Origin of the sequence: Actinomadura sp. WAC 06369, from assembly GCF_003947565.1 — a bacterium.
Taxonomy (GTDB): Bacteria; Actinomycetota; Actinomycetes; order Streptosporangiales; family Streptosporangiaceae; genus Spirillospora; species Spirillospora rifamycini.
On sequence record NZ_QHJN01000057.1, the window covers coordinates 1 to 43,074 of the forward strand.

Here is a 43,074-nt window from a genome sequence, read left to right on the forward strand (position 1 = left end):
GCCGTCGGTCTCGAAGAGGGACGCGTAGGCGGGGTCGGCGGCCATCGCGGCGAGGTCGGTGACGACGGGCGCGCGCGGGGCGCCGTCCACCGGGGTGTGGACGGCGGTGCGGAGCAGGCGGGCGGCGGGACGCGGTCGTCGCCGAGCTGGCGGTGGCGGCGATCGGGGCGGTCGCGCTGGCGATCCCGCACACCCGGGGGCCGCGCGACGTCGCCCGGCTGCTGGAGCTGTCGCGGGCCGCCGCGCTCGTCACCGTGCCCGGGATGATCGACGCGGTGGACGTCCCGGCCCGCACCCGGGTGTGGACGCCGCACCGCCGGATCGACGGGTCCGGCGCCGGGGCGCGGTCGCTGGACGACGCGGGCGCCGCGGAGGTCCGGTCCTGGCGGCCCGCCCGGCCGGACGCCGAGGCCCCGGCGCGGCTGCTCGTGTCGTCGGGGTCGGAGTCGGCGCCGAAGATGGTCGCGTACTCGCACAACGCGATGGCGGGCGGGCGCGGCAACTACGTGGCGGCGCTCGGCGGCGGCGCGCCGATGCGGGCGCTGCTGCTGGTGTCGCTGGCGTCCGCGTACGGGTCGCTCGGGACGTCGGTGGTCCTCGCGCGGCTCGGCGGCACGCTCGTCCTGCTGCCCCGGTTCGACGCGGCGGCGGCGCTGCGCGCCGTCGAGCTGCACCGGCCGACGCACCTGTTCGGCGTCCCGACGATGCTGTGGCGGATGACCGAGGCGGAGGCCGCCGCGGACGTGTCGTCGCTGCGCGCCGTCGTGTCCAGCGCGGGCCCGGTGCACGGGCACGTGGTGGAGGCGTGCACGCGCCGGTTCGGGATCGCGCCCGTGAACATCTACGGGTCGAGCGACGGCGTCAACTGCCACACCGGGCGCGTGCCGGGCGGGTGGCGGCCGGGGCTCGCGGGGGTGCCCGACCCGGACGTCGCGGAGATCAGCGTCCGCGACCCGCGGGGGCGGCCGCTGCCGCCGGGGGAGGCGGGCGAGATCTGGGCGCTCGGCCCGATGACGCCGCTCTGCTACGTCGCGGCGCCCGAGCTGGACGCGCGGCACCGCGCCCCCGGCGGGTGGGTGCGCAGCGGCGACCTCGGCCGCCTCGACCCGGACGGGACGCTCTGGGTGCTCGACCGGCTGAAACGCGTCGTCATCCGCGGCGGCGTCGGCCTGTCCCCGGCGGAGGTGGAGCGGGAGCTGTCCTCCCACCCGGGCGTCGCGGACGTGCACTGCGTGCCGGTCCGGGACCGCGACCTCGGCGAGCGGATGTGCGCGTGCGTCGCGCCGCCGCGCGGGGCGCCGCCGCCGACGCCCGCCGCGATGCTCGACCACCTGCGGGAGCGCGGCCTCGACAAGCGGCGGCTCCCGGAGCGCTTCCTGGTGCTGGACGAGCTGCCGCTCGGGCCGACGGGCAAGGTGTGCGCCGCGACGCTCGCGCGGCTCGCCGCCGAGTCCGCCGTGCCCGCCGACGCCGGGAGCGGCCGGTGACCGCGGTCGTCGGCGCCCGCGAGCGGCACCGCCTGCTGGGCGAGGCGTACGACCCGATGACCGTGGAGAACCTCGCCCGGACGGGGGTGGGGCCCGGCTGGCGGTGCCTGGAGGTCGGCGCGGGCGACGGGGGCGTCGCGGCGTGGCTGGAGCGGCGGGTCGCGCCGGGCGGGCGCGTGACCGCCACCGACGTGCGTCCCGATCCGCAGGCCGCGGGCCCGCGGGTGACGCGGCACGACATCGTCCGGGACCCGCTGCCGGACGGCGGGTACGACCTCGTGCACGCGCGGCTGGTGCTGCGGCTGCTGCCGGAGCGCGACGCCGTGCTCGGCCGGCTGCTCCGCGCGCTCAAGCCGGGCGGCGTCCTGCAGCTCGACGAGTTCGACGCGTCGGCCGCGCCCGCGCTGGACGTGCCGAGCGCGGCGGCGCGGGAGCTGTACGACACGTTCACCGCGGCGAAGAACCGGCTGATGGCGCGCGCCGGGGTCGATGTCGCGTGGGGGCGGCGCGCGGTGCGCGCGCTGGTCGCGGCGGGGTTCACCGAGGTCGCGGCCCGGTCGCGGGTGGAGGTGTGGGACGCGGGGGCGCCGGGCCTGCGGCTCCTCGCGCACCACGCGCGGCACCTGGAGGACGAGTTCGTCCGGGAGGGGATGACGCCGGGGCAGCTCGACGGGGTGCGGGAGCTGCTGGCCCACCCGGGTTTCCGCGCCTGCTCCTACACCATGTACTCCGTCCAGGGCCGGCGCCCACGGGAGGTTCGATGACGTCGCAAGCGAAGGACGCGCGCGCGAAGGGCGGGCGGTTCGACGTCCGCGCCGCCGCGCCGGAGGCGCACGCCGCGATGGCCGCCTTCGACACCGCCGCGGGTGCCGGGCTCGACCCGGCGCTCGCCGAACTCGTCCGCGTCCGCGCGTCCCGGCTGAACGGCTGCGCGATGTGCCTGGCGATGCACACCGACGCCGCGCGCCGGTTCGGGGAGGACGAGCGCCGCCTGCGGGCGCTCGCGTCGTGGCGGGACAGTCCGCTGTTCGACCGCGCCGAGCGGGCGGCGCTCGCGCTGACGGACGCGATGACGGCGGTCGGCGACGGGGTCCCGGGCGGGGTGGTGGACGCCGCCCGCGGCCACTTCGGCGACGCCGGGCTGGCGCACCTGATGTGGACGATCGCCGCGATCAACGCGTGGAACCGGGTCGGCGTCGCGGCGGCGTCGGCGGCCCGCGAAGAAAGGTGATCATGGCACCATTGCGGTCATGAGCGACCGAACCTCCCGGAAAGCCGTCGCGGTCGCGGTGACCTGGCTGCTCCTCGGCATCGCGGGAGTGCTCGGCGCCGTTGCGACGGTGCTGGTCGCGGTGCCGGGGCGGCTCGCCGACCAGGCCGCGTTCGACGCCGCGCGGGACTGCCCGGCGGCGCCGCGCGAACCCGCCGACTGCCTGTGGAAGCAGGAGTTCGTGATCTCCGACATCCACCTGTACTCGGGCCGGGGCAGCGAGATCACGGCGACGCTCACCGACCGCGCGGGCGACGTGTGGCCGACCGAGTACAGGACGAACGAGCCCCTCCTGGACGACCTGGACGACGGCGACACGGTCGTGGGCACGATCTGGCTCGGCGAGGTCGTGCGGATCGCCGCGCCGGGGGGCACCCAGAAGACGATGGCGGACCCCGGGGGATTCGCGGAGAGCGCCGTGGGAACCGCGCTCGTCGCCGGCCCCACCGGCCTGCTGCTGATCGTCGCGAGCGGGTGGCGGCTGAAGCACCGCACCCGGGAGTCGGCGCCGCGGGGGCTGACGGGCCTCCTGTGGTTCACCGGCGGGCAGGCGGCGGGCTCGCTCGCCCTCGGGCTGCTGGTGATCGTTCAGGGCTGGTCCATCTGGCTCATCCCCGGGCTGTGGCCGGTGATGGCCGCGCCGCTCGCGGGGCTCACGGCCCTGGCCGTCCGGAAGGCGGACGACCTGTCGGCGGCCCTCGGCGGCACCGGCTCCGCCCCCGCGCCCTAAATGCGTGGAGAACGCGGGGAGCGGCCGGGAGAGTGGGGGCGTGGCTTACGGGGACACCGGACGGACGGGCGCGGTGCGCGCTCCGGAGATCGACCTGCTCGACCGGCGCGCCCTGGAGCGGTGGGCGCCCGCCGACCCGCGGGTCGTGGACGAGGCGCGGCGGCTGAAGGAGCGCGCGCTGCTCGACCTCGGGATGACGCACAGCGCGGTCGCGTCCTGGCTGTACAGCAAGTGCCACCACCAGATCCCGACGACGGCGGTCGGCACGGCGGCCGTGGTGGCGGCGGGCGACGGGTCGTGCCTGCTGCTCTACAACCCGGACTTCTTCCTCGGCATCGGCATCGAGGGCGTCCGGTTCGTCCTGTTCCATGAGGCCCGGCACGTCGTCCAGCGGCACCTGTTCGCCGACCCCGACCTGCGGGCCGACCCGGTGTTCACGCTCGCCTGCGAGGTCACCGTGAACCACGTGGCGCTGGCCAGGCTCGGCGGCGGGCTGCCCGAACTGGACGGCCGCCCGGTCGGGGTCTCGCCCCGGGACGTGTACGGGGCGTACGTCCGGGACCTCGGCGCGCAGGGGCTCCGGCCGCGGCGCTACGAGGAGTGGATCGACACCGACATGAGCGTCTACCGGGAGCTGCGGCGGATGCGGAACCCGCCCGGCGTCGAGCACGCCGTCTGCGTCCACGTGCTCCTCGACGTGCTCGACCAGGAGACCGTCGACCGGATCGGCGCGGACGTCCTGCGCAGCGTCCTCGTCGCGGCCCGGCGCGGCGACCGCGCCGCCCGCGGCGAGCTGCTCGACCTGCTGCGCCGCACCGAGGGCGGCGGGGAGCGCGCCGACCGGATCTGGGGCGACCTCGGCGCGCACGCGCTGCGCGGGCGGACGTCGGCGACGCGGCGGGTCGACTGGTGGCAGCGCTGGCTCGTGGACGTGCTCGGCTCGCGGCTCGCCGAGGGCGAGCGGCTCGTCTACCCGAAGAAGCGCGGCGCGCTGCTGGCGGCCCTCGGGCACGAGCCGATGCTCGCGCGGCGCGGGCAGCGGCGGCTGAAGACGCTCGTCATCGCGCTCGACACGTCCGGGTCGATGCCGGACGGCGTGGTCGAGTGGCTGGCCGCGCTCGTCGGCCGCATCGACGGGGTGGAGGCCGACTGGGTCGCGTTCGACGCGACGGTGAAGCCGTTCGTGCCGGGCGAACCGCTGCGCGGCGGCGGCGGGACGAGCTTCAGGGCCGTCCAGGCGTACGCGGAGAGCCGGGACGACCCGGTGGACGCCGTCGTCGTCGTCACCGACGGGCACGCCGAGCGCATCGCCCCCGCGGAACCCGGCAAGTGGATCTGGCTGATCACGCCCGGCGGCGACGAATGGCCCGAGCACCGGGACCCGCCGATGGCCTGCCACCGGGTGGAACCCGTCTGATCACGATGGATCCCGAAATTGGCTACGGTGACGCCCTATGAGCCCGCACGGTAAGACGACGCGCGCCCGCGACATCGCGCGCTGCACCGCCGGCCTGCTGCGGTTCGCGACCCCCGGCGAGACGGACGCGCTGCTCGGCCACCTGCCGGACGGCCGCGTCGCGCACGCCGTGCGGAGCCACGGGACGCCGAACCGCGTCGTCATCGAGGCGCTGCTGCGGCGCGGCCGCCCCGGCGACCTCGACGCGCTCGTCACGCACGCCCTCACGGTCGGCGACCCGCCGTCGCTGCTCGGCCGGCTCCTCGACCTCGACAGCCCCGAGGTCAACGAGGCGTTCGTCGGTGCCGACGCCGCGCTCACCCGCCTGCCGCGCAACCTGCGCCGCCAGCTCGCGCACCAGACGTCCCGCCGCGACGGGACCACGCCGCGCCCGCTGCCCGACCGCCTGCGCGAGGCGCTGCCGTCCGCGAAGGCCCCGGAGAGCTTCGACCACGCGCTGCTCTACGCGGCCGACCCCGAGCAGGCCGGGGCCGCGCTCCGCTTCCTCGGCGCGGGCGCCGACCCGCACGGCGCCGTCCAGGCGTGCCGCACCCTGCTGGACGCCCGCCGCCACCACGAGATCCGCGACCTCGTCGACCGGGACCGGCTGCCCGCCTACCGCTGGGGGCCGGACGGCACCGAGCCGAGCGTCCTCGCGTACGCGCGGGCCGCGCTGCGCGGCGAGGAGGGCGAGCGGGCGCTGCGCGAGCTGTCCGGACGGGTGCGCGGCGCCGAGTTCCTGCGGACGATCGCCGAGATCTCCGACGCGCACGCGTGCGGGCCCGGCCGGGGGAGCCGCCCGGTGTTCCGCACCGTCGTGGACCGCCGCCACCCCGGCATCCCCCGCGTGGGCTGGGCCGACGTCCTCGCGGACGAGCCGCGCCGCCGGGCCGCCGACGGGCCGTTCCCGCTCCGCGCGGCCCGCTTCATGGCGAAGCGCACCGACCTGCCCCTCGACCTCGCGCGGCTGCTCGCCGCCGACCATCCGGCCCTGGCCGTCTTCCTCGCCGACCCGGCGCCGGAGGTGCTCGCCGACCTCTGCGGGCGCGGGCCCGTCCCGGGCGCGGACGTGGTCCTCAAGGTCGTCGGGAACGGCCTGGCGGCCGGCACGTTCACGCCCGAGTTCGTCGTCGAGACCGTCCCGGAGGACACGCTGCGGGTCGTGGCGGAGTCGCTGTGGCTGCCCGCGACGCGGGGCACCGCCCGGATCCGTGCGCTCCTCGGCCTCGCCGGGGACGTCCGGCTCGCCCCGGCGTTCACCGACGAGACCGGGCACGGCCGCACCCGCCGCCTCCGCCGCCCCGGCCTGGCGCCGCACTGGGACGCCGCGCTGATCTACGGTTCGGACGCCGCGCGGCTGTTCGAGCGGCCCGGCGGCACGACCGCCGACGAGGTGCTGGCCGCCGCGCCCGCCGACGCGGTCCTCGCGCCCGGCACCGGCGCCGCCCCCGACCCGCGCGTCCTGCGCCGCCTCGCCGAGCACGTGGACCGGCACCTCGGCGGCCGTCCCGAAGCCTGGCTCGTCGCGCTCCGGCTGCTGGAGGACGGCTTCGTCGGCACCCTCCCCGAACTGCTGGAGACCGCCGGGGCCGTCACCAGCTGACGACCCGGTAGTCCTTCAGCAGGACCCCGTGCGGCGGGTCCCCGCCGCGCTCGCCCCGCACGATCGGGTCGTACACGCGGGCCGCCGCGTCCACGACGTCCAGCGGCGGGCGGAACCCGGCGGCGGCCCGCCGCGCCCGGTCCGGCTCCGGCTGCTGGTCGGTGAACCAGCCCGGGTCGACGCTCGTCACGTACACGCCGCGCTCCGCCAGCTCCGGCGCCGCCGTCAGCGTCAGCATGTTCAGCGCGGCCTTCGCCATGTTCGTGTGCGGATGCTCCGACCCCTTGTAGTACCGGCCGAACCGCCCCTCCGCCGCCGACACGTTCACCACGTACCGCCGCGGGTGCGGGGACGCCTCCAGCAGCGGGCGCAGCCGCCCGAGCAGCACGAACGGCGCGGTCGCGTTGATGAGCTGCACCTCGATCAGCTCCACCGGGTCGACCTCGTGCACCAGCCGCGTCCACGAGTTGACCGGCGACGGGTCGGGCAGCAGCCCCGCGACGTCCACGGTGCCCGACGCGGTCGCCACCGGCGGCCCGCCCGGCCCCGGCGGGAGCGCCGCCCGCCCCTCGACCGCCAGCAGCTCCGCGTACGCCTCCGGCGGGTGCCGCAGCGTCTGCGCCGCCAGGTTCACCAGGACGTCCAGCGGTTCGCCCGCCGCGACCCGCTCGTCGCACCAGCGGACGAGCGCCGGGACGTCCCGCAGGTCCATCCCGGTGACGGTGAGCCGGTCCCACCACGCGTCCCGGTCGGGCACGGCCGCGAACCGCCGCCGGGCGTCCACCGGGAACCGGGTGAGGGCCGTCACCGCCGCGCCGTCCCGCAGCAGCTTCAGCACCAGCTCGAACCCGGCCTTCACCCGCCCGCCGGTGACGATCGCGCGCCGCCCGGTCAGGTCGGCGCGCGCGTCGCGGCGCGCCCGGTGCTCGGCCGCGCACGGCGGGCACAGGCGGTGGTAGAAGCCGTCCAGGTCGCGGAAGTGCGCCCGGCAGACGTAGCAGACCTGCAACCCGCCCAACCGGGCCGGGCTCGCGCCCGGGTGCCGCGCCGCCGGTGCGGCGTCCGGTTCGCTGCCCGGTTCGCTGTCCGGTCCGGCGGGCGCCGGGAGCGCCGCCCCGCCCGGCGCCGCGACGGGGGCGCCCTCGACGCGGCCCGCGGCGCCGGTCGCCGTTCCGGCGAGGATCTCGGCGTCCGCCTCCGCGCGGCGCCGCCGCCGCGCCGCCCGCTCCCGTCCCCGCGTCCGCCGGACGAACGCGGACACCGCCGCCCGCACCCGTTCGAGGTCGGGGTCGCCGTCGGGCGCGTCCGCCAGTTCGGCGAGGACGCGCAGGCACGTCGCCACCTCGTCGTCGCGCATGCACGCCATTAAATCGGGTGATCCCGGGCGTCGCGGACCGCTTCACTGGTCGCATGAGCATGCCGGACGGGCCGCGGCTGGCCCACTTCATCGACACGATGATCGACCTGGGCATCACCGGGCAGGTCTTCGGCGAGCACGGGATCGGGAAGACCTCCACGTTCTTCCACCACGTCCGCACCCTCGACGGCGTCCGGCTCGTCTACGTGCCCGCGGCGAACCTCACCCCCGACGACCTGCTCGTCAACGCGCCCGTCCGGCGGCCCGGCGACGGGGAGCTGGTGCTGCGGCAGCTCATCATGCGGCAGCTCAAGCCCGGCAAGCCGTTCGTGCTGCTCATCGACGACTCGCTGCAGGCGGGCGCCACCATCCAGTCGCAGCTCATGCAGATCGCCTGCACCTGGACGCTCGGCGAGCACGACCTCCGCGCGCTCGGCTGCATCGGCGTGTTCCTCACCGACAACGAGTCCCTCGACGAGACCGCCGCGCGCCGCACCGACCTCGCCGTCCTCGACCGGATGGCGACGCTGCGCGTCACCGCCGCCGACACCGCGTGGCGCCCCGCGCTGTCCCGCAAATTCCGCGGCGTCGACCTGACCGGCGTGTTCCGCGTGTGGGCGTCGCTGCCGCCCGCGCTGCGGCGCCTGCTGTCCCCGCGCACCCTGGAGCACGTCATCGACTGCGGCCTCGCCGGGTTCCCCCTCGCGTGGGGGCTGCCGCTGGTGGACGGGCGCCGCCTCGCCCTCGCGGAGCCCGGGGCCGACGGGCGCCCCGGCCCGGACCAGGCCCCGGACGTCCTCGACCGCGTCGCCGCCGAGCTGCGCCGGGCGGGCGCGGACGCCCCGAACCCCGCGCACGTCCCGGACGCCGTCCGCCGCGCGGTCCGCGCGGCCCTCGACCGCCGCTGGGCCGTGCTCGTCCAGGGCCCGCCCGGCTGCGGCAAGACGGAGGTGGTCAAGGAGGTCGTGCGGGAGGAGCTCGGCACCGACCCGCTGTACTTCTCGCTGCCCGTCACCAACGTCGAGGACCTGTGCGCGCCCGTCCCCACCCTCGACGGCACCCTCGACAACCTCCTGGCCGCGCCGTTCGTCGGCGACGGCGACAAGGCGATCGTGTGGGACGAGTACAACCGCCCGAAGGACAAGGCCGCGTTCGCGCGCCTCATGGAGATCACCCAGGAGTGGTCCCTGGCCGGGCGCCGTATCGAGGGGCTCCGCGCGCAGATCGCCCTGCAGAACCCGCCGTACCACCTGGGGCGGAAGCTGCTCGTGGCCCGCAACACCATCGCGCAGGCGTCCCGCTTCACCGCGTCGCTGGAGATCGACCCCGAGGACATCCCCGCCAACGAGTGGCTGATCTCCCGGTACGGGCCGACCGCCGAGACCGTCCTGGAGTGGTGGAAGAACGACATCGACGACGAGGGCCGGCAGTGGATGACCAAGCGGACCCTTGAGCGGCTCATCCGGCTGCACGGCCGCGGGCTGCCGCTCGACGTCGCGAAGATCTACCTCGGTGACGGCGACTACGCGCCCGTGCCGCTCACCGACCTGGAGGCCCGGCTGTCGCGCCGTCCGGTCACCGGCCTGCGCGAGCTGTCCGCCGACCTCGACGCCTGGACCGGGCGGCTCCGCGACGCGCCGCCCGAGGGCTCGGACGCGACGGACACCGTCCACCGCGTCCTCGCGAACGCGGAGCTGTCGCAGCTGGAGGCGCACGCGGAAGCCGTCGCGGCGCTCGCGCCGCTGCTCCCGCCGAAGCTCAAGGCCACCTACCTGATCGGCGCCGACCCCGCCCGGCAGCGGTTCTGGACGTCGGTGTTCGTCAGCGGACGAGGCTGAGCGCGCCGGGCGCCACGCCGACCTCGACGCGCGACCCCCACGACAGTGTCAGCCGGTCGGCCTCCATCCCGTCGCCGAACACGACCAGCCCGTCCGTCTCGGACACCAGCTCCAGGGTCTCGGCCGCCGCCAGCCGCCCCTCCGTGCGGGACGTGCCGGTGGCGGGCGACGGCCACGCCTCCCGGACGAACCAGGCGAGGCCGGGCTCGGCCGGTTCGGGCAGCCGCAGGCCGCTGCCGCGCTCCAGCCACACCGACCGGCACCAGCCGGTCGCGCCGGTGCCGGTCGCGACCAGGACGCCCGAGGACGACTGGCGCTCGGCGTCCCCGCCGCAGGAGAGCCGGTAGCGGGCGGACTGGTGGCCGGGGTGCCCGACGAACACCTCGTTCAGCGCGGTCAGCCCGGTCCCGTCGTCGGTGACCGCCCGCACCATCGCGCGCCGCTCGGTGGCGGCGCGTCCGGCGGCGACGGTCCGCAGCAGGTCGGCGCACGCGTCGACGGGGTGGGGGACGAGCACGCCGGGGTTGCGCCCGGGATCGGGGTCGAGGCCGACGACGGGCTGCCCGTCCAGGTATTTGGCGGTGTTGGCGACCAGTCCGTCCGGCCCGACGACGACCACGATGTCGTCGGGCGCGAACAGGAAGCGGTCCAGGTCGGCGCGCTCCACGAGGCCGCGCCGCCACGCCACCGGGATCGCCGCCGCGACCCGCGCCAGCGCGTCCGCGGTCGCGGCGTGCGCGGCGTCCACCGGGGCGATGTCGCGGCCGCGGGACCGCAGGAAGAACTCCGCCTGCCCGCGGCTGCCGTGCCGGGCGAGCAGCTCCTCGTACTCGGTGCGGCGGTGCACGACGACCGCGCGCGGCGCGAGCGTCACGCCCGCCCCCGCGGCGCCGCCTGCCCGGTCCGCGCGCGCGGGGCGGGCGGGGCGTCGTCCCGCGGCGGCGCCAGCCGGGCCAGCGCGCCGGTCAGCAGGTCGGGGGTGAGGTTGAGCTGCCCGATCTCCGGCAGCCGCTGGGCGAGCGTGTCCGCCGCCAGCGCCAGCAGGATCGCCGGGTCCATGTCGCGGTAGACGGCCAGGTGCGCGGCGTTCGCCTCCGCCTCGGCGGCGCCCAGCTCCCGCCGGTTCTCCGCCTGCGTCGCGGCGGCCAGCTTCTCCCGCTCCGCCGCGGCCTGCGCCGCGACCCACGCCGCCGCCGCGTCCTCCTCGGCGCGCCGCCGCGCGTTCTGCCCGCGCCGCGCGACGAGCCGCTCCTCCCGCTGCGCCAGCTCGATCTGGTTCTGCATCTCGTTCTCGGCGATGGCCCGCTCCCGCTCGACCGCGAGGGCGCGCCGCTCGTACGTCGCCCGGTCGGCCTCCTGCTGCACCTCCTCGCGCGCGGGCGTCTGCAGCGCCCGCTCCACGTCCGCCTCCGGGCGGACGGCGACGACCCGGACGCCGACGATCGTGATGCCGGTGTCGGCGAGCCGCGCGTCCCCGGCCAGCCCCGCCGACACCGCGTCCCGGAGGGCGACCGGACCCGCGGTGATCGCGTCCCGCAGCGCCATCCCGGCGGCGAGCGTCAGCGCGTGCTGCTGGGCGCTCTCGGTGAGCATCGTGGCGACCTGGTCGAGCGGCGCCGACCGCCACGCGCCGGTCTCCGGGCTGATGGCGAAGTCGAGCCGCCGCGCCGCCAGCTCCGGCTGCTCGATCCGGTACGTGACCGTCGCCTGGACGCTGACGTCCTGGTAGTCGGCGGTGCGGGCGTGGAAGAGCAGCGGGAGCTCCCGGTCGTCCACCGGCACCTCGCTGATCACCGCCGACAGCGGGCGGAACCAGAACGACACCCCCACGCCCTCGTGCACCGGCTTCCCGCGCCGCAGGTGCCGGACGTACGTGGTGGGCGCGCCCCTCAGGTGCCGCAGCAGCGGCCTGCGCTGAACGTCCGCCATGATGCCTCCCGTTTTGTCGTCATCAGGACGGTAAGGGGGGAGATAGTTATTCTCAAGCTGATAACAACATCCGTCAGTGTGATGTGCATCACCTCCCCTCCCCGGCTGTCGGTGGCGGATGCTCGACTTCTCCGCATGGACCATGAGCAGCTGGCCGAAACCGTCCTCCGCGCCAAGCACGCGACGGCCCTCGACCTGAGGTGCCCCGTGCCCGGCCACCCGGACGGGCACGAGTGCTTCCCCGTCCCCGGTGACGTGGACGGCCTGGTGAAGGAGCTCACCCGCAAGTGCGCGGGCCCCTACACCGCGGTCCACGGGCTGCCGCCGCTGTCCTTCGACGGCGGCCACGACTGGACGCACGCCTGGCTCTGGGCCTCGCGGGCGGTGGCGGTCGGGCGCGACCCGGACGGCCGTCCCGCCGTCGCCGTGGTGGAGCGGTCCCTCACCCGACCGGACGACCTGCCCGCCGACATGCCCTGGCTCGACCGGCTGATCGCGATCACCGACGGCGCTCCGGCGCCGGTGCCCCCGCCCGACTGGGCGTCCGTCGAGAAGCGGCTGGGCACGCCCCTGCCCGGCGACTACAAGCGGCTCGTCGAGACGTTCGGCTGCGACGGCCTCTTCGACGAGTTCTTCCACGTCTTCGACACGGAGGAACTGATCTCGTACTGGGAGTACTTCGCCGGCGACGACCCCGCGTCCGGCGGCCTTCCGGGCTGGCCCCTGCCCGGCGGGCTGATCCCCTGGTCGAGCAACGAGCATCACGAGACGTTCTGGTGGATCGCCGAAGGCCCCGACCCCGACCGCTGGCCCGTCTACGCCGTGACCGAACTCGACGAGGGCACCCGGTTCGACTGCACGGCCACCGAGTTCCTGTTCCGCCAGATGACCGATCCCGACTTCCCTTTCCACTCGCCGGCCGACCACATCACCGGCCACTGGTTCAGCGCGTTCGTCCGCTCCGATTCCTGACGGACGCGCCCGAACCGGACGGCCGTCCGGAGCGTCTCCTCCCGTGGAAGATCAACACGAGAGGTGTCGCAGTGCTGCCGCTTCACGACGACGACCCGCCCGCCGTGGGCCCGTACGCGCCGGTCGCGCTCCTCGGCCACGGCCGGCGGGGACCCACCTACCTCGGCCGGGCGCCCGGCGGGCGCCCGGTGGCGGTGACGCTGGTCCGTCCCGGGCTCGCCGCCGAGGAGGGGTTCCGCCGCCGGTTCGCCGCCGAGGTCGCGGCGGCCCGCCGGGTCGGCGGCGCCCGCAACGCGCGGGTCGCGGACGCCGACCCGCACGCCGACCGGCCCTGGCTCGCCGCCGAGTACGTCCCCGGCCCCTCGCTGGCGGAGACCGTCGCCGAGCGCGGTCCGCTCCCGGCCCGCACGGTCCGGACGCTCGGGGCGGGGCTCGCCGAGGGCCTCGCCGCCCTGCACGCCTGCGGGCTGGTGCGCCGCGACCTGCACTCCGGCGACGTGATCCTCACCGCGGACGGCCCGCGCATCGTCGGCTTCGGCACCGTCCGGACAGCGGAGGACGACCCGGGCACCGAGGACGGGGAGGCCGCCCGGTCGGCGCTGTACCTGACGCCCGAGCAGATCCGCGGCGACTGGGAGGTCCGGGACGCCACCGACGTGTACGCCCTCGGCAGGGTGCTGGTGTTCGCCGCCACCGGCGCCGTGCCCTTCGACGGGCAGTCGATGGAGACGATCCTGCGCGGGCTCCTCCACGAGGCACCCGACCTGACCGGCGTGCCCGCCGACCTGCGCGACGTGGTCGCCGCGCGGACCTCTTCGGCCGTCGGCGCCGCGGCGGTCCTGGCGGCCGGCGCCGCGGTCGGCGCCGCCCTGCTCCGGGCGCGGGCCCGGCGTCCGGCGCCCGCGTGACCTGCGTCGTCCGGAGCGAACCGGGGCGATCTGGAGCAAATCATCGGCTCGGCGCACATCCCCTGACCGCCCGGCCATTTTCGAACGGACACGCCGGGTCCGGCGAATCACGGTTAGGTGCGATTTCGTACTAGCTTGTGGGATGAGGGTGGCTGGTGAGGGGACGTAAAAGTGCGGGAGCAGAGGGCTGCGGGCGGATTTGACCCGAATGTGCCGAACATTGCGCGGATGTACGACTACTACCTGGGTGGCAAGGACCATTACACCGCCGACCGGCTCCGCGCCGAGGAAGCGATCGCGGCCGATCCCACGCTCCCCGTCCTGATCAGGGAGAACCGCGCTTTCCTCGGACGCGCGGTCCGCCACCTCGCCGAGCAGGGCGTCGACCAGTTCCTCGACATCGGCACCGGCCTGCCCACGCAGCAGAACGTCCACCAGATCGCCCAGTCGGTGAACCCCGACGCCCGGACCGTCTACGTCGACTACGACGACCAGGTCGTCGCGCACGGCCGCGCGCTGCTCGCCGGGTCGCACGTCACCCGGATGATCGAGGCCGACCTGCGGCGGCCCCGCGACATCCTGGAGCACCCGGAGCTCGATCTCCTCGACCTCACCAGGCCCGTCGCGCTGCTCCTCGTGGCGACCCTGCACTTCGTCCCCGACGAGGACGACCCGCCCGGCATCATGGCCGAGCTCCGCGAGGCCCTCGCGCCCGGCAGCCACCTCGTCATGACCCACGCCTCCGCCGACGGCGTCCCCGACGTCGTCGCCAAGGTCGTCGAGGTCTACAACCGCACGTCCGCTCCCGGAACGCCCCGCACCCTCGAGCAGGTCACCGCCCTGTTCGGGGAGTTCGAACCCGTCGAGCCCGGACTGGTGTGGGCGCCGCTGTGGCGTCCCGACCACCCGGTCGACCCGGACCGGGCCCGGCAGACGTGGTTCTACGCGGGGGTCGGACGCAAACCCTAGAGGGTCCACCGAGCGAGGAGGACGTATGCAGGCGACGACGGTCGGGGCCGCACTGCGGGACGCGGCGGCCAGGGGCGGCACGTTCCTGTACGACGGCGACGACACCATCACCTACCCCGCCTTCGACGAACTCGCCGACCGCGTCGCGTCCGGGCTGCTCGCCCGCGGCGTCGGCCGCGGCGACCGCGTCGGGCTGCTCGGGCCCAACACCCCGCAGTGGCTCGCCGTCTTCTTCGGCGCGGCCCGCATCGGCGCCGTCGTCGTCCCGCTGAACGTCCGGTACCGGGAGGCCGAGCTGGCGTACATGCTCGGCCAGAGCGGCGCCCGGACGGTCGTCTCCGCCGGCGCCGCCGGCGGGTTCGACTTCGCCGCGTTCTTCGACGGGTTCCGGCCGCGCATCCCCGGCGTCCGCGACTTCGTGTTCTTCGGCACCGGCTTTCCCGGCGCGGGCTCGTTCGACGACCTCGCCGCCGCACCGCCCGACCCGGCGGCGCTCGCCGCGGCCCGCACCGCCGTCGACCCCGGCGACCCGCTGCTGATCCCCTACACCTCGGGCACCACCGGACGCCCGAAGGGCGCGGTGATCACGCACGGCGGCCTGCTCGCGTCGGCGTCCGCGCAGGCCGCGCACCTCGGCATGGACGAGCGGGACGTGCTGCTCGGCCACCTGCCGTTCAACCACGTCGGCGGCATCACCTGCACGATCGCGGCCGCGCTGGCCGCGGGGTCGGCGGTGGCGCTGCTGCCCGCGTTCAGCCCGGACGGCGCCCTGCGCGCCGTCGAGCGCCACCGGGTGACGCTGCTGAGCGCCGTCCCGACGATGTTCACGCTGATGCTCGGGCACGCGAGCCTCCCCGAGCGGGACGTCTCGTCCGTCCGGACGTGCGTCGCGGGCGGCTCCAACGTCGAGCCCGCACTGGGCGAGGAGATCCGCCGTGCCTTCCCGGGCGCGTCGCTGTACGGGCTGTACGGCCTGTCGGAGTCGTCGGGCGCGTGCGTGCTGTCCGGGACGGACGACGACGCCGAGACGGTCGCGCGGACCCTCGGCGTCCCGATCGGCGGCTTCGAGGCCCGGACGGTCGGCGCGGACGGGGCCGTCCTCCCGGCGGGGGAGACCGGCGAGCTCCAGATCCGCGGCGGCTGCGTCGCCGCCGGCTACTGGGACATGCCCGAGGAGACCGCGGAGGCGTTCCTGCCGGACGGCTGGCTCGCGACGGGCGACATGGCGCTGCTGGAACCGGACGGGCACGTGGTGCTGCGCGGCCGCAAGAAGGAGATGTACATCCAGGGCGGCTTCAACGTGTACCCGGTGGAGATCGAGAACGTGCTCGGCGCGCACCCGAAGGTCGCGATGGTCGCCGGGTTCGGCGTCCCCGACGACGTCCTCGGCGAGGTCGGCTGCTGCTACGTGGTGCCCCGCCCGGACGGCGACCCGCCCACGGCGGACGAGCTGGCCGCGTACTGCCGGGAGCGGCTCGCCGACTACAAGGTGCCGCGCCGCTTCGTGATCACCGCCGAGGTCCCGCTGACGCCCGTCGGCAAGATCCACAAGGCGCTGCTGCGGGAGCGGCACGCGGCGGTCCCGGCCGACTAGGCCGGGGGCGGGGTCATCCGGCGTCCCGGACGGGCGCCCGCCCGGGGTCGGCGAGCGCGGCCGCCGTCATGCGCTCCATGCGGCGGCACGCCCGCCGGTAGAACTTGAGCTGCGTGCGGCGGCCGAACAGCATGAACCCGAGCCGCACGACCGGGTTCGGGATCCGCCCCCGCCGCGACACGGCGCGGATGCGGAACTCGACCTCGCCCGTGTCGAGCCACTTGCGGACCTCCTGGTCCATCTGCCCGCGCTCCAGGTGCCCTTGCAGCGTCCGGTAGTTCCAGCCCCACACCCGCACCGGCCGCCCGCCGATCTCCTCGACGCGGTCGGCGACGTCCCCGACGCGGACCGCGAGGTGGAAGCGCAGCCCGCAGAACCGGCCCTCCAGCAGCATGTCCCGGCCGGGCTCGGGCGGGCCCGCGCCCTGCACGCGCCGGATGATCGCCGGGTCGGCGTACGCGTAGTCCCGGACGAGCCGGCGGCCGGTCTCCCAGCTCCCGCCGGGGACCGGCGGCCCCGGCGGCTCCGGCGGCAGCGCGCGGCGGACGTCGTCCACGTGCCACCCGCGGCCCGTGCGCGGCTCGTCCGGGTCGAAGTTGGGGGGACGGTGCCGCAGGTCGGCGTGGAGCCGGTGCGGCGCCGGGACGCTGTGCCTCATCGGGGTGCTTTCTCCGGTCGACGGCGCGGTTCGGGATCGGGGCGGGCGGGGCGGGCGCCGCGCCCGGCGCGGCGTTGGGCGACCTCCTGGACGGCGGCGTAGGCGGGGCCGCGCACCCGCTGCAGCAGGCCCGCCGGAGGCAGCCCCGGGATGGGGCGCCGCTCGGGATCGAAGCGGATCGGCGCGCGCGCGTCCGTCCGCGCCGGCCCGGTGAGCCGCAGCTCGCCGAACCGCTCCCACGGGCCGAACTCCGTCGCCACCAGCAGGTCGAACAGCAGCGGGCGCGCGTCCGCGGCGCGCGCGAGCCCCGCGAGGCCGGCCGGGCGGATCCGCGGGCCCCGCGCGGCCGCGCCGAGCAGCACGCGCCGGTCCCCCGCCCGGTACGCGAGCAGCGACCCGTAGAAGCCGGGGGCCCAGCGGGTCGAGGGCCGCAGCAGGTGGCGTCCCAGCGGGCCGCGCCCCGTCGTCGCCAGCAGCAGCTCCGCCTCGCCCTCCCCGGCGGCCCCGCCCTCGCCGCCGTCCGGCGGCCAGCGCAGCGCGAGCCCGAGGACGTCCGGGAACGCGTCCGGCGTCCCGGCCGCGCGCGACAGCCGCGCCTTCCCGTGCAGGACGGCGCGGTCGTCCAGGAACGGGACGCACCACTCCCGCGGCGCGCCGTGCAGGACGAGCTCGGCGTCGAAGACGAGCCCCTCGGGGTGCAGCGGGCGCCCGCCGCGCAGGCGCGCCGCGAGCGCGAAGCCCTTCGCGGCCGCCGCGGCGAGCGCGTCCGTGACGGGCCCGGTCCCGCGGGTGTCCGCCCGCTCGGTGAGCACCTCGATCTCGCCGGCCATGCGGCCCCCGGCCAGCTCGGCGACCCGCTCGCAGAAGTGCGTCCACATGTGGAGCTGCATCTCCTTCGCGACGCGCAGCCCGCTGTAGAGGGCGCTCGCCAGCCGGTCGCCGCTGCGCGCCCACGACTCGATCGTGAACACGAGCCCGTCCGGCGCGTCCGCCGCCCGGAACTCGATCTCCCCGGCCTCCAGGTGCCCGCGCAGCGTCACGAAGCGGAACGACACGGGCGTCCGGTCGACGACGCGCACCGGGCAGTTCCACGGGCCGGGCATGTGGACGAGGTACTCGTCGCCCACCTCGACCAGCCCTTCGGCCCCGGCCGTCTTGTCGAAGACGGCGACCTCCACCGGCGACGCCGCGTTCAGGTCGTCGCCCAGGCGGGTGATCAGCTCCTCCGGGGTCAGCGGGCTGCCCGCGATCCGGATCGTGTACCGCCGCTGGAACGCGGGCCCGGCGCCGTCTCCTGGCACGGGCGGAAGGGACCCCGCACCGGCCGCTACCGCCTCGGTGCCGACGAACTCGTCGTGGACCCTGCGGGCGACTCCACGATCTCCGTCGCCGATCTCGCGGTCGCCGTCCTGGACGAAGCCGAACACCCCGAGCACACGAGAACCCGATGGACGGTGGGCTACTAGGACACGGCCCTGATCGGCCGAACCTCGATGGGCAACCCCGTGACCTGCGCATACCGTGCAGCCCACCGCAACGCCGCGTCCTGCCCGTCGGCCTCGATCACCACGAAGCCCCCGACGCACTCGTCCGCCTCCGCGTACGGCCCGTCCCGCGCGACGCACTCGTCCCCCCGGATCCGCACCACCGTGCTCGCCCGCGGCTCCTCCAGCCCCGCCCCGAAGATCCAGTTCTCCGACAGCTCCAGATCGCGCCGCAGCTCCTTGAGCTCCGCCATGATCCGCTCCAGCTCGTCCGGCGGCGGTGCCTCACCCACGGGCTGGATGATGTTCAGCACGTAACGCTCCACGGTGCCCCCCTCGAAGCGGCCGACACCCCCACAGTCCCCGGCAAGCGCCCGTCCAACCCCGGATACCCGCGCGCACACCCCCGCCGCGTCGACTACGATGCGGGACGAGCCGCGCCGGCGTAGCTCAATTGGCAGAGCATCTGTCTTGTAAACAGAAGGTTAGGGGTTCAAGTCCCCTCGCCGGCTCCCACGTCAAAGGCCCCTTCCGATCCCGGAAGGGGCCTCTGAATTGGCGAGTACAGCAGCAAAGTACAGCTACAGCGTCGAACGCCCATCCCTGTCGGCGTCCGACCCCAGGTGATCCCCGAGCCGCTTGAGCGCCGCCCTGGTCTGCTCCGACGGAACCTCGGTGTAGACCTCCATCGTGAGGCTGATCTTGCTGTGCCGAAGGATCTGCATCGCGACGCGCGGGTGGACGTCGAGGGCCGCAAGGAGCTTGCCGCAGGTGTGCCGGGTGTCGTGCACCCGGATGAGCTTGACGCCCGCAGCGCCGCAGTGGGACGCGAACGCCCGGTTGACGTTCCGCGGTTCGATCGGACGGCCCGTCCTGGTCGTAAAGACGAGATCGCTGTCATGCCACTCGGCGCACGCCTCACGCTCCGCGTCCTGCTGGGCCTTGCGAAGCCGCAGCGCCGCCGTAACGAGGGAGGGCAGGGGGAGGACGTCAGTCGACCCGTCCGTCTTGGTCCGCTCCTTGTGAATCAGGCGAGCCCCGACCCGCTGTAGCTGCCAGCCGATGCTGATTTCCTCGCTCGCGAAGTCGATGTCAGCCCAGCGCAGCCCGAAGACCTCCCCCTCCCGCATCCCCATGAGGAGGATCAGGACCCAGGCCGCATAGAGCGTGTCATCGGCCGCCCGAGTGTGTTCGAGGAAGCGCCGAGCCTCTTCGACCGTCCAGGTCGAGGACTTGCGCGACCGCTTCCGGGCGACGGGCACCTTGGCCAAGCTCGCCACGTTCCGTGAGATCAGTTCCTCATATATCGCGTGGTTCAGAGCGTTCCGGAGCGTGTTGCGCGCCGACGTGATGGTCCGCCGGCTGGGGAAGTCCTCGCAGCATTTCCCCAGAGCGCAGCACCGTCGCCGCTTGCGCGGGTCCTTATGCTCGGCGAGCCGCTTCGCGTCCTTGCCCTGCGCGCAGCACTGAGCTTTGCGACCATGCCGGCACCGACAGCCTCACCCGGCACGAGGCCTCACGCTGGGAACGCGGGACACGCATCCCCGACGCCTGGTCGCCCTACCTCGCCCGCGCACAACGTCCCGCTCACCGTTCTGGAACGCATGGCCGCCCACGCCCACGGCCGCGACACCACCACGGCCAGCAAAACCCCGTTCGACCTCGGCGCGTTCTTCCCCGGAGCCGACGCGCTCAAGACCAGACTCGCGAACGCTTGGCACGGCCGAGCGGTCGCCAACGCCGGAGCGAACCCCGTGCTCGTCTTGGTGGGCGGCTACGCCGGATCGGGCAAGACCGAGTTCGCCCGCTTCCTCTCCGACCTCTCCGGATGGGCGTTGCTGGACAAGGACGCCCTCACCCGCCGCATGACCGAACGGCTACTGATCTTGCTCGGAGCCGACCAGCACGACCGCCACACCGACCTCTACCGGTCCGAGGTACGGCCGCACGAGTACCAGTCCCTCATGCAGGTGGCCCACAGCAACATTGAGACCGGCGTGTCGATCATCCTCGCTGCCCCGTTCATCGCCGAACTCAGCAACCCGTCATGGCTGGCGATGCGCCCCGCGACGGTTGGAAACTCGCCCACTGGGACGAGTACGCCAGCACGCTCAACACCGACGACCCGCCCGAGGCGGCACACCCCACGATCGACAACCGCCTAGGCGCAGCCGTCAGCCTCGCCGACCAAACCCGCCGAGCTCTTGCCAAGCTGGTGGTGTGACGGCTGACCGGCAGGCTTCTCCCCGATAAGGCGCTGAATCCGTTCGGTGACACCTTGCAGCACGCGCAGGAGCTCTTCCTGAGCCCTCCAACTCCGCAAGCGCAGTTGCTCATGCCTGGCTGCACGTTCTTCAAAGGTCGGGAGGGTGTTCGCCACTTCGTGTGCTTGGGCAATGCCGAGAGTCCTGTAGCGGTCCCAGGCGGCTTCAACCTCATCGCAACACTCGGTGTACTCGATAGCGAAGGTCAGGAATCCATCAGGCGCCAGTTCAGCCTTGCCAACCTCTGCCGCCCAGAGGTTCGCGCGAGCATCAACAGCGATCAGCAGGCCGAGCGCCTCCCGCACACGGAGCCCGAGCCACTGTCCTGCAGCACCCCGACAGCCACGTCTCGGGTTGCCGAACGACGCTCTGACACAGCCGCCTCCCATCCACCTACACAGGCGAACAGCAGTTTTACCAGGGTGCGGGATGTCAGGCCGCAGGAGGCGGATGAGAACTTTCTCTACGTCTTCAAGGGCGCCCGCTTCGCGGTCGCCGGCGGCCGCCCGCCCCGGCGCGCCGGGCATGCGGCCTGTCCCGTCCGGTCCCGCCACGCCGGGCCAGCCAGCCGCCAGGATGAAGCCGAGAAGCTACTGTCCGACACATGGGAGTTGATGAGGCAGGACGCCAGAGGTTAGCTATCCTCACCCTCGGTTGCACTTGTGATATCGCGGGCAATATCGACTAGCGAGCCTTGGCCAGGAACATGCCAATGCCTTGTCCCTTGAACCTGCTGATCATTTCCCATGGCTTCTCGCCGCATCATGCGCACCAACGTCGATGGAGCGTAAGCCTGGCCATCAGCCCTCCAGACCAGCGGCTTGGTCTTGTTGTTCTGCCACGTTGCTTTGGCGCGGTCGGGGTTCTCTTCAATCCACCGAGGAAGCTGTCTGCGTTCTGATGTAGTTACCGGACGGAACTCAAGTATGGTGCCATCAGAGATGGCATTCACATCGACGATGACCCATACGGCTCGGGGTTTTTGGTTGCCGATACCATCGGGCATCTCCTCAACCCGGGACTCGATATCGCTCGGTGGCTCATCGCCATTGCGCACCCGTTCATATAGACCTTTTGCGACGAGTTCGGCCCGCTCAGTTGTCCGCACAGTTGTGCTGATCTGACTCTTACTTCCGTACGCCCCATCGATGACGACGAGCAACCAGCCCAGCGCCTTTCGAATCCGCTCTCGCACTTCAGACAAGCGGACATCCCAAGCTGCAGAGGCTTCAGTCTCCTCCGAGTCGATATCGTGGGTTTCCATTGTCCGGAATAGTACGTGCGTGAGGAGTAGGTCCCCATGTGCAGCGGCACCGGCAGCGCGGCCTGCTAGGTTCTCCTGCTCTTCAGCCAGCGACTGCCGTACGGTCCGCAGCAGTTGAACACATCTCCATACACGATGTGCGCTCGGCTTCGACCCGAAGAGCACGCGGTAGTAGCGATCCTCCCAGAGCGCCGATGCGTCCCGCTTAGCCCGGGTCACGAACTCCAGCGAAACTTGTACGGCCGCTAGGGCAAGAGCCGCCTCCGTCATCGTGCAGCCCTCTTCGGGCGCCGGCTCAGGTTCCCCTCGCTTGATCACATAGTTGCGACCGAGTGAAAGTGCGAACTCGTGGCGTAGATCAGACTGTTCGGGTCGGCGGGATCTAAAGTCGCGTTCTTCAGTCGGGTTCTGGGTGTTCGCGGCAACAGTAATGCGGTCGCCGAAACCCTCGGGTGCATCCTCAAGGGCGATGATACGCACGAGAACACGACCCGCGGCCACCTTCCCCGGTTTCTGCTGCATCGCGCGGTGGATCGCACTCACGGTTTGTGCTCCATTAATTACGCTGGCACCTTCAAGGCGAAAGCCGGCGCTCCCGCCGGTGGAAGGAGCACCTTTTCCGTGCTTGCGTACGCGATCGCAAATCAGGGTTATGCCGTTACTTAGATACCAGAATAGCTCTGGCTCTTTAGTGAGTGTGGAGCGAATCTTCTCGTTGACATCGCTGATGTCGAAAGCATCGCGGATATTGCGGGCAGTAAGGTGGCGGCCATGCTTCCCATACCATTCGGCTACCTCTTCAGTGGAAACGGTCCCATAGTATGCAAGGAAAGGCTCCACGAAACGACCGAGGCTATGAAGTTGTACGTCGATGTCAACCTTGCGTTCTGCGTGGTCGCCGAGGATCTCTCGATGCAGATCGCGCAGGTTGACAATCTTGTAGCTAACTAGATCGTCATCTAGATTATGTCTGTCAATCTCCTCTTCGAGGAAGGATCTCGTGTTGGGGTGGAGGTCCGTTCCTGTTACAAGTGCAAGAACAATCACGACTTTCGGGGAAGGGCTATTAAGAGCGGCGTGGAGCTTAGCTGAATGTCGATCAATCGGGCTGCCGAAACGGTCGAAATCCAACTCTAGTAGGTAGTCGAGGCCGCGCATTACGGCTGAGACATCACCCTCGCCAAAACCAGCCTCCCCTTTATCGCTCCACTTAGCCTGCACCAGGGTGACATGGTGGCGTTCGCCTCGTTGCTCCACCGCTACTGCATCAATTCCTCTATCGGTTTCGCAGTCGATCACTGATCGCGCAGCGTCATCATCGGAGCAGGCAGTCTCCATCTTGATCGCTAGGGCGGCGACCGCGCGGCTCAGGAAGGCGTGCTCTTCGCCCTTCCGGCCCTTCCAGTCTGACATGTCGATTGAATCGCGAAACTGCTCGGTGAGCCTTCGCTTGAGGTTCCGAACCTGGACCGGGTATGCCATCGACTCACCTCATACGCACGCTGGGCCCATCCAAGCAAGCGGTGACTACGACTCGCTAGCCTTGCCTGCTTCGAGGAATGTACCAGTCGCGACGCCTGTAGCTGCCGTAGAGACAGCCTAGAAGGCCACCTTAGGTCGTGAGCCTCACTGCTACTGGACCAGGAAGCCACGGCGACGGCACAGCCGTGCGAGCGAGTGGGTGCATCCATGGGAGCGCAAGCCAGGTGGGCAAGACCGGAAACCGTGCAACCGTGGGGGCGAACGGCCACGTCCTGAGTGGTCAGCCCTCGTATGCTGCACAAAGCAGGTCAAAAAATGATCTCGGAAATATGGCTCTCAAACTCAGAAACCGCCGCTTCCGCCATTGCTGCTGCATCGGCGAATTTATGCCAAGCTCTAATGGCGTCATCCCCTCCGCAGAGAGTGGGGGGAGGGAGGACCACCTCGCCGACGTCCGCGGGATAGAGAGTGTCCACCACGCTGCCGCAAGCAAGTACCTGAATCTGTTCCTGTACAAAGCTAGAGGCAAGGGCCAAGTAGAGCCAGCCGGCGTTGACGCCCTCCCTAGGCCTTGCTCGCATAACGTGCTCACTTGCGAGCCACCCAGCTCGGTCCGGGGTCACCATTACTGGCACACCGAGGCCCTCGTATGCTCTGCCGTCTGCAGCAAAGACGGTCTCGTCAGCGTGGAGGCGATACCATCCAGGTTCTGAGAACACTCGATCCGCCATGTACTTCGGCGCGATCACATGCTCTTGCCTGAGTTGCCCGCCGGCAAGAAAGGGATGGCCGTGTTCCTTAGTGACATGGTAGGCCTTGTAACGACTTGCTGGCTTATGCAGGATTGCAACATCTCGCAATTTAGGGCCGCCGGCTCTTATCAGTGCCTTGGCAGCATCCCGCGAAGTCGGTAGATATGGCGCTGAGTCGATTCGGCCAAGCAACTCCTGGGCATTGATTTGCCATCCATCAGCAGGCCGATTGCTTTTGATGTCAGGTAGGTTCTTCTCCACCTCGTCGTGCAAATGAACTAGGTCAAGCCTAGCCTGCTCACGCAGGTCAATGGCCGATGCCATTTTGCGGCCGATAGAGTCTTGCGCCGACGCTTCTAGCAGTGGCACGCACAGCCGACTGACGTCTGCGACTGTAATGTGATCAATTACGGAACCGCTCATATCCCTACGGACAAGCTCTTGTCCCGTGGGACTGTTGAGCACCGTTAGTAGGTATGGCATTAGGCTCGTACTGTGAGGATCAATTCTGATAGCGTCATGACTCAGGACGAAGTTGGATAGATGACGATCTACCGCGACTGCAGGACCAAGATTTCTTCCTGAACACGTGAGCAGAATCGTGCCGATATGCAGCCTCAGGTCGTCGATGACTGAATTGCGGCTGACTGACAGGTGGTCCGCGGCTATGGGGAGATAGTCGAAAATGTCGTATGGGCGAAGGTATGGGAGCGATTCCTCTGCTGAAGTTGCATATACTCGCTTGAAGCGTTTGGGGGCGGAAATAGACGCGAGATTACCAAGCATATCCACGGGGTACCCGTGCGAGGCTAGTTCCTGCACTCTTCGCGCAGCCCTAACGCCAGGTGAAAGGTGATACTCGGAATCCAGGCGGTTAGCGCGAGATACGATGGCCGACTTGAGTGTGTCTGTAATCATTCAAACTCCGTTAGCCATGCGTTGTACGCCGCCGCTACATCTTCAAGTTCGTCATCGATAAGGCGCTCTGTTACAGTCACCTGTCTTTCGACATCTGCTCCCGTCGCCGGATCGATTTCAGAGATAACCTCGGTGCGAGAGATCAGGATGTCTTCGCCGGCCTCGTCACGCCGGTATATGACGTTGCCCCTCTTGTCTCGGCCGACAGTTTCTGCGATGGCCATGAATATTGGATAATCCAAGCCTTTTGCACGTGCGTCATCCTTCTCTTTCTGTGTTAGCTTGCGGAGGACGAGCATGGAAGTCTGAGTGTCGTTCTTCGGCTGGAAGAGGTCGCGGGCCATATCGACCACCGCCAGGATCTGGGTGTTTTGGAGCAGCCAATGGCGAACATAACCCAAGGCAGGGTTGTTTAGGATGCCATTGGGCAGCACAATAGCCATACGTCCGCCCTCCCGTAGGAGTTGGACGCATCGCTCGATGAACAATATTTCGGGGGGCTGGGATCGGCGTAGCACGTGGGTGCCGGAGTGGTCTCCCCGTTTATTCCATTCTCCCTGCTCATTCAAGTCCCATGCAGCTGCGAGTTCATACTGTTGCAGAATTTCTTGATCATCGACACGGATGTTCGTGCCGAATGGCGGATTCGCGACGACGATATCCATCGTTCCGAGCTTAATCTTAGCTGCTGCCTCAGGACGCCAAGTATGAGGATTCGCAAGGCTATTCGCTTGCCACAGTCCTCCCGATCCGTCGTTATTCATAACCATGTTCATCTTCGCCGCACGTACGAGTGCAGGATTAAGGTCAAGTCCGTAGATACTTGAGGAAAGGTACTCGCTACGAGCCCGCCATAGTTCTTCTTGCTCGGCTGGGGTTGGAGCATTGGGGTTGATCCACTGCTCTCTATGGTCTTGGCGAATCTGTTCCACCGCGCTATTCATAGCGGTAATAAGGAAGCCGCCTGTGCCGCAGGAGGGATCGATGACTCGCTCCCCAGGCTTAGGGTTAAGCATCCGAACGGCCATTCTGCATGCATTGCGCGGTGTGAAGAACTCTCCGCGATCTCCCCGTAGATTGGAGCCGACGATCTCCTCGTATGCTACTCCCTTGACGTCTACCGGAGAAGCTAGCAGCGAGATGGACTGCAGTTGGCCTACCACATAAGCCACGACGCTGGCGTTAAGATCTATCTCGCGATCCGCGCCAACGAAGATAGATGGATACTTGGATAGAACCTTTTCTTTAAAAATCCTTTCTATGCGAGCCTTGGCAGGCACTGCATTGGTCGCGCTTGCTCGCTCGGTCGGAGTCACAAAGAAACTGAGTCTCTTCGAACGTTCATCTTCAATCTTGCAGAAGATAAGCTTCAGAAGTTCCCAGAAAGCTTCCGGCTTTTGCTTACCCTCGTTGGCAGCGATGTAGTTGTGGCAACGCCGGAACGCGAAAAGCAGGTTGTCTCCGGTTGCAGGCCTCAGGTCGCGTCGTCGTGGGCGCTGCGCTTCTTCCTCTGACTGTCCGGCAGCGGGTATCTCGAGAATTTCCTCGATGGAGTGAGTGCCCTGTGTACCGGGTCGCTTGGCGAAACACTCGCGGTCATCGCCGTTCGTCCATACGCCATAGGAGGCATTGAGGGCGGCAGAAAGGTAGGATTTTAGCTGCTCCACCCCCTCAGTGCGAGAGGTTCGGTTAGTTCCAGGCTTCTTAGTCTCTACGATGATATAGATATTCTCTTGGAGATGCGGAGCGCCCGGCTTGAAAACGGCGATGTCAATTCTTTTGCGCGAAGAGCCGACTTTGATTGAAAATTCGGGCGCGCAGTCTTTCGGGTCATAGCCGTACTGTCGAACCAATGCTTTTTCGATATTTTGACGAACGTACTCTTCTGGAGTATCCTTGACGATTTTGCCAGTAAGGAAGTCTCGGATCTTGCCCTCGGGGATTGATCCTGCAACGACCACTGCCGGAGCTGGGTTCTTGGCGGTTGGCATGGTTGTATTCTGTCGGACGTTCCCCGATCGCACAAGGTCGAGGCTATGCGTGTCCCGGGTCATAAGGAACGTTCGGTGATGTGACTCGCATGCCTTGCTCGGAGCACTGTGCCGGTTCGTGTGCTTGTAAGCCGCTTACGGCCGAGGAAGCAGGGTTTGGAGAGAGCGCAGCGTGGGAGTAGACGGAGCTAAGGGAGCCTGAAGCGGGGGTCTCGCGACCCCAGCCCCCCCGCGGGCCCGGATGGCACGCCCGCGGGGGGCAGTCTGTCAACACCGTCTCGCCGTTCGCGCGGGCGCACCCTCCGGGACGGGGCGTGGTAGCGGAGGTGTGGTGTCACTCCGAGGTTGCTGGGGTTGCTCCCTGGTCCGCTGCCAGCCCCGCTGATGGCGCTGGCCAGGTGTCCGTTCGGTCCGTGGCTACCGTGCTCCGTCTGCCGGAGTGGTCTAGCGCAGGTCGGGTACGTGACTGCGGTCAGTCTGCGCAGATGCAGACAGTGACCGTCTCGGGGGGTGAGAGATGAGTTACAGCGATGATGAGTTGCTCGACTTCGATAAGAGCAAGCTGGATCACTGGGACGAGGGTCGGGCGAGAGCCAACCTTGCGGGTCCCCATGCGGTCCTGTACCGCAACCACCTGGCGATCGGAAAGTGGATCGACCAGTGGCTAGCAAATGGGCGTCCGACCCCACCGGCGCAGGAGGAGTTCATCAAGGGCTACGACCGAGGGGTGCGGGAGGTCGCGGCACACTTGCGTCAAGGTGATCTCCTGCCAGGCACCCAGGCCATCCCCAACCCTTGACACTGTGCCGAATACGGGCCTAAATCGGGGATGTTGCCGACAAGGTCCCAGGCCAGGGGAGTTGGGCGGTGGGACTGTAAATCCGTCGGTTCGTTGCTGGCTGAGGCCAAGCTGCTGACGCGCCGCTTCCGGTGCTCGCTTCGCTGCGCTCCGGGTCGGCTTGTCCTCGGATTGGTCGGGTTTCGCAGTGGGGGGCCAGGGCCAGTGGCTGCCCGATCGGCGAGGGCAGGGCCTGCTGGTGGTGGGTTGGGAAGTACAGCAGGGAAGTACCGCAACAGAGGCTTACGGCTGCTGGCAGCGGCTACTGGCCGCACACGCGGTGAGCTGGGGCGCCGGTGCCAATCTTGCGGGCGCCGGTTTCTTGTAAACAGAAGGTTAGGGGTTCAAGTCCCCTCGCCGGCTCCCAGGTCAAGGCCCCTTCCACCCCGGAAGGGGCCTCCGCGTCAGTGAATCTCCATTGTGAGCCGGACTTGCTGTGCCGGGTGTTGTGTCCTGGTCTTGACGTCGGCGGGCTGTGACGGTTTGGGCGATGTTCTGCTCTCCGGTCGGACGAGGTGTCCGCGTGTAAAGGCGAGAGCACTGGCGTGCCGTGTGCCGCACGCGGATCGTCGGCGTGGTGGCGGTTGCTGTGAGGGAGAGGTTCCAAAGGCGGGCGGCGGCGTCGGGGGCGATGGCGTACTCGCGGACGCCTCCGTCGTCCATGGGCTGCTCGGGGGTGGAGACGGAGGCGACTTCGCAGTCCTCCAGGTAGAGCCCGCCGCGGCCGTTGAGGAGGGGCGATGTGGCTGCCCACAGGCCGGTCGCGGCGCCCTGGGACGGGGTCTTGAAGTCGGCGCCGATCACGTTGCCTTGCTCGTCCACCCAGCCTCGGTCGATCTGTTCCTGGAGACTCATCTCCCGCTGGAGGCCGGTGATGATCTTGCCGGGGTGGAGGGCGAACGCCCGGACGCCGTGGTGGCGTCCGAGGGTGTCGAGGTGCACGGCGAACAGGACGTTGGCGGTCTTGGCCTGGCCGTAGGCCAGCCACTTGTCGTAGCCGGTGCGGAAGTGCGGGTCGTGCCAGCGGATGTCGGTCAGGGCGTGTCCGGCGGAGCTGTTGACGACGACGCGTGCGCTGTCGGTGGCGGCTAGGAGCGGGTAGAGCTCGCTGGTGAGTGCGAAGTGCCCGAAGTGGTTGGCGGCGAGTTGGCCTTCCCAGCCGGGCCCGACCCGTCGCTCTGGGGTGGCCATGACGCCGGCGACGGCCATCAGGATGTCGAGGCGGTCGAGGCGGGCGCTGATCTGTGCGGCGGCGGCGCGCACGCTGTCGAGGTCGACCAGGTCCATGGCTATGACCTCGCAGCCTTCTATGTTCTGAAGAGCGACGCGGGCGGTGGCGGGACGGCGTGCCGGAACGATGACGTGGGCCCCGGCGGCCGCCAGGCCCCGGGTGGTCTCCAGACCGAGTCCGGAGTAGCCCCCGGTCACCACGGCGGTCCTGCCGGACAGGTCCACGCCGGCCATGACGTCCTCGACGGTGGTGGCGGCGGAGAAGGGCGAGCCGAGCGGCTGCTGGTCGGTGGTGGTCATGCCGGCGATGCTAGGAACTAGAGCGAGGTCTAGATCAAGTCCTAGGTTGGGCGGCATGGCGACTACCGAAAGCCGCCCGCTGAGTATCGGCGAGGTGGCCGAGCGGACGGGGCTCAGCGTGCACGCACTGCGCTTCTACGAGCGCGAGGGCTTGCTGGTCGGGCCGGTCCGGCGCACCGCGGGGGGTCGGCGGCGATACGCCGCCGCCGATGTCGACTGGCTGCTGATCTGCGTCAAGCTGCGCGAATCCGGTATGCCGCTCGCCGAACTCAAACGGTTCGCGGAGCTGGTGCGGCATGGTCCGGGCAATGAGGCCGAACGTCTGCAGCTTCTCGACGTCCATCAGCAGCGGGTCGAGGCGCAGATACAGGCGCTGGAGGAATGCCGTTCGGTCATTGCCTGGAAGGTCGGCGTCTACGCCGAGCACCTATCCCGCGGAGAGGCCGGCGGACTCTGGGATCCGACAGTCTGAGGAGAGGACGGGTACGGCGCTGGTCAGTCGTCGAATTCGAAGCCGGCGGCTTCGGCGGACTCGATCAGGGATCGCATTCGGTCGCCGTCTCCGGCGACGGCGGCCATCAGAGTTCCCAGCTCTTCGAGCGCGGTCCGGTCATCGCCGTACGCGCAGAACATGCCCCCTTCGGGGTCGTACGAGACGTGCTCTTCGAGGTTTTTCGCCTGCGTGCTCACGAGGAACTGCGCGACGCCTTCCCAGAAGTAGCCGTTCGGCTCGTGGCCAAGCTGCTCGACGAGCTCGTCGACCTTCGTCGTCCCCGCGTCCAGGAGGAGGGAGAACTTGCCGGGGGTGGTCTCTAGGAGCCTCAGAGGAGTCACCGGCGGAGCATGGCACCGATTCCAGCGCCGAGGCAACCGGCAGTGGTGAGGCGATGGGGGATTCGTGTTGTCGCTTAGAGCACCTTCGTGATTCGGCATTCGATGCCGGTGGGGCTGGCCGAAATTCGGGACGGTGTTGTGCCGCCGAATGTCGCGGTGTCGCGGACGTCGAAGGTCTGCTCTGCGATGCGCTGCTTCGTTTCGGCGTCGAGTACTTCGACGGTCACCTTGTATCGGGAGGCGTCGCCTTCGATGGTGCCGTTGATCGTGACCATCCCGATGCCTCCTGCGGTGCTCACCTGGCAGTCGACTTCGGCTTCGTAGGACTTGCTGCCGAGGCGAGGGACTCCTTCGCCGGAGAGTGCGGGGACGAGCAGGCCGAGCACGGCGGTCAAGGCGACGACGCCGATGATGGCGGCGCCGATGATGGACGAACTCTTCGGCCTGCGTCGCCCGCCCGGGCCGTGGGGGTCCTGGGCGAGAGTCCATTCGTGCGTGGGCATTCGACCTCACTCGACTCGATCCGAAGATCATATACGTCCCGGCGCGGACGAACGCGGCCTACGCGCTGAGTCGGGGGAGTGCGGCTCGGGAGGTGTAGCCTGCGGTGCCGGTCCCGCGATCCTCGGTTGGTTGCGGAGCCGAGCGCGTTCTTGTCAGTGGACGGCTGTTTTGTAGAGGTCGCTTTTTCTGTCGTGGCTTGGGGGTGTGAGTATGGCTGACGGGGAAAGGGATCGGTCGAAACTTCGTCCGGTGGGGGAGGTGGAGGATGCTTATGAGTTGCTCGAGCATATTCGGAAGCGGCCGGGGATGTGGATTCGTGGGGAGTCGCTGCGCGAGTTGGAGGTTCTGCTGTGCGGGTACGGCATCGCGCTGATGGTTCATGGGGTCGATGAGGGTTTCGCGTTCGGGCCCAGGGGTCCTTTCACCGACTGGTTGGGGTGGCACTACGGCTGGTCGACGGCGCTTGGGTGGGCTGCCGCGATCGAGAGTCATGCGGACGGTGAAGCGCCGCTCGATCGGTTCTTCCAGCTTGTAGACGAGTTTCGCAGGTCCGGGGGCGTTGTGGGTGGTGAGTGAGGTGGGGGCCGGCTCGGGTGGGCGGTCGAAGGGCTCTGGGCGGGTGGCTTTGCGTCGGCTGGGTGCCGGGGACGAAGGGGAGTTTCTCAGGCTGGTCAGGGTCAGTGCGGAACTGCATGCGCCCTGGATTTCGCTGCCGTCGGGTCCGGGGGAGTTTCGGGATTATCTTGATCGGTATGAGGGGGCGGATGAAGAGGCGTTGCTGGTCTGTCTTCGGGATGGCGGGGAAATTGCTGGTGTTGTTAATCTGAACAGTGTTATTCGGGGTAGGTTGCAGTCTGCGTCGGTGGCTTATGCTGCTTTTGCTCCTTCGGCTGGGCGGGGGTATATGGCCGAAGGGGTGGGGTTGGTGGTGCGGTATGCCTTCGAGGAGTTGCGGCTGCACCGGCTTGAGGCTCAGATACAGCCGGATAATCGTGCTTCGTTGGCGTTGGTTCGGCGGGTCGGGTTTCGGTATGAGGGGTACTCGCCCGAGCTGTTGTTCATTGATGGGGCCTGGCGGGACCATGAGAGGTGGGCGATCGTGAACGGTGGGCTCACCGTTCCGCATTCGACGCTGCCGCAGCGTTAGGTGCGGGTGCCGCAGGGGGTGCAGAGGGTCTTCAGCCAGGCCCGGTGGCGGAGCTCGCCGGGGTTGCCGCAGGCTTCGCAGATGGTGGCCGATCGGTGTTCGGCGGCTCGTACCAGGCGTGATGCCGCTTCGTCTTGTCGGCGGTGCTCCGGGGCGGGGTCGTCGAGGAGGTGGTGCCACTGCGGGTCAGTTGAGGGAGAGGTCTCGGCGGCGGAAGGCGGTCAGGCCGGTTGCGGTGAGGGCCGCGGTTATGGCCAGGAGCCAGACGAACGGGGCCGCGGTGGGGTCGGCGCCCGGGAGCTTGGGGATGTGGGTGAAGGGGGAGACGTCGAGGGCCCACTGGCCGACGTCCAGCATCGGGCCGATGAGGGTGACGGCCACCGCGACGGCCACGGCGGCCCAGCTCGCGGACGTCAGGCGGGGGACGAGCCCGAAGAGCGCGAGGGCGAGCGCGGCGATGAGCCAGACGGCGGGGAGCTGGGCGAGCGCGGCGGGCAGGAGGGCGGGGAGTTCGCCGGGGTCGTGGACGAGTCCGGCGAGGAGGGCGCCCGTGACGAGGCCGGCGACGGGGCCGGCGAGGGCGAACACGAGGTGGCTGGACGCCCAGCGCAGCCGGCCGGTCGGGGTGGCGAGGAGGGGTTCGGCGTGGAGTGCCGACTCCTCGGCGCGGAGCTTGAGGACCGCGGAGACGGCGTGGCCCGCGGCGAGGAGCCCGAGCATGTTCATGACCATCGCGAAGTAGGCGTCGGTGATGGTGGAGGCGCCGCCGAGGTCGGCGATGATGTCTTCGAGGTCCGGGTTGTCGTTGATCAGGTCGTTCATGCCGCCCGCGACGCCGCCGAAGACGAGCCCGAGGGCGGCGAAGCCCGCGAGCCAGCCGTAGAACGGACGGCTCTGCAGGCGCCACCCGAGTCCGAACGGGCCGTTCAGGCGGGGGGACGCCTCGGCGGGGCCGGGGCGCGCGGGGAGGATGCCGGCGGCGACGTCGCGGTGCTTCGACAGGCGCCACGCGGCGGCGGTGAGGGCGAGGGCGAGGGCGGCGGTCGGGACGAGCAGCCACCAGCGCTCGTCGCCGAAGGGGCGCATGCGCTGGACCCAGCCGAGGGGCGTCAGCCAGCCGAGCCAGGTGAGGCCGTTGCCCTCGCCGCCGGTGTCGGCGGCCATCCGGAGGACGAACGCGCCGCCGAGCGCGGCCAGCGCGGTGCCGCGGGCGGTGCCGGCGTTCTCGGAGAGCTGGGCGGTGACGCCGGCGACGGCGGCGAAGACGATGCCGGCCGCGGCCGTCTGCAGGCCGAGCGCGAGGGAGCCGGCGAGCGGCTGGTCCTGCGCGGCCACGGCGGCGGCCGTGAGGAGGGCGACGGCGAGGTTGGCGGCGGCGGTGACGGTGAGCGCGGCGGCGAGGGCGGCCTGGCGGCCGACGACCGTCGAGCCGAGCAGTTCGCGCCGTCCCGCCTCCTCCTCGGCGCGGGTGTGCCGGATGACGGCGAGCGCGGAGATCAGTGCGAGGGCGACGGGGACGAACGCGGACCGCTGGGTGACGAGTCCGCCGACGCTCGTGTCGTACAGGGGGCCGTACATCGCGAGGAACGTCGGGTTCGTCCCGCTGGTGTTCGCGTAGCCGAGGCGGTCGGCGGCGGTGGGGTAGAGGCCCTGGAACGTGGCGACGAAGTTCGCCGGGAGCACCGAGACGATCAGCACCCAGAGGGGCAGCAGGAAGCGGTCGCGGCGGAGGATGAGGCGGATCATGCCGCCGGTGCCGGCGAGCGCGGTCATGCCGCGTCCTTGTAGTGGCGCAGGAACAGCTCCTCGAGCGTGGGCGGGCGGCTGGTGAGGCTCCGCACGCCGGCGGACGTGAGGTGCTTGAGGACGTCGTCGAGCCGGTCGGTGTCGACCTCGCAGCGGACGCGCGCGCCGTCGACGCGCAGGTCGTGGACGCCGGGGAGGCGGGAGAGGCCGTCGGGCGGCGCGGCGAGGTCGGCGTCGATGGACGTGCGGGTGAGGTGGCGCAGGTCGGCGAGGGTGCCGGTCTCGACGGCGGTGCCCCTGCGGATGATCGTCACCCGGTCGCAGAGCGCCTCGACCTCGGAGAGGATGTGGCTGGACAGCAGGACGGTGCGGCCCTTGTCGCGCTCCTCGCGGACGCACTCCTGGAAGACCTCCTCCATCAGGGGGTCGAGGCCCGAGGTGGGTTCGTCCAGGATGAGGAGGTCCGCGTCGGACGACAGGGCGGCGACGAGCCCGACCTTCTGCCGGTTGCCCTTCGAGTAGGTGCGGCCCTTCTTGCGGGGGTCGAGTTCGAAGCGGTCGAGCAGTTCGGCGCGCCGGGCCTTGTCGAGGCCGCCGCGCATCCGGCCGAGGAGGTCGATGACCTCGCCGCCGGACAGGTTCGGCCACAGCGTGACGTCGCCGGGGACGTAGGCGAGGTGGCGGTGCAGGTCGGTCGCGTCCCGCCAGGGGTCGCCGCCGAGGAGCCGGACGGTGCCGGCGTCGGCGCGCAGCAGGCCGAGCAGGACGCGGATGGCGGTGGACTTCCCGGCCCCGTTCGGGCCGAGGAAGCCGTGCACCTCGCCGGGACGGACGTCGAGGTCGAGCCCGTCGAGCGCGCGCGTCCGTCCGAAGGTCTTCACCAGGCCGGACACCTGGACGGGGTTCGTCTGCTTCACCGGTTCTCCTTGTTCTCCAGCATGGTCCGCAGGACCGCGCGGGTCTGCTCCTCGAGTTCCGGGGTGATGAGGTTGTCGGTGTGGATGTCCATGAGCGCCATGGCGAGGCGGGGGTAGCCGTCGGGGGTGAGGATGTCGGTGCCGAGCGCGCGGGAGAGGTGCCCGTTCAGGACGACGATGCCGAAGTTCATGGCGGTGATCACGGCCGCGTAGGCGTGCAGGTCGTCGGTGGTGGGCTTGCGCATGCCGGGGGTGCCGCGCGACAGGATGTCCTCGCTGAACTGCACCGCGTCCTCGAACAGCGCGCGCGCGGCGTCGGAGTCTTCCGCCAGCGCGCGCGCCACGTAGTGCTGGACGGGCAAGGCCGTCTGCATCGCGATGGCTAGGAAGTTCGGGTTCTCCATGCCGCCGGACAGCGCTTCTTCTTTGACCCGGCGGATCGCCTCGATGGCGTAGGTGTCGCAGGCTCGCCGGAGCGCGGCCTTGTTGGTGAAGTGGTGCTGGACGAGCGCGGGCGAGACCCCGGCGGCCTTCGCGATCCCGCGGATCGTGGCGCCTTTCTCGCCGAGCCGGGCGAACTCGAGCATCGCCGCGTCCCTGATCCGTGCGCGTGTCGTCAGGTCTTCCGGTTCTCGCTGCCCGCCCACCGCGGCCCCCTGTACGTACGTTCAGCAACCTGTACGTTTGTACACTGTACGTGCGTACAGTCGCCCCGGCAAGGCGAGCGGGCAAGGGATTGTTCTGATTCTCGTCAATTCCGCATCGGCGATCTTGCTCCTTTGGTCTCATGGTGTTGCCAAATCGATACATAGAGTCATGACGCGGATAGGGGGCCGGATGGTCGGGGGAACGGACCCGACGGGACGCCTGGGGGCGGAACGGGGCAGAAGGGTCCCTCCGGGGCGGTACGCGCCGGTCGCCGGGGACGAGCGGTTCCGGCGGCTGGACCGCCGGTTCCGCCGGACGGTCGCCGTCGTCGCGGGAGGCTTCCTGGGCTGGTACTTCCTGTACGTCGCCCTGTCGGCGTTCGCGCGGGGGTTCATGGCGCGGCCGGTCGCCGGGAACGTCAACGTCGCGATGCTGCTCGGGGTGCTGCAGTTCGTCTCGACGTTCGCGCTCGCCGCGGCGTTCGCCGCCTACGCGCGGCGGCGCCTCGACCCGCTCGCGGACGAGCTGCGCGCCGAGGCCGACGGCCCGCCGGCCGCCGCCGCGCCCGCGGCGTTCGGCCGGGACGTGCCCCCGGGGCCCGCGCCGGCCGCGCGTCCCGCACCGCCGGGACGTCCGGCGGCCGGCGTGCCGCGGTCCGCCGCGCCGGTCGCGCCGCGCGCGTCGGACGGGCGCTGGGACGTCCGGATGGGGGAGGCGCGGTGACGGAGCTGACGTTCGGGGTGTTCGTCGTCTTCGTGCTGATCACCCTCGGGATCACGGTGTGGGCGCGCGCCAACACGCGGGGAGCGGACGACTTCTACGCGGGCGGCCGGACGTTCTCCGGCCCGCAGAACGGGATGGCGATCGCGGGCGACTACATGTCGGCGGCGTCGTTCCTCGGCATCGCGGGGCTCATCGCGCTGTCCGGGTACGACGGGTTCCTGTACTCGATCGGGTTCCTCGTGGCGTGGCTGCTCGCGCTCCTGCTGGTCGGGGCGCTGCGGAACGCCGGACGCTTCACGCTCGCGGACGTCCTCGCGCAGCGGGTCCGGCGGCAGCCGCCGGTGCGGCGCGCGGCGGTGGTCTCCACGGTCACGGTGTCGGTCTTCTACCTGCTCGCCCAGATGGTCGGGGCGGGGGCGCTCGTGTCGATGCTGCTCGGTGTGCACCCGGGTGAGCGGTTCCTGGGGATGTCGGCCGGTGTCGCGGAGACGGTCACGATCGTCGTGGTCGGCCTGCTGATGATCGGCTACGTGGTGTTCGGCGGGATGAAGGCCACCACCTGGGTGCAGATCGTCAAGGCCGTGCTGCTGATGGGCGGCACGGTCGTCCTGACGGTGCTGGTGCTGGGCCGGTTCGGGTTCGATCCCAGCGCGATGCTGGGGTCGGCGGCCGACGCGAGCGGCCGCGGCGACGCGTTCCTGCGCCCCGGGCTGCACTACGGCCCGGACGTCGAGGGCGACGCCTACCGGACGATCGTCGGCAAGCTCGACTTCTTCAGCCTCGCGCTCGCGCTCGTCCTCGGCACGGTCGGCCTGCCGCACATCGTCACCCGGTTCTTCACCGTGCCGGACGCCCGCGCCGCGCGCACGTCCGTGTCGTGGTCGATCGGGCTCGTCGGCGCGTTCTACCTGATGACGCTCGCGCTCGGGTTCGGCGCGGCGGCGCTCGTCGGGCGCGAGGAGATCGTCGCCCAGGACCCGTCCGGCAACACCGCGGCGCTGCAGCTCGCGCACGCGGTCGGCGCGCACGTCGCCGGGCCGGTCGGCGGGGACGTGCTGCTGGCGTTCACCGGCGCGGTCGCGTTCGCGACGATCCTCGCCGTGGTGTCGGGCCTGGTGCTGGCGTCGTCGACGTCGTTGGCGCACGACTACTTCGGCCAGGTGCTGATGTTCGGGCGTCCGCGCGAGTCGCAGGAGGTCGCGGTGGCGCGGGTCGCGGCGTTCCTGGTGGGGGCGCTCGCGGTCGTCCTGGCCGTCGTCGCGCGCGACCTCAACGTGGCGTTCCTGGTGGCGCTGGCGTTCGCGATCGCCGCGTCGGCGAACCTGCCCGCGATCGTCCTGTCGCTGTTCTGGCGGCGGTTCAACTCGACGGGCGCGGTCGCGGGAATCTACGGCGGCCTCGGCAGCTCGCTGGTGCTGGTGTTCTTCTCGCCGGTCGTGTCGGGGAAGGCCGATCCGGTGACCGGGCGGAGCCTGTCGCTGTTCCCCGCGGGCGTCGACTTCCACCTGTTCCCGCTGGAGAACCCCGGAATCGTGTCGGTCCCGATCGGGTTCGCGTGCGCGGTCGCCGGGACGTTCCTCGCCCGCGAGAAAGCCGACCCGCTGCGCTACGACGACCTGTCGGTGCGGGCCCTCACGGGGGCCGGTTCGCACTGACGCCCCGGGACCGGACGGCCCGGACGCCCGGGGCCGGCGTGGCCGTGTCCGGCCGGTGAGGCGAAGCCCACAGCGGGGCATCGCGGGCGGGACGTTCCGCACCGCCCGGAGCGTGCCTTAATGTTCCGTGTGCCCGGGCCGCCTGATGATCCCGTGGCACAATGTGGCTCGCCGTGGAGCACGGTCGACACCGGGAGGAGGTGCGGCAGGGTGTCCCAAGCCGGTCGGCACCGTTCCCGGCGTGCTCGTCCGGCCCTGCGCCCCCGCCGGACCCCGTTCCCGCGCCCCGCACCGCGCCCGGCCCGGCGTCCGGTCCCGCGCTCGGCGCGGGCGACCGCCGCCCTCGCCGTCGTGTCGCTGGCGGCCGCCGCGGCCGTCCCGATCGTGATGGCGCCCGACGGCGCGGACGGCGCGTCCCGTCCCGTCCGCGGCGCCGCGGCCGGCGCGCCGATCGCCGCCGCCGACCAGATCCGCGCCCGCGAGTGGCACCTGGAGACGGTCCGCGCGGAGCGGGCGTGGAAGTGGTCCACGGGCCAGGACGTCACCGTCGCGGTGCTCGACACCGGCGTCGACGCGAACCACCCCGACCTCGTCGGCAGCGTCGTGAACGGGCCCGACCTGACCGGCGGCGGGCGCCCGCCCGGCACCCGCTACTGGGGCCTGCACGGCACCTCGATGGCCAGCATCATCGCCGGTCACGGGCACGGCCGCGGCGGCTCCCAGGGGATCATGGGGGTGGCGCCGCAGAGCCGCGTCCTGTCGATCCGGGTGACGCTGGAGAACGACGACCCGATGCGGCGCGAGCAGCGGCGGCAGGCCGGGGACGGCGACGCGATCGCGCAGGGCATCCGGTACGCCGTCGACAACGGCGCCGACATCATCAACATGTCGCTCGGCGGCGGCCAGCAGTACTACAACGGCACCCCGGCGCAGGCGAGCGCGATCCGGTACGCGCTGAACCGGGGCGTGGTGCTGATCGCGTCCGCCGGCAACGACGGCTCCACCGCGAACCGGAAGAACTTCCCCGCCGCCTACCCGGGCGTCATCGCGGTGGGCGCCCTCGACCGGTACATGCGCCTGTGGGACGACAGCAACCGGCACTCGCACGTGTCCGTGTGCGCCCCCGGCGTGGACATCGTCAGCGCCGACAACGGCAAGGGCTACGTCGTCGGGACGGGCACGAGCGCATCGTCGGCGATCGTCGCGGGTGTCGCCGCGCTCGTCCGCGCCCGCTATCCGAAGCTGACGCCGGACGAGGTGCGGCGGGCGCTCGTCGAGGGGTCGCCCGCCCGCGCCGGGCACCCGACCGGGTTCGCCGGCTGCCCGGGGACCGTGGACGCCGTCCGCACCCTGCTCGCCGCGCACGCCCTGAACAAGGTGTCGACCGGCCCCGTGCAGACCCCGACGCCGGTGCCGACGCCCGAGCCGGTCGCCGAACCGGAGGACGCGGGCACGGGCCTGCTGCTGCCGCTCGTCCTCGGCGGCGGCGGGGCGCTGATCCTGCTCGGGGTGGCGCTCGGCTGGCGGCAGCGCGGGCGGCGCGAGGATGACGAGGACGCGGAGACGATGCCCGAGTACGGGCTGCCCGGGCCGCCGCCCGAGCCGGTGCCGCGCACCCCGGTCCGCCCGTCCGCCGGGGCCGCCGCGGCGCCCCCGGCCGAGGGCGGCGGGCCGCCGATGGCTCCGGTCGACGCGCCGCTGTGGCAGAACACCCATGTGCAGCCGCCGCCCGGATACGCCGACCCGGGCGCCCCGGTGCGGTTCGAGCCCCATCCGGCGGTGCCGGGCGGGCGGCCGCCGGACGCCGCACCGCCCACGGTGCGGTTCGAGCCGCGCCCGTCCCCGCCGGGGGCAGCGGCGGGCCGGGACGTCCCTCCGGCGGCGAACGGCCGCGACTTCGGGATCGACGCGAACGCCCTCGACGGCGCCGCGCGCGGCGGGACGCCCGCGAACGGGACGCCCGCGAACGGTGCGGGCGGCGGGGGCGGCGACGCCCCCGCGACCGGCGAGATCCCGATCTTCGACGACGAGGCGTGGGAGCGGTTCCGGCGGAGCGCCCTCGAAGGCACCGGCATTCCCGACGCCGAGCCGCGCCCGGCCGTCCCGGCGCCGCAGCCCGCCGGGCGCCCGGAGCCGGCCGGGGCGCCCGCGGCGCCGGGCGAGTCCCCGCAGGACGGCGCGGGCCCGCCGCCCGCAGCCTCGGACGCCCCGGCCGCGCGGGGCGAGACGCCCCCGGGCGAGGAGGAGGAGGAGTACCGGCCGCCCTGGTGGTGAGCCTGGTGGTGAGCCGTCGCCGCCGCCCGTCCGCCCCGCCCGGACGGACGCGCGCCGCGGGGCGCACGTCCCCGCCCCGCGCGGTACTCCGGCGGGCGTAGCGCGGGAGTCTCCGGGCGGCCGATGACGCCCCCCGGACCCGTCGCCGAGCATCGAACCATCCGAGGAAAAACAGGAGGTCGATGACCATGTGGACGACGCTCGCGACGCAGTTGCACCCCGGCGGCTGGTCCGACGGCGGGGACGCGCCCGCGTTCTGGCCCGTGTTCCCCGTCATGTTCGGGCTGTTCTGGCTCGCCGTGCTGGCGACCGGGTTCTACTTCGTCCGCCGGCATCTGGCCGGTGGCAGGCGGCACGGCGGCGGGACGCACGGCGGCGGCGACCCGCTGAGCAAGGCGCGGTCGGTCCTCGCCGAGCGGTTCGCGCGCGGCGAGATCGACGAGGACGAGTACCTGAGGCGCATGTCGGCGCTGCGCGCCGACGCGTGACGGTCAGTCCGCGCCGGCCTCTTCGAAGATCCGTCCGACGCCGCCGTCCGGGTACAGGGGTTCCCGGGCGGCGGCCGCGTCGGCGAACCGGGTGATCAGGCGCGCGAACTCGGCGCGCTCCCGGTCCGTCCAGCCGGCCATCAGCTCCTCGAAGTACGTGCGGCGGAAGCGGTCGGCGACCTGCTTGACGCGGGTGCCCGCGTCGGTCAGCCCGAGGTTGGCGCGGCGCGCGTCGACGGGGGACGGGCGCCGCGACACCAGGCCGGCGTCGATGGCGTGCCCGACCAGCCGGCTGGCGGTCGACGGGTCGACCTCCAGCCGGTCCGCGACGGCCCCGACGGTGATCTCGGGGGCGTCGCCGCCGTCGCCCGCGCGGTCGTCCGCGGCGGCGAGGAGCGCGGCGACGGCCTGGACGACCATCAGGTTCGACAACTGCAGGGGCCGTCCGTCCGGTCCGGCGGCGGTCTGCGCGCGGACCCGCTTCATCAGGTCGGGCTTGGCCCAGACGCGCCGCAGGTGGAACAGCGCGGTGGCGATCTCGGACAGGGTCTCGTCGGGGACGTCGCGTTCGGACGACTCGGCGGGCCGTTCGGTTGCGCTGGTCTCCGTCGCCATGCAGCTGTCTCCCGTTCGGTCGGCGTCCTCCCACCCTAACCGGTGTACCGTGCACACGATCTTTATATGAGGCTTATCTCGCCGGGTGTTTCCACTGGGGCGGCGGCACGGTCCCGGGACACGGGGCAAATGAAGATCTCCAGGTGAGCGGGGTTGTGATGCACTGAAACGGCGGCGTCCCGTTCCCCGCGAACCACCGGTGGCCGTCCGTCCGGGCGCGTACCATGGCACCCTGCCGAACCGGACGACCCGGGATCAGTGACCACAGAGGGGATCTCATGTCGGCGGCAGACACCCCCCGAGACGCCCTCCGACTGGACGTGAGCATGGACGAAGGCGCCCCCCGGCGACCCGTGACCGACGACGGCGAAGCCGCCTCCCCCGAAGCCGCCTCACCCGAAGCCGCCTCACCCGAAGCCGCCTCACCCGAAGCCGCCTCACCCGAAGCCGCCTCCCCCGAAGCCGACGCGGGCGTTCCCCGCCCCCGCGCCCCCGAGTCCGGGACGTCCCGGAGGGGCGGCGCGCCGGAGGCCGGCGTGCCCGGGCCCCGGGCCCCGGAACCCGAGCGGACCGCGGCGGCCGAGCCGGAAGCGGACGGCGCCGCCGACGAGGCGGCGGAGCCCGCCGACGCCGAGCCCGGTGCCCTCCCGGACGATGCCCTCCCGGACGACGACGCCGCGTTCCCGTCCGGGGGCCTGTCGGAGCGCGACCGCCAGATCCTCGCCTTCGAACGGCGCTGGTGGAAGTACGCGGGCGCCAAGGAGCAGGCCATCCGCGAGCTGTTCGACATGTCGGCGACCCGGTACTACCAGCTGCTGAACCTGCTGATCGACCGGCCCGAGGCGCTCGAGTGCGACCCGATGCTGGTCAAGCGGCTGCGCCGGATGCGGTCGCAGCGGCAGCGCAAGCGCGCCGCGCGCCGCCTCGGCATCCGGCCCTGACCCGGCGACACTGGTCCGCGTGACTACTCCCCGCTCTGCGAAGCGACTCGACGAACGTCCCGTGACGCCCGCCGGCGCCGAGGGGATCGACGCGCTCCGGCGCGCCCCGGACCGGGCCCTGCTCGCCTTCGACTTCGACGGCACGCTCGCGCCGATCGTCCCCGACCCCGCCGACGCGCGCGCCGAACCGCGCGCCGCCGGCATGCTGGCCCGGCTCGCCGCGCGCGCCGGGGCGGTCGCGATCATCACCGGACGTCCGGCGGCGGTCGCCGTCGAGTACGGCGGGTTCGCCGGGATCGACGGCCTCGTCGTCCTCGGGCAGTACGGGATGGAACGGTGGGAGTCGGGCGAACTGGCGACCCCCGAGCCGCTCCCGGGCGTCGCCGAGGCCCGCGCGAAGCTCCCCGGCGTCCTCGCGGCGGCCGGGGCGCCCCCCGGCACGTTCGTCGAGGACAAGCAGCACGCGCTCGTCGTCCACACGCGGCGCTGCGCCGAGCCCGAGGTGGCGCTCGAACGGCTCCGCGGCATCATCGCGGCCCTCGCCGAGCGGACGGGCCTCGCGCTCGAACCCGGCCGGTTCGTCCTCGAACTGCGCCCGCCCGGCATGGACAAGGGCGTCGCGCTCCGCGCCTTCGTGGACGAGCGCGGCGCACGCCCGTCCGCGGTCCTGTTCGCGGGCGACGACCTGGGCGACCTCGCGGCCTTCGGCGCCGTCGAGGCGCTGCGCGCGGAGGGCGTGCCCGGCGTGACGGTGTGCAGCGGGTCGAACGAGGTCACGAAGCTCGCCGAACGCGCCGACGTCGTCGTGGACGGGCCGTCCGGCGTGATCGACCTCCTCGGCGCCCTGCTGGACGATCCGGCCTGACCCCGCGGCCCCGCGCGCCTCCCCACCCCGAGCTATCTGCGAGTGATAAGAGCCTCGTCCGCTTTTGTTGGATCTCGCTCGACTATGGGCCGCCTGTGGATTCTGGTGACGATTAGGTCAAAATATGGTGCTCACAGGGGGAAATCGCTCGAGGCTTTGGGGAGGCTGGACGGTGAACATGGACCCGACGGTGCCGCGTCGTCCCGACGGGACGGCGCCGCCGACCCCGTTCCGAGGATCCGCGCCGCCCTCGCCCGGCACCCCGATCCCGCCCGGCGCGCCGACGAGCCCGATCGTCCACGGACCGCCGCCGGGCTGGACGCCGTCCGCCTCCGTGCCGCCCTCGCCGGACGCCCCGGCGACGTCCGGCATGCGCCCGCCCGTCGACGTGGCGGGCCCGTACCGGACGGACGGCGTCTACCG

The 43,074-nt window shown here is 71.4% G+C and carries 39 protein-coding genes, 1 tRNA gene and 2 pseudogenes; 24 read left to right on the forward strand and 18 right to left on the reverse strand.

The window, feature by feature from the left end:
* The first annotated feature begins 152 nt into the window (after nucleotides 1-152).
* The 6 genes from DMH08_RS17390 to DMH08_RS17415 are packed head-to-tail and all read left to right on the forward strand — an operon-like array spanning nucleotide 153 to nucleotide 6,546.
* Nucleotides 153-1,487: a class I adenylate-forming enzyme family protein gene (locus DMH08_RS17390; RefSeq protein ID WP_233617651.1), complete on the forward strand. Its 1,335-nt coding sequence runs from the start codon at nucleotides 153-155 to the stop codon at nucleotides 1,485-1,487.
* Nucleotides 1,484-2,251 (forward strand): class I SAM-dependent methyltransferase, encoded by a 768-nt coding sequence (locus DMH08_RS17395; protein WP_233617652.1) that lies wholly within the window; start codon nucleotides 1,484-1,486, stop codon nucleotides 2,249-2,251. The genes DMH08_RS17390 and DMH08_RS17395 overlap by 4 nt, the downstream gene beginning before the upstream one ends.
* Nucleotides 2,248-2,718, forward strand: a complete 471-nt coding sequence (locus tag DMH08_RS17400; protein ID WP_125615809.1) for a carboxymuconolactone decarboxylase family protein — start codon at nucleotides 2,248-2,250, stop codon at nucleotides 2,716-2,718. Before DMH08_RS17395 ends, DMH08_RS17400 begins: the two co-directional genes overlap by 4 nt.
* A 19-nt stretch (nucleotides 2,719-2,737) precedes the next feature.
* Nucleotides 2,738-3,487 carry a hypothetical protein gene (locus DMH08_RS17405; protein WP_125615812.1) on the forward strand — a complete coding sequence of 250 codons (750 nt, stop codon included), beginning with the start codon at nucleotides 2,738-2,740 and terminating at the stop codon, nucleotides 3,485-3,487.
* A gap of 40 nt (nucleotides 3,488-3,527) precedes the next feature.
* The gene (locus DMH08_RS17410) at nucleotides 3,528-4,904 is read left to right on the forward strand and encodes a DUF2201 family putative metallopeptidase (RefSeq protein WP_125615815.1); all 1,377 of its coding nucleotides are present in this window, start codon (nucleotides 3,528-3,530) and stop codon (nucleotides 4,902-4,904) included.
* Nucleotides 4,905-4,941: 37 nt separating this feature from the next.
* A complete protein-coding gene (locus tag DMH08_RS17415) occupies nucleotides 4,942-6,546 on the forward strand; it encodes a hypothetical protein (protein WP_125615818.1) in 1,605 nt (534 codons plus the stop codon).
* Here the strand turns inward: DMH08_RS17415 and DMH08_RS17420 are convergent.
* A complete protein-coding gene (locus DMH08_RS17420; RefSeq protein ID WP_125615821.1) occupies nucleotides 6,536-7,903 on the reverse strand; it encodes a short-chain dehydrogenase in 1,368 nt (455 codons plus the stop codon). The two genes, DMH08_RS17415 and DMH08_RS17420, sit on opposite strands and share 11 nt — an antisense overlap.
* A gap of 53 nt (nucleotides 7,904-7,956) precedes the next feature.
* Between DMH08_RS17420 and DMH08_RS17425 the strand changes: the two genes are divergently transcribed.
* Nucleotides 7,957-9,741, forward strand: coding sequence for an AAA family ATPase (locus DMH08_RS17425; RefSeq protein ID WP_125615824.1), 1,785 nt, complete (start codon nucleotides 7,957-7,959; stop codon nucleotides 9,739-9,741).
* Here DMH08_RS17425 and DMH08_RS17430 read toward each other — a convergent pair.
* The gene (locus tag DMH08_RS17430) at nucleotides 9,725-10,615 is read right to left on the reverse strand and encodes a hypothetical protein (RefSeq protein WP_125615827.1); all 891 of its coding nucleotides are present in this window, start codon (nucleotides 10,613-10,615) and stop codon (nucleotides 9,725-9,727) included. The two genes, DMH08_RS17425 and DMH08_RS17430, sit on opposite strands and share 17 nt — an antisense overlap.
* Entirely contained in the window at nucleotides 10,612-11,670 is a 1,059-nt protein-coding gene (locus tag DMH08_RS17435; RefSeq protein ID WP_125615830.1) for an SPFH domain-containing protein, read from the reverse strand. The genes DMH08_RS17430 and DMH08_RS17435 overlap by 4 nt, the downstream gene beginning before the upstream one ends.
* A 135-nt stretch (nucleotides 11,671-11,805) precedes the next feature.
* Here DMH08_RS17435 and DMH08_RS40175 point away from each other — a divergent pair, with 135 nt between their 5' ends.
* The 4 genes from DMH08_RS40175 to DMH08_RS17450 all read left to right on the forward strand — a co-directional run bounded on the left by DMH08_RS40175 (nucleotide 11,806) and on the right by DMH08_RS17450 (nucleotide 16,113).
* The gene (locus DMH08_RS40175; RefSeq protein ID WP_158642333.1) at nucleotides 11,806-12,642 is read left to right on the forward strand and encodes an SMI1/KNR4 family protein; all 837 of its coding nucleotides are present in this window, start codon (nucleotides 11,806-11,808) and stop codon (nucleotides 12,640-12,642) included.
* Between the two features lie 71 nt (nucleotides 12,643-12,713).
* Nucleotides 12,714-13,550 carry a protein kinase domain-containing protein gene (locus DMH08_RS40180; RefSeq protein ID WP_158642334.1) on the forward strand — a complete coding sequence of 279 codons (837 nt, stop codon included), beginning with the start codon at nucleotides 12,714-12,716 and terminating at the stop codon, nucleotides 13,548-13,550.
* Nucleotides 13,551-13,721: 171 nt separating this feature from the next.
* Nucleotides 13,722-14,519 (forward strand): SAM-dependent methyltransferase, encoded by a 798-nt coding sequence (locus DMH08_RS17445; RefSeq protein ID WP_199747852.1) that lies wholly within the window; start codon nucleotides 13,722-13,724, stop codon nucleotides 14,517-14,519.
* Between the two features lie 25 nt (nucleotides 14,520-14,544).
* Complete coding sequence (locus DMH08_RS17450; protein ID WP_125615833.1) at nucleotides 14,545-16,113, forward strand: class I adenylate-forming enzyme family protein; 1,569 nt, start codon at nucleotides 14,545-14,547, stop codon at nucleotides 16,111-16,113.
* Between the two features lie 13 nt (nucleotides 16,114-16,126).
* On the opposite strand, the gene DMH08_RS17455 is transcribed toward DMH08_RS17450, so the two are convergent.
* Genes DMH08_RS17455 through DMH08_RS17470 form a run of 3 tightly spaced genes read right to left on the reverse strand, consistent with a single transcriptional unit; the run spans nucleotide 16,127 to nucleotide 18,581 of the window.
* Nucleotides 16,127-16,771, reverse strand: a complete 645-nt coding sequence (locus DMH08_RS17455) for a DUF1990 family protein (RefSeq protein WP_051300834.1) — start codon at nucleotides 16,769-16,771, stop codon at nucleotides 16,127-16,129.
* Nucleotides 16,768-18,207: a DUF1990 family protein gene (locus tag DMH08_RS41040; protein ID WP_199747853.1), complete on the reverse strand. Its 1,440-nt coding sequence runs from the start codon at nucleotides 18,205-18,207 to the stop codon at nucleotides 16,768-16,770. Before DMH08_RS41040 ends, DMH08_RS17455 begins: the two co-directional genes overlap by 4 nt.
* 26 nt (nucleotides 18,208-18,233) lie before the next feature.
* Nucleotides 18,234-18,581 carry a YciI family protein gene (locus DMH08_RS17470; protein WP_026404831.1) on the reverse strand — a complete coding sequence of 116 codons (348 nt, stop codon included), beginning with the start codon at nucleotides 18,579-18,581 and terminating at the stop codon, nucleotides 18,234-18,236.
* Nucleotides 18,582-18,694: 113 nt separating this feature from the next.
* Between DMH08_RS17470 and DMH08_RS17475 the strand changes: the two genes are divergently transcribed.
* Nucleotides 18,695-18,767, forward strand: a tRNA-Thr gene (locus DMH08_RS17475).
* Nucleotides 18,768-18,836: 69 nt separating this feature from the next.
* Here the strand turns inward: DMH08_RS17475 and DMH08_RS17480 are convergent.
* Nucleotides 18,837-19,517: a site-specific integrase gene (locus DMH08_RS17480; RefSeq protein WP_233617657.1), complete on the reverse strand. Its 681-nt coding sequence runs from the start codon at nucleotides 19,515-19,517 to the stop codon at nucleotides 18,837-18,839.
* Nucleotides 19,518-19,859: 342 nt separating this feature from the next.
* Here DMH08_RS17480 and DMH08_RS17485 point away from each other — a divergent pair, with 342 nt between their 5' ends.
* Nucleotides 19,860-20,420, forward strand: a complete 561-nt coding sequence (locus tag DMH08_RS17485; protein ID WP_199747855.1) for an AAA family ATPase — start codon at nucleotides 19,860-19,862, stop codon at nucleotides 20,418-20,420.
* Here the strand turns inward: DMH08_RS17485 and DMH08_RS17490 are convergent.
* From DMH08_RS17490 to DMH08_RS17505, 4 genes are all read right to left on the reverse strand, one after another.
* Entirely contained in the window at nucleotides 20,417-20,824 is a 408-nt protein-coding gene (locus tag DMH08_RS17490; protein WP_125615839.1) for a hypothetical protein, read from the reverse strand. The two genes, DMH08_RS17485 and DMH08_RS17490, sit on opposite strands and share 4 nt — an antisense overlap.
* Before the next feature lie 329 nt (nucleotides 20,825-21,153).
* Nucleotides 21,154-23,265, reverse strand: coding sequence for an AIPR family protein (locus tag DMH08_RS17495; RefSeq protein ID WP_125615842.1), 2,112 nt, complete (start codon nucleotides 23,263-23,265; stop codon nucleotides 21,154-21,156).
* Nucleotides 23,266-23,573: 308 nt separating this feature from the next.
* Nucleotides 23,574-24,809, reverse strand: coding sequence for a hypothetical protein (locus DMH08_RS17500; protein ID WP_125615845.1), 1,236 nt, complete (start codon nucleotides 24,807-24,809; stop codon nucleotides 23,574-23,576).
* A gap of 122 nt (nucleotides 24,810-24,931) precedes the next feature.
* Nucleotides 24,932-26,926, reverse strand: coding sequence for an N-6 DNA methylase (locus DMH08_RS17505; protein ID WP_125615849.1), 1,995 nt, complete (start codon nucleotides 26,924-26,926; stop codon nucleotides 24,932-24,934).
* A gap of 517 nt (nucleotides 26,927-27,443) precedes the next feature.
* Here DMH08_RS17505 and DMH08_RS17510 point away from each other — a divergent pair.
* The gene (locus DMH08_RS17510; RefSeq protein WP_125615852.1) at nucleotides 27,444-27,725 is read left to right on the forward strand and encodes a hypothetical protein; all 282 of its coding nucleotides are present in this window, start codon (nucleotides 27,444-27,446) and stop codon (nucleotides 27,723-27,725) included.
* Nucleotides 27,726-28,334: 609 nt separating this feature from the next.
* Here the strand turns inward: DMH08_RS17510 and DMH08_RS17515 are convergent.
* Nucleotides 28,335-29,294: pseudogene (locus DMH08_RS17515) on the reverse strand (SDR family NAD(P)-dependent oxidoreductase); the annotation flags it as partial.
* Nucleotides 29,295-29,340: 46 nt separating this feature from the next.
* Between DMH08_RS17515 and DMH08_RS17520 the strand changes: the two are divergent.
* Complete coding sequence (locus DMH08_RS17520; protein WP_199747857.1) at nucleotides 29,341-29,766, forward strand: MerR family transcriptional regulator; 426 nt, start codon at nucleotides 29,341-29,343, stop codon at nucleotides 29,764-29,766.
* A 23-nt stretch (nucleotides 29,767-29,789) separates the two neighbouring features.
* Here DMH08_RS17520 and DMH08_RS17525 read toward each other — a convergent pair whose 3' ends face one another.
* Nucleotides 29,790-30,128, reverse strand: coding sequence for an Imm51 family immunity protein (locus DMH08_RS17525; RefSeq protein ID WP_026405145.1), 339 nt, complete (start codon nucleotides 30,126-30,128; stop codon nucleotides 29,790-29,792).
* Nucleotides 30,129-30,202: 74 nt separating this feature from the next.
* Nucleotides 30,203-30,631, reverse strand: coding sequence for a hypothetical protein (locus tag DMH08_RS17530; RefSeq protein WP_026405144.1), 429 nt, complete (start codon nucleotides 30,629-30,631; stop codon nucleotides 30,203-30,205).
* Between the two features lie 250 nt (nucleotides 30,632-30,881).
* Here DMH08_RS17530 and DMH08_RS17535 point away from each other — a divergent pair, with 250 nt between their 5' ends.
* Together DMH08_RS17535 and DMH08_RS17540 are read left to right on the forward strand one after the other, a co-directional pair.
* Nucleotides 30,882-31,208, forward strand: coding sequence for a hypothetical protein (locus DMH08_RS17535; protein ID WP_233617653.1), 327 nt, complete (start codon nucleotides 30,882-30,884; stop codon nucleotides 31,206-31,208).
* Between the two features lie 43 nt (nucleotides 31,209-31,251).
* Nucleotides 31,252-31,779, forward strand: coding sequence for a GNAT family N-acetyltransferase (locus DMH08_RS17540; protein ID WP_233617654.1), 528 nt, complete (start codon nucleotides 31,252-31,254; stop codon nucleotides 31,777-31,779).
* Between the two features lie 186 nt (nucleotides 31,780-31,965).
* Here the strand turns inward: DMH08_RS17540 and DMH08_RS17545 are convergent, their stop codons facing one another.
* From DMH08_RS17545 to DMH08_RS17555, 3 genes are read right to left on the reverse strand one after another with little or no spacing between them, the layout of a single operon-like run.
* Complete coding sequence (locus tag DMH08_RS17545; RefSeq protein ID WP_125615858.1) at nucleotides 31,966-33,552, reverse strand: ABC transporter permease; 1,587 nt, start codon at nucleotides 33,550-33,552, stop codon at nucleotides 31,966-31,968.
* The gene (locus DMH08_RS17550; RefSeq protein WP_125615861.1) at nucleotides 33,549-34,442 is read right to left on the reverse strand and encodes an ABC transporter ATP-binding protein; all 894 of its coding nucleotides are present in this window, start codon (nucleotides 34,440-34,442) and stop codon (nucleotides 33,549-33,551) included. The genes DMH08_RS17545 and DMH08_RS17550 overlap by 4 nt, the downstream gene beginning before the upstream one ends.
* On the reverse strand, nucleotides 34,439-35,089 hold the full coding sequence (locus DMH08_RS17555) for a TetR/AcrR family transcriptional regulator (protein ID WP_267898553.1): 651 nt from the start codon (nucleotides 35,087-35,089) through the stop codon (nucleotides 34,439-34,441). Before DMH08_RS17555 ends, DMH08_RS17550 begins: the two co-directional genes overlap by 4 nt.
* 190 nt (nucleotides 35,090-35,279) lie before the next feature.
* Between DMH08_RS17555 and DMH08_RS17560 the strand changes: the two genes are divergently transcribed.
* The 4 genes from DMH08_RS17560 to DMH08_RS17575 all read left to right on the forward strand — a co-directional run bounded on the left by DMH08_RS17560 (nucleotide 35,280) and on the right by DMH08_RS17575 (nucleotide 40,230).
* Nucleotides 35,280-35,813: a DUF485 domain-containing protein gene (locus DMH08_RS17560; protein ID WP_233617655.1), complete on the forward strand. Its 534-nt coding sequence runs from the start codon at nucleotides 35,280-35,282 to the stop codon at nucleotides 35,811-35,813.
* Nucleotides 35,810-37,468 carry a solute symporter family protein gene (locus DMH08_RS17565; RefSeq protein WP_233617656.1) on the forward strand — a complete coding sequence of 553 codons (1,659 nt, stop codon included), beginning with the start codon at nucleotides 35,810-35,812 and terminating at the stop codon, nucleotides 37,466-37,468. Before DMH08_RS17560 ends, DMH08_RS17565 begins: the two co-directional genes overlap by 4 nt.
* Nucleotides 37,469-37,678: 210 nt before the next feature.
* The gene (locus DMH08_RS17570) at nucleotides 37,679-39,742 is read left to right on the forward strand and encodes a S8 family peptidase (protein ID WP_158642335.1); all 2,064 of its coding nucleotides are present in this window, start codon (nucleotides 37,679-37,681) and stop codon (nucleotides 39,740-39,742) included.
* A 182-nt stretch (nucleotides 39,743-39,924) separates the two neighbouring features.
* Entirely contained in the window at nucleotides 39,925-40,230 is a 306-nt protein-coding gene (locus DMH08_RS17575) for an SHOCT domain-containing protein (protein WP_051301384.1), read from the forward strand.
* Nucleotides 40,231-40,233: 3 nt separating this feature from the next.
* Here DMH08_RS17575 and DMH08_RS17580 read toward each other — a convergent pair whose 3' ends face one another.
* On the reverse strand, nucleotides 40,234-40,845 hold the full coding sequence (locus DMH08_RS17580) for a MarR family winged helix-turn-helix transcriptional regulator (protein WP_125615876.1): 612 nt from the start codon (nucleotides 40,843-40,845) through the stop codon (nucleotides 40,234-40,236).
* Between the two features lie 695 nt (nucleotides 40,846-41,540).
* Between DMH08_RS17580 and DMH08_RS41045 the strand changes: the two genes are divergently transcribed.
* The 3 genes and pseudogenes from DMH08_RS41045 to DMH08_RS17595 all read left to right on the forward strand — a co-directional run.
* Nucleotides 41,541-41,786: a DUF3263 domain-containing protein gene (locus tag DMH08_RS41045; RefSeq protein WP_051301387.1), complete on the forward strand. Its 246-nt coding sequence runs from the start codon at nucleotides 41,541-41,543 to the stop codon at nucleotides 41,784-41,786.
* Nucleotides 41,787-41,847: 61 nt separating this feature from the next.
* Nucleotides 41,848-42,651, forward strand: a complete 804-nt coding sequence (otsB, locus tag DMH08_RS17590; RefSeq protein WP_125615881.1) for a trehalose-phosphatase — start codon at nucleotides 41,848-41,850, stop codon at nucleotides 42,649-42,651.
* Between the two features lie 172 nt (nucleotides 42,652-42,823).
* Nucleotides 42,824-43,074: pseudogene (locus DMH08_RS17595) on the forward strand (hypothetical protein); the annotation flags it as partial.

Coding starts and splice junctions, on each gene's coding strand:
- DMH08_RS17405 (WP_125615812.1), top strand. CDS start 2,738: ATGAGCGACCGAACCTCCCGGAAAGCCGTCGCGGTCGCGGTGACCTGG.
- DMH08_RS17415 (WP_125615818.1), top strand. CDS start 4,942: ATGAGCCCGCACGGTAAGACGACGCGCGCCCGCGACATCGCGCGCTGC.
- DMH08_RS17425 (WP_125615824.1), top strand. CDS start 7,957: ATGAGCATGCCGGACGGGCCGCGGCTGGCCCACTTCATCGACACGATG.
- DMH08_RS40175 (WP_158642333.1), top strand. CDS start 11,806: ATGGACCATGAGCAGCTGGCCGAAACCGTCCTCCGCGCCAAGCACGCG.
- DMH08_RS17510 (WP_125615852.1), top strand. CDS start 27,444: ATGAGTTACAGCGATGATGAGTTGCTCGACTTCGATAAGAGCAAGCTG.
- DMH08_RS17455 (WP_051300834.1), bottom strand. CDS start 16,771: ATGAGGCACAGCGTCCCGGCGCCGCACCGGCTCCACGCCGACCTGCGG.
- DMH08_RS17575 (WP_051301384.1), top strand. CDS start 39,925: ATGACCATGTGGACGACGCTCGCGACGCAGTTGCACCCCGGCGGCTGG.
- DMH08_RS17505 (WP_125615849.1), bottom strand. CDS start 26,926: ATGCCAACCGCCAAGAACCCAGCTCCGGCAGTGGTCGTTGCAGGATCA.
- DMH08_RS17495 (WP_125615842.1), bottom strand. CDS start 23,265: ATGGCATACCCGGTCCAGGTTCGGAACCTCAAGCGAAGGCTCACCGAG.
- DMH08_RS17450 (WP_125615833.1), top strand. CDS start 14,545: ATGCAGGCGACGACGGTCGGGGCCGCACTGCGGGACGCGGCGGCCAGG.
- DMH08_RS17400 (WP_125615809.1), top strand. CDS start 2,248: ATGACGTCGCAAGCGAAGGACGCGCGCGCGAAGGGCGGGCGGTTCGAC.
- DMH08_RS17545 (WP_125615858.1), bottom strand. CDS start 33,552: ATGACCGCGCTCGCCGGCACCGGCGGCATGATCCGCCTCATCCTCCGC.
- DMH08_RS17420 (WP_125615821.1), bottom strand. CDS start 7,903: ATGCGCGACGACGAGGTGGCGACGTGCCTGCGCGTCCTCGCCGAACTG.
- DMH08_RS17530 (WP_026405144.1), bottom strand. CDS start 30,631: ATGCCCACGCACGAATGGACTCTCGCCCAGGACCCCCACGGCCCGGGC.
- DMH08_RS17560 (WP_233617655.1), top strand. CDS start 35,280: ATGGTCGGGGGAACGGACCCGACGGGACGCCTGGGGGCGGAACGGGGC.
- DMH08_RS17435 (WP_125615830.1), bottom strand. CDS start 11,670: ATGGCGGACGTTCAGCGCAGGCCGCTGCTGCGGCACCTGAGGGGCGCG.
- DMH08_RS17485 (WP_199747855.1), top strand. CDS start 19,860: ATGGCCGCCCACGCCCACGGCCGCGACACCACCACGGCCAGCAAAACC.
- DMH08_RS17580 (WP_125615876.1), bottom strand. CDS start 40,845: ATGGCGACGGAGACCAGCGCAACCGAACGGCCCGCCGAGTCGTCCGAA.